Genomic DNA, 55211 nt, shown 5'->3' with positions numbered 1-55211 from the left:
TAGACGCGGACGTCCGCGTTGGCCGGCGCAACGCCGCTGATCGTTCCCCAGAAGATGGGGGCGACGAAGCCGTCCTTGGTGGAGCGGACCGTGTTGCCCTCGCGGAGATAGCGGCTGCCACCAACGGTGTTGCCACTCCCGCCGCGCCACCACCACTCGAGGTGACGGTTGCTGCTGTCGTCGACTGCCCGCAGCTTCATCTTGTAGGACGGGCCGGGCGTGTTGTTGGTGCCGAGCTTGGAGCTGAAGTACGAGGAGGTGCTGCCCGTGATCGCGCGGCTCGCGACGAGCGTCGTGTTGCCGCCTCGCAGCACTCGGTGCAGCTCGATCCGCATGTCGGAGAGGCCCGCGGCGTTGCCGTTGATGTTGTAGTAGATGCGGCCAGCGGATCGGGTCTCGGTCTGGACCTTGTAGCTGACGGTGACATTGCGCGGCGAGTCCTCGTTGACGAACAGGCGAACGCCGGCGACCGCCTTGTACTGGCCGTCGACGCCCTTCGGATCGCCGTGGGCGAACGGGTCGGCCGCGCTGCCCTTGTTCATCGTGACCGACATCGTCGCCCTGCTGTTGCCCTTGAGGCTGTAGGACCGCTTGCGGTTCTCGCTGCCCTCGAAGAAGAGGGTTCCCTTGCACCGCTTCGAGCCGCGGCACGAGACGCTGACCTTGCCACCGAGACCCGTCGAGGAGATCGAGCTCATCGTCACGTAATCGGTGCTGACGTACGTGTTGTGGGTGACGGCCTCAGCCGGGGAGAACACCAGCAGCCCGGCGACGAGCGCCGGGAGTGCGACGAGCATGGCAATGAAGCGCGATTTCATGGATTCCCCGGGGCGTCGACGAAAGGAGAGAGACTGCGACAGGCTATCAAACCTCGGCCGTTGTAGCGGCATTCGCGGCTTTGTCGAGGCGGCGCAACGCTGCCAGGGCAACATCTCGGTCCGTCGTACGCCACATGTCGGGCAGCGATGCGGCGAGGAACGATCCGTAGCGAGCCGTCACGATGCGAGGGTCGAGGATCGCCACGACTCCCTTGTCAGTCGCCCGGCGGATCAGGCGACCCGTGCCCTGCGCGAGCAGCAGGGCCGCGTGGCTCGCAGCGACGCTCATGAAGCCGTTGCCGCCGCGCTTCTCGACAAGTCGTTGACGTGCGCTCATCAGCGGGTCGTCCGGCCGCGGGAACGGCACCCGGTCGATGATGACCAGCTGGCAGGTGTCCCCCGGCAGATCGACCCCCTGCCAGAGGCTGAGGGTGCCGAACAGGCAGGTGCTCGACGTCTCGGCGAAGCGGCGGGCCAGCTCAGGCAGCTGCGCGTCGCCCTGGCACCAGATGTCGATGTCGGGCAACCTCGTGCGTACCTCTTCGGCGGCCTTCTCGGCGGCGCGACGCGACGAGAACAGCCCGAGCGTACGTCCGCCGGCGGCCTCGACGAGTGAGGTGATCTCGGCGAGCTGCGCCTCTTCGAGGCCGTCGCGGCCCGGCAGCGGCAGGTCACGGGCGACGTAGAGCATGCCCTGCTTGCGGTAGTCGAACGGCGAGCCGACGTCGAGCGAGCTCCACGAGTCATCACCGGGCTCCAGCCCCAGCGAGCGCGCGACGGGGTCGAAGCCGCCGCCGAGCTTGAGCGTCGCACTGGTGAGCACCACGGTCTTGTCGCCGAAGAGCTTGTCCCGCAGGCTCGCCGACACGTCGATCGGCGCGATGTGGAGCTGCTTGTTGCCGCGGTTGTCGCTCATCCAGAGCACCTCGGTCTCGCCCTTGGCGGCCATGCGCTCGGCGATCTTGCGGATGTCGTCGACCATGCCGCGGGACTGTTGCCGCGCGGCGTCGGGCTCGCCCTTGTCCTTGTCCTTGGGAAATGCCGAGAGGCAGGCACGAGCCGCATCGCGTACGAATGCCAGCACCTCGCGGAGCGGCTGCGGCGGGTCGTCGATGCGACCCTCGTCGGTGCGGGCCAGTACGTCGGCGAGTGCGTCGGAGGCGTCTGTGAGGTCGTCCGCCTCCTTGCCCTCGACCTGCACGCGGGCACGGCGGGCAGCGCGCTCGACGACGACGGGGTCGAGCTCGTCCGTCGAGGCCTGCGTGACCCGTGCGGCGAGCTCGTGCGCCTCGTCGACGATCACCGCGTCGTACTCGGGGAGCATCGGCACGCCGTCGATCGCGTCGATCGCCAGCAGCGCGTGGTTGGTGACCACGACCTGGGCCGTGTGGGCGTCCTCGCGCGCTCGCTCGGCGAAGCACTCGAGCGCGTGGGCGCAACGTGAGGCACCGAGGCATTCGCGGTGGTTGACGCTGACCTGCCGCCAGGCGCGCTCGGTGTGTGCGGGCGCGGAGTCACGGTCGGCCATGTGCCCGCCCTCGGCCTGCTCCTCGGCCCACTCGCGAAGCTCGAGCACCTCGGCGCCGAGCGAGCCCTCGGGTACGTCCACGAGCGTGCCCTGGTCGTCGGGGGCGCCTTCGCGGATGCGGTGCAGGCACGCGTAGTTGCCGCGGCCCTTGACGACGGCGTGGTGCGGGACGACGTCGAGGGTCGCCCGGGCAGCATCCTTGAGCGCCGGGATGTCGCGCTCGACGAGCTGGTGCTGCAGGTTGAGCGTGGCGGTCGCGACGACGACGCGCTTGCCGTGCAGGAGGCTCGGCACGAGATAGCCCAGCGACTTGCCGGTGCCGGTGCCCGCCTGGACCAGCAGGTGCTCCCCGCTCTCGAGCGCGTGCTGCACCGCCTCGGCCATCTCGATCTGGCCCGGCCGGTCCTCGCCTCCGACAGCCTCGACGGCGGCATGGAGGACCGCGCGTACATCAGGCGTGGAGGGCATGAGCGCAAGGCTAGTCGGCACAGCGCCTTGCATCGTGGCCGCGTCCACAGGGGCGGCCCCGGTCCTTGAGCTTGTCGAAAGGACGTACCGATTCCCGGCAGGTTCTTTCGACAGGCTCAAGGAGCGAGAGTCGCGGTAGCGTCCTGGTCATGCCTGAGATCACGCTGCGCGCTGCGAACGACGCCGACATCGAGGCAGTCGCCGGCGTGTGGCATCGCGGTTGGGCCGACGGCCACGCCGGGCACGTGCCGGCCGGACTGCACGCACACCGCACGCTCGAGCACTTCCTCGGCCTCGTGCCCTCACGCATACCCATCACGACCGTCGCAGTGGCGAACGGTCGCGTCGTTGGATTCGTCACGATGCACGACGACGAGGTCGAGCAGGTCTACGTCGACGCATCGGCCCGCGGCTCCGGCACCGCCGCCATCCTGCTGGACCGCGGCGAGGAGATCGTGGCCGCCACGTACGACCGGGCGTGGCTCGCGGTCGTGGCTGGCAACGTACGAGCCCGCCGGTTCTACGAGCGCCGCGGCTGGGTGGACGCGGGACCGTTCGACTACTCCGCCGAGACCGACGCAGGCACGTTCACCGTGCCGGCGTTGCGTTACGAGAAGGACCTGCGGACTCAGACCGTGTAGGGCTCGAGCTCGCTGGCCAGCTGGCCGTGGACCCGTGCGACCACGTGGGTGCCGTCGGACTCGTGGTCGAGCGACTCGATCTCGCCCTGCGTGTGGATCTGGTTGAGCAGGTCACCGCGGGCGTACGGCAGCAGGACGTCGACGTGGGTCGCCGGCTGCGGCAGGTCGGCCTCGATCGCGCTGAGCAGCTCGTCGATCCCTTCGCCGGTGCGGGCGCTCACCACGACGGCGTGCGGCTCGCGCGCGAGCAGGTTCTTGATGACGAGCGGATCGGCGGCGTCAGCCTTGTTGATCACGATGATCTCGGGGACGTCGAGCGCGTCGACGTCGGCGAGCACGCTGCGCACGGCCGCGATCTGGCCGCCGGGATCGGGGTGCGAGCCGTCGACGACGTGCAGGATCAGGTCGGACTCGGCGATCTCCTCCAGCGTCGAGCGGAACGCCTCGACGAGCTGGTGCGGCAGGTTGCGCACGAAGCCGACCGTGTCGGACATCGTGTAGACACGCCCGTCGGAGGTCTGCGTACGTCGTGTGGTCGGATCCAGCGTCGCGAACAGCGCGTCCTCGACCAGCACACCGGCGTCGGTCAGCCGGTTGAGCAGGCTCGACTTGCCGGCGTTGGTGTAACCGGCGATCGACACTGACGGGATCTCGTGACGCTTGCGGTTGGCCTTCTTGGTCTCGCGGGCCTTGCCCAGCTCCTTGAGCTCTCGACGCAGCTTCGTCATCTTCATCTGGATGCGTCGCCGGTCGGTCTCGAGCTTGGTCTCACCGGGGCCACGGCCACCGATGCCCTCGCCGCCGGCGGCCTGTCCACCGGCCTGGCGGGAGAGGTTGCCGCCCCAGCCGCGGAGGCGCTGGGTCTGGTACTGCAGCTGGGCGAGCTCGACCTGCGCCTTGCCCTCCTTGGACTTGGCGTGCTGGGCGAAGATGTCGAGGATCAGCGCGGTGCGGTCGACGACCTTGACCTTGCAGCGGTCCTCGAGGTTGCGCAGCTGGCTGGGTGCGAGGGCGCCGTCGCAGATGATGGTGTCGGCGCCGGTCGCGACGACTGCGGCGCGGAGGTCCTCGACCTTGCCGCTGCCGATGTAGGTCGCGGGGTCGGGCTTCTGGCGTCGCTGGATCAGCGCGTCGAGCACCTCGGAGCCGGCCGTCTCCGCGAGCAGCTTGAGCTCGGCGAGCGAGTTGTCGGCGTCCTCAGCGGTGCCCTCGGTCCATACGCCGACGAGGACGACGCGCTCGAGTCGGAGCTGGCGGTACTCGACCTCGGTGATGTCCTCGAGCTCGGTGCGCAGGTTGGCGACGCGCCGCAACGAGTTGCGCTCCTCGAGCTCCAGGCCCTCGGTGCTGCCTGTCGAAATGTCGGTCATGCAATCCAATCCATGGTGCCCTGCGCGACGATCTCGGCAGGGCCGGTGAGAACGATGTGGTTGTCGGCGTTCCAGCTGACGTGCAGCGTGCCACCGGGTACGTCGACCCGGTATGTCGCGGGTCGATCGGCCCCGTCGGCCACCGCAGTCGCCACGGCCACGGCGCAGGCGCCGGTGCCACAGGAACGCGTCTCCCCCGAACCTCGCTCGTGCACACGCATCGCGACGTGGTGCTCGCCCTCGCGGACGACGAACTCGATGTTGACGCCTTCGGGATAGACCGACTCGTCGTAGTCGGGCTGCGTCAGCAGGCTGCCGACGTCACCCAGATGGTCGACGAAGGCGACAGCGTGGGGGTTGCCTGTTCTAACATCCTGCGCCTCCCAGGTGTTCCCGGCGGCGCCGACCTTGGAGACGCCCAGCACCTCGGGCGTGCCCATGTCGACGCTGAACGCCATGGTCCCTGAGCTTGTCGAAGGGTCGATGGTGATCGTCTTGTCGCCGCCGCGGGTGCCGATGACGATCGGCTCGGCAGGATCGACGAGCGCCTGCTGCACGAGGTGCAGGGCGAAGACCCGGATGCCGTTGCCGCACATCTCACTGACCGAGCCGTCGGCGTTGCGGTAGTCCATGAACCACGTGCCGGCCGAGGTCTCGCCGAGCGCCCCGGTGCGGATGACACGCATGACGCCGTCGGCGCCGATGCCACGCCGACGGTCGCAGAGGGCGGCCACGAAGGCACCCTCCAGCTCACCGTGGATCGTGCCGTCATGGTCCGGGAGCAGCACGAAGTCGTTCTCCGTGCCGTGCCCCTTGAGCCATGGAAAAGTCATACATCCCAGTCTAGTGGGCCGTGGTGGTTTCGAGACGCCCTCGTTCCTCGGGCTCCTCAACCACCGGTGGTTGAGGAGCGAAGGCCGCCCGCGGCCGTAGCCTCGAAACCACCTCAACCACCGATGAGGGTGAGTGCTTGGTCGACGAGGTCTTCTGCGTCGTACGGGAGCCAGTGGATCCGCGGGTCCTTGCGGAACAGTCGGTCCTGCCGCCGGGCGAACTTCCGCGTGCCGGTGACGGTGGCCTCGCGCGCCTCGTCCTCGGTCGTCTCGCCGCGCAGGAATGCCAGGATCTGCTGATAGCCCAGCGCACGACTGGCCGTCAGGCCGTCCTCCAGCCCGACCTCACGCAGCTCGCGGACCTCGTCGACGAATCCTGCTGCCCACATCTGGTCGACCCGTGCGGCCAGGCGTACGTCGAGGACATCGCGCGGCACATCGAGGCCGAACATCGTCAGGCCCTCGAACACAGACTCGTACGCCGGCATCGTCGCGGCGAACGGCTCCCCCGTCATCTCGATGACCTCGAGCGCCCGCACGACGCGGCGGTCGTTGGTCGGCAGGATCTGCGCCGCCGCAGCAGGATCGCGGCGGGCGAGCTCGGCGTGCAGCGCATCGGGGCCGCGGGCGGCGAGCTCGTCCTTCCACCGATCGCGTACGGCCGGGTCCGTGCCGGGGAAGTCGAGCCGGTCGAGCACCGCGCGGACATACAGCGCCGATCCCCCGACGAGGATCGGCGTGACGCCGCGCGCATGACAGTCCGCGATCGCGGCCCGGGCCATGGTCTGGAACTCCGCGACCGTGGCCGTCTCCTCGACGCCCAGCACGTCGAACAGGTGGTGCGGTACGCCGTCACGCTCCTCGACCGAGGGCTTCGCGGTGCCGATGTCCATGGCGCGATAGAGCTGCATCGAGTCGGCGTTGACGATCTCGGCCCGGCCCAGCCGATGAGCCAGTTCAACTGCCAAGGATGTCTTGCCGGACGCGGTCGGACCGACGATTGTCACGACTCGGACGGACACAGACATGCTGCCAGTCTCGCAGTAGTGTGTGGACCCATACGGGGGCGGTTGGCCCCACTTCTCATGAATCAAGGAGGGAAGCCATGGGTTTCCTCGACAAGTTCAAGAAGCAGGCACCTGAGCTCAAGAAGAAGGCCGCGGACCTCGCCGCGAGCCAGAACGACAAGATCGACGCCGGCATCGACAAGGCTGCCGACGCGGTCAACAAGGCGACCAAGGGCAAGTACGAGGACAAGATCGACGGCGCCGCCGACAAGGCTCAAGAAAGCGTCGACAAGCTCGCCGAAGACGGCAACAAGTAGCTAGCCGAGCACCCAGTCGGCCACCCAGTAGCCGACACCGAAGGGCGCCACATCGACGCGAAGACTCGCGGTGATGTCGGCGTCCTTCGTCATGTGCCCGAGGGTGCGCAGCGGCGGCGCGCCGGCGGCCCACAGCTCGACGCCCAGATCGAGGTCGAGAGACGCCAGGGCTACCGAGTCACCGTCGCGCAACGCCGTCGCGATCGACGCGTCGTACGCCTCCGCCCGGTCGTCGAAGAACCCCGGCGCCGAGGTCGACCGCTTGGCGCTGCCGTCGGCCATGACCAGCAGGGCCACTCGCCCGCCGACGTCAGGCACACCCGTCGAGTACGTCCGGGGGCCGGCCCAGCCGGCGCGGTCCAGCAGCCACGCGCCGACGGTGAGACTCAGCGGGAGGCCGGTGCCAGGGCCACCGGCGTGCAGCTCCAGCCCGTACGGCGCGAACGTCCCGCCGGCCGACTCGTCACGATCCTCGCCGGGCTCGCCCGCGCCGAGCACCACGACGCGCTCCGGATCCGTCGCCAGGATCGTCGAAACCGCCGCGTCGCAGGCAGAACGCAGCGTCGTCAGATCGTCGACCGCCCCTGACGCGATGTCGGGGATGATCATCGGCGGATGAGGGCACACGGCCACTGCGCGGATCACGGGTCAGAGGCTACCCGGCCGTGACACGATGGAGCCGTGTTCGACTCCCGGGGGCTGCCCAGCTATCCACCAGCGCAGAACGCCTGGCAGTTCCCCCCGCCGCCGGTGTCGCCGCGATGGAGGTGGGTCGCGATCGCGGCCATGGTCTTCAGCCTGATCGCCGGGGCAACGATGCTGACGATCGCCATCGCCGCCGGATCCGCCAGCGCGCCGGGCCTGATCGACGACAGCGAGCTGATCTCCGTCATCGAGAGTGAGTGCGACCAGATGACGACGACGGTCGAGTCGCTGCCGATTCACGGCAGCGCTTCACGTCAGGCGCAGTCGATCCTCGAGCAGAACGCTGCGGTGATCGACATGGTGCGCGACATCCGCGAAGAGGCCCGCAACCTGCTGACGAGCGACCCGCCCAGCAACGAGTGGCTGACGGACTGGGATCGGCTCGTCGAGGCGCGCAAGGCGTACGCGCAGGAGATCCTGCTCGGCGGGACGGCGGCGAGCTTCGACATCCCGACCGACGAGCACGGCAACGAGATCGACCTGCGCATGAACGACGCCTTCCTCGGCGCGCCGGCGTGCGAGGTGCCGTCGGTGCTGCTCGAGCCGTACTCGGATGGTGGATCCGACGCCTGAGCCGGCTCAGGCCCGGGCTGCGGCCTTCTTCTCCTGCTTGAACGCGCGCACCTTGGCCAACGAGTCCGGATCGACGACGTCAGCGACCGAGCGGTAGCCCTTCTTGCCGTAGTCACCCACGACCGTGGTCCACCCGGCAGGCTTGACGCCGAGCTGCTTGGCCACCAGCGCCGTGAAGATCTTGGCCTTCTGCTCTCCGAACCCGGGCAGCGCCCGCAGGCGCTTCATCAACGCCTCGCCCGTGCGGGCCTCGGTCCAGATGCGTGACGCGTCGCCGTCGTACTCCTCGGCGACGACCTTGGCCAGCGCCTGCAGGCGTCCGGCCATCGAACGGCCGTAGCGATGGATCGCCGGCGGGGTCGCGCACAGGTCGGCGAACGCCTCAGGCTCAGCCGCGGCGATGGCCGACGGATCGAGCGTGCCGAACCGGTCGAGCACCTTCGCCGGCCCTGCGAAGGCGCGCTCCATCGGGAACTGCTGGTCGAGCAGCATCCCGGCGAGCAGTGCGAACGAGTCGTTGGTCAGGACCTCGTCGGCGTGCGGGTCCTGGGCGATGCGGATGGCCATGCCCTCATCCTGCCACCGCGTGCAGCCCGCTCGCCAAGGTCTGGGGTCAACTACTTCTCCTCAAATATTCGCCGAGCGGACTTGGAGGGTCCGGAGTGAACCGCACAGGACGCTGCTTCTCGGGACGCCTCCGCGCCCGTGCCAACGGCCGGAGTGAACCTTCGAAGTAGGCGACCGCCGCAAGTGCGGCCACGTGCCGATGCGTGATCCGTTGGCCTTCTACAGGGAGCGGGTAGTTCCGATCCTCGTAGACAGCCTGGATGCGTTGGATCGCCGCGTGATCGTCTGCACTCATCGCGAGGGCCCGCTCGGCCAGCTCGTCCTCGCCGCAGTCCCACAGACACGCCGCGATCATCGTGACCGACGTGTGCACGGCGAAGTTCGCGCGGCCCTTCATGGCGTCGCGCACATCGCGGTCGCGGCGTACGCGCGGCAGCCTCCACACCATGGTCAGGACCGGAAACTGTCAGCCGCGGCCTGGATGCGATCCAGGTACGTCGACCAGTCGGTGTTGCTGGTCGCGGTGTCTGACCCCGTGCTCCCGTCGATCAGCTCGCGGCAGATATCAGCGTGGCCTGCGTGGTGCGCCGTGTCTTCGAGCACCCACACCAGCAGGTAGCCCAGCGTCGTGTCGGGCGAGGGCCAGTGCGGCACCCGGCCCGGGGTGTCGAGGTCGAGCGCGTCGATCGTTGCGTCGCTGTGCGAGCACGCCCGCGCGTACAGGTCAAGGATGTAGTCACTCGACTCGTCGGCCGTGGCCCACATGTCGGCACCCTCCCAGACCGAGCCGTCCTCGTTCCACGGGAGGGTGTCGGGCGGGGGCCGGTCGAACGAGTCGCCGAAGTAGACCTGCTCGACACCGACCAGGTGCTTGATCATCCCGAGCAGGTTGGTGCCGGTCGGCGTCATCGGGCGCCGCATGTCGTACTCGCTGAGGCCTTCGACCCTCGCCAGCATCACGGCTCGGCTCGCCTTGAGCTTGGCGTGCAGGTCGTCCTTGATCGTCATGGTGTCCATCCTCACGTCGTCCGGAGACACAATCAGCCTGTCACCACTCCCCCGTCGCTGATAGTTTCCACGTCGTGGGGAACACACTCGTTCAGAACATCGCCGTCGGCGTGACGATCCTGTCGATCGGCGCCATCATGAATACTCCGGAGAGCCATCCACGTCATCCGCGCCTCTGGCTGGCCGGCCGGGCGGTCGTCGTGGTGGTCGCGTTGGGGTCGTTGTTCGTCGCCGCCCAGAAGTTCGGTCCGGACGGCTCGATACGGGCTCTGCTGATCGCCTACGCGACGCTGTGGCTCCCCTTGAACCTGCTCGGAGTCCTGACGACGCCGCGGTGGCTGTCGCGCGCAGACTCCTGAGCGCGACAACAACGCCGAATGGGCCGCCCCGAGTGATCGGGGCGGCCCATCGTCGTACGGCTAGCGGACCAGCGATTCCTTCTGCAGGTCCAACCGGGTGATGCCGGCCGGGGCGGCGGACCGCTCCTGCGCCTGCATCTTCGCTGCGGCCTCGGGCTCGGGCTGCGGGAGCGCCGCGCAGTTGAGATCCGGGCGGTTGCCGGACTTGCGGGCCGGCTTGGCACCGGTCAGCAGGTAGTCGGCGATCGCGTCGTCGACGCAGGCGTTGCCGTTGAGCGAGTTGGAGTGCGTCGTGCCACCGGGCACGGCGATCAGGCTCGCGGCCGGGAAGCGCTTGCGGACCTCGAGGCTGCCCGGGAACGGGGTCGCCGCGTCCAGGGTCTCGTTGATCATCAGCAGGCTCTTGACGTGCTTGCCGGTGACCTTGACGGGGGTGTGCGACTTGGCCGGCCAGTGGCGGCACGGCTCGTTGTACCAGGCGTTCGACCAGGTCTCGAACGGTGCGATCGCGTGGATGGCCCAGTTGTCGCGCGCCCACGTGCGCCAGCTCTGCGGCCAGGACACGTCAGTGCACTGCACGCCGAGATAGACGGCATATCCGTTGTCGTCGCCGTAGCCGCTCGCATCGAGGTAGGACGCCTCAAGAGCATCGACGTCGTTGTCGTTGATGAACTTCGAGAAGGTGTCAGCGAGGTCCAGCCACGTCGACTGGTAGTAGCCGGCGTAGAGGAACGCGTCGGTCCACTCGCTGCCACCGAGCTTGCCGCCCGAGGCCTGGACCGGGTTGGCGTAGAGCTTCTTCTGCGTCGCGTAGAACAGCTTGCTGACCTTGGCCTTGGTGGCGCCGAGGTGATAGGTGCTGTCGTGCTTGGCCAGCCACCCGAACCAGATGTTGATGTTGCGGTCGAACGCGACATCCTGGTCGAGGTTGGCCTTGTACCAGACTCCGCGGGGGTCGACCGTGCCGTCGAACACGACCCGGCGCAGCTTGTCGGGGTAGAGCGTCGCGAAGACCTGACCGAGGTAGGTGCCGTAGGAGAACCCGTAGTAGTTGATCTTGGAGGCGCCGAGGGCCTTGCGGATCGAGTTCATGTCCTTGGCGGACTCGATCGTCGTCAGGTGGTCGAGGATCTTGCCGTTCTTGGCGTCGCAGGCCTTCGTGTACGCGTTGGTCTTCTTGAACCAGGCGCGCTCGATGCTGCGAGTCGTCGGGACGTACGGCGGGCGGTTGTAGCCCGCGTAGTTAGGGTCGCAGGAGACGGCCGGCTCGCTCGAGCCCACGCCGCGCGGGTCGAAGCCGATCCAGTCGTATGCCTTGCCGGCGTCCTTGGGGACGTACTCCCCCAGCACCGACAACGTCAGTCCCGAGCCACCGGGGCCGCCGGGGTTGACGAGCATGACGCCTTGGTACTGGCTGTCAGGCACCGTGTGCTTGATCCGGGAGATCGCGATCTTGATCTTCGTGCCGTTCGGCTTCTTGTAGTCGAGTGGCACCGGGATCTTGGCGCACTGGGCGCCACGGGCCTGGAGCCCGGCGCTGGCGCACGTCCCCCAGTCGATCGTGGTGCCGGCGGCCGGCGAGGCGGTCTTCGCCTGCGCCACCGATGGCACCGAGAGCACCAATGCGGTCAGCGAGATCGTCGCTGCCGCAGAGAGCAAGGTCTTGCGCATGTGTCCCCCCAAATAGAGTTACTGCTCGGTCGAGCAGAAGGCTCCTCATCCTGCGCCCAGATCGTTGACATGCGCAACGGTCTGCAGGTGACGATTTGATCGCGGGCACATTTCAGCGGGTTACCGCAGCGTTTCGCCGCGTACGTCCTCGACAGCCAGCACGGGCACGTGCGTCGGCTCGGAGCCTGGATCGGGGAAGTCGAACACGGCGATCATCATCTGCATCGGATAGCTGGGTGACTGCGACGACCGGCGCACCACCCGCCCATCGAGCAGGAAGTCGATGCCGTCTGGACGCCACTCGACGGCGTACGAGTGCGACGCGCGCATGTCGATGTCCTGCGGCTCGGCGGAGAACTCCTCGACGAGCGACGGATCCCGGAACGGGTGCACGCCGGTGCCGACGTCAGCACGTGCGCCGTCCGCGGCGATCGTGTTGCCGAACACCTCGAACAGGCAGATCTCCCCGCACCGTTCCGGGCTGTCCTCGAGCCCGATCATCCACACCGACGCCATCGAGGTCTCGGACAGCTCCATCCGGGCTCGCACCTCGATGCGGCCGTGCTCGGGAGTCCAGCCCCACCACGCGGGCTGCTCCTCGCGTACGACCTGGTCGTCGGCGAACGGCTGCTGGCCGACGGTGCTGCCGACCGGTCCCGAAAAGGCACCCGACTGGACTCCAGAGACCCGCAACGGCTTGGCGTGGGTGTCTGCGCACCAGAGCCCTTGATCGTGCGGGATGCTCAACCGCAGCTCGGAGTCCAGCACCTCGTACGTCGCCGCGGACTCAGCACAAGAGCTCCAGTGCGGCAGGTAGTGCGGCAACCAGCGGCCCCGGTCGAGGGGCCCATCGTCGAACGAGTCGTGAAATGGCTCGTCCACCGGCTGCCCCTTCGCCTCAGATCGCGCATGCCTCGGCGGGCGGCAGGGGCGCCGGGACGCCCAGTGTCGGCATGCCGAGTCCGACCGATCGCACCTCGGTCCTGCCCTGGCGCGACTCCCAGGCGTCGCCGGCGGGCGTACGCCGGAAGGAGATCGGCTCGTCGTCGCTCACGAGGTGGTGCGGAGCCGCGTACGTGATGCGCACCTCGACCATGTCCCCCGGGCGTACGGCGTGGTCGCCGGGCACGAAGTGCACCAGCCGGTTGTCGCGGGCGCGCCCCGTGAGGCGGTGGGTGGCGCCGTCCTTCTTGCCCTCGTGGTCGGCGACGAGCAGCTCGACGACCTGACCCTCCTGCTTGCGCGCCTCGTCCCACGCGACCTCGTTGACGACCTCGATGAGCCGGTCGTAGCGCTCCTGCACGACTGCCTTGGGCAGCTGATCGGGCAGGTCCGCGGCGGGCGTGCCGGGCCGCTGGGAGTACTGGAACGTGAACGCGCTGGTGAACCGCGCCTTGCGCACGACCTCCATCGTCTCGACGAAGTCCTCCTCGGTCTCGCCTGGGAAGCCCACGATGATGTCGGTCGTGATCGCGGCTTCCGGCATCGCGGCACGTACGCGGTCGATGATGCCGAGAAACTTCTCCTGCCGGTATGACCGGCGCATCGCCTTGAGCACGCGATCGGAGCCTGACTGCAGCGGCATGTGCAGCTGGGGCATGACGTTGGGCGTCTCGGCCATCGCGGCGATGACGTCGTCGGTGAAGTCCTTGGGGTGCGGGCTGGTGAAACGTACGCGCTCGAGTCCCTCGATGTCGCCGCACGCCCGCAGCAGCTTGCCGAACGCCTGACGATCGCCGAACTCCACGCCGTACGAGTTGACGTTCTGGCCCAGCAGGGTGACCTCGACGACGCCGTCGGCGACGAGCGCCTCGATCTCGGCGAGGATCTCGCCCGGACGGCGGTCCTTCTCCTTGCCGCGCAGGCTCGGGACGATGCAGAACGTGCAGGTGTTGTTGCAGCCGACGCTGATCGACACCCACGCGGCGAACACCGAGTCGCGCTTGGTCGGCAGCGTCGACGGGAAGACCTCGAGCGACTCGAGGATCTCGACCTGCGACTCCTCGGCGATGCGGGCGCGCTCCAGCAGGACCGGCAGCGAGCCGATGTTGTGCGTGCCGAAGACGACGTCGACATAAGGCGCGCGCTTCGTGATCGTGTCGCGATCCTTCTGCGCGAGGCAGCCGCCGACGGCGATCTGCATGCCGGGGTTCTGCTCCTTGACCGACGCGATGTGGCCCAGGTTGCCGTAGAGCTTGTTGTCGGCGTTCTCGCGCACGGCGCAGGTGTTGAACACGACCAAGTCTGGCGTGCCCTCTTCAGCCTTCGCGTAGCCGGCGGTCTCCAGCAGGCCCGACAGCCGCTCGCTGTCGTGCACGTTCATCTGGCAGCCGTACGTGCGCACTTCATAGGTCTTCGTCATGACTGGTCAATCGTACGTGGAGGTTGTCGGCATCGTTTCGCGCAGCACGACTCGGGTACACCTCCTGACGGCTCGCCGAGTCCCGGCGCGGCTCCGTTTGAAAGAGGTGCACGATGTCCGCCAACGAACCGCTCGAACCACAACGCCGCCGCGATGACGACGGCGACACCCGCGACCTCGGAGACCTCCGCGTCTCGACCGGCTCACAGTCGGCGTACCTCACGATCGAGATGATCCTGTACGTCCTGGCAGTGCTCGGCGTGTTCATCACGTCGGCGATCATCGACGAGGACGGGCCCGGGCCGGGGTTCAGCGCCGCGCAGGCCTGGTTCTACGTCACCTTGCTGACGGTCGGCTTTCTCGTCAGTCGCGGGCTGGCGAAGATCAACTGGCGTGGAGCCGGCAACCGTACGTTCTGACGCGGCCGGTCAGACCTTGAAGGGGTTGCAGCCCTTCTTCTCGCACATCGCCACGCCCATCTGGATGTTCGTCGTGCGCGCGTGCCCGTCCGCGACGTAGTGCACCGTGAAGTCGCTCGCCCAGGCATCCCGCCGGCCCGGCTTGTAGAACTCGAGCGCGATCTCCTCGAGCGGCCCTTTCTTGCACACGCTGCCGACGGTAGGGCCACCGAAGTAGTCGGGCATGTCGCCCAGCCGATCACCCGGTTCGTCACCAACCGCGTGATCTGCCGGACGCTGGAAGACCGAGAATGCTGACACCTCGAGCCCGCCGTGGGCATCACGCGGCTCGATCGAGGTGATGGTCGCGACGCTGGTGTGCTCGATGCAGAGGCTTCCGGCGTACGCGACGTGGAAGCGATCACGGCCAGGCAGATGAGGACCCTCTGTGCTGGAGGGCCTATCGGATCCCTCGGTGTCGGTGACCAGGCGCCCGTGATCTGCAGTGACGACCCGCAGCAGCAGGACCGCCGCGACCGCCAGGACGAGTGCACCGACCCCCAGCACGATCAATCGGCGGCGAGGGGCGGCGGCAGAGGCGACAGGTTGTGACACGCGCCCGAACCTATCGCCGAGGAGCGGGTTGCGTAGACCTTTCGCCCAACCCGTCCGGCGACCTCGGTCACGCCGGTTCGGACAGCGCTTCGGGCTGCATCACGTCGCTCGGGTCCTGCGCCGGCAGCGCGCGCGTCTCGACGAGCTGGTGACACAACGCCTTGAGCTTGATGTTGTGGTGCTGCGAGTAGCGCCGAAGGGTCGAGAACGCACGGTCGGCGTCGATCCCGAACCGCTCCATGAGCAGTCCCTGAGCCTGGCCGATGACCGTACGTGTCTCGAGAGCCTCACGCAGGCCCTCCTCGGTGCGGGCGTAGCCCAGCGCGAGCGCGCCCTGGCGTGCGAACAGCGCCGCCAAGGCGATGTCCTCAGGAGTGAACGTGGCCTCCGAGGCGCCGTAGAGGTTCAGGGCGCCAATGCGCCGGCCGCGGGCGTGGAGCTCAGCGGAGATGACGCTGTTGAAGCCGAGACCACTGGCCTTCGGTCCCCACTGCGGCCACCGCTCGTCGGTGGCGATGTAGGACGACACGACGATCTTGGACTCCGCGGCAGCGTCGACGCACGGGCCCTCGCCGAGCTCGTACTGGATGTGGTCAGCCTCCGCGACCGAACCATGGGTGGCGCCGACGGTAGTGAACCGGCCACCGGGCTCGATGAGCGTAATGCCGCCGTACGCCGTGTCGATCGCCTCGACGGCGTACGCGACGATTTGCTCGATCGTCTCCGGCACGCCGTCCGCCTCGGCCAAGGACTCGGCGAGGCTCGCGAAGACCTCAGGATCGTCGATCGGCATGCTCCCACCTCCATCGCCGTGCGCTGCGGCACGCAGTCGCAGCATACGGCGATGAAGGTCCACCGGGTCGGGACCGACTGTCTCGTTTGAACTAGCCCACGATGCGCTGGACGAGGCCCTTGTGGACCTCCGACGCGCGCTCCTGCTCGCCCGCGAACGCGCTGATGACGACCAGCGCGCCCGTGACAGCCGGGACCGCCCATTGCAGCAGGCGCAGCTGCTTCTGCGCTGCGGCAACCTCAGGCGGCGTCGCCGGCGCAGGCTCGGTGCCGGACTCGGCCGGTACGCGGGTCTGTTCGGAGACCCTGCGGCCGAGCACGCGGCTGTACGCCGTGACGCCCAGGGCGGCGGCGGTCAGTCCGGTCTTGAGCAACGCCATCGACGCGACACCCTTCTGCGCGTGGATGCGTCCCTTGTTGCCCTGGATCTGGCCGAGGCTGCCGGCGATGTGGGCGCCGATGGCGGCGGCGTTGACCGGCGTCCAGCGATCCCAGCCGACGTTCACGACGGCACCCGTGTCGGTGGCGCCCTGCGCAGCACCGGCGGCCGGGTTCAACGAGACGGCGTTGGCCAGAGTTCCTCCGAACCAGGCGGCCAGCCCAAGATCGTGCAGCGAGCGGGAAACGGTGTCACGGGTCATCGATACTCCTCGAGGTCGGGAGCCGTTGACATACCCGGGGTACGTCCGTGCCAAACCCTATGGGCAGAGCAGCTGTGTCACCGATCGGTCAAGCGGGTGGACGAGCTTGCCTCCGACGGCCCCGTGCAGTGGCGCGACAGGGCTGTGACGCCCTCGATGCCGTCGCGCCTGGACGTCACGACCGGGAAGACGTAACAGGTCCCGAGCTGCTGACGCGAGAGCTTTGAGGTCTCGAAGCCACCGACTTCGGCCTCGAGCTTGTCGAAGATCGCGACGAACCGGGCGTTGCCCGGACCGGCCAGACGCTTGACGGTCGCGACCGTGGTCTCGTCGCTGCTGTCGTCGAACGACTCGGTGATCACGCCATACGGCTCGCCGGCCCGGTCGGCGTCGTGGGCGGCGGCCAGCACGTCGTCGCGGTAGTCGTACGAGCCGATGGGGTGCAACCGCGCCAACGGAAGCGACCCGAGCGCCACCAGGATGATCGCCAGCGGCAGCGCGGTGAACCAGCTCAGCTCACGCTGACCTGAACCGCGTGACGCCGCGCTGCCAAGCACCCGGAATGCGCAGACAAGGAAGGCGAGCCAGAGGATCCAGAAACCCCATTGGACCGTCGCCCCGTCCTTGGGGGCGATCCTCGCGGTTCCCACAAGGACTCCGGGCAGCGCAACGGCGGCCAGCTTCCACGGCAGCGACCAACGGGAGGATCGGAGCACCAGATAGATGCCGATGCACGCGCCGAGCTGGGCCAGGAACAACCCGAACGTCAACCACATAACCGCGCTGCCCTCGTGGTCGGTGTCATCGACACGCTGAGGCGCGGTCTCGGTGAGGCTCACAGGGATCAGTGTGGCGGCATCGCCAGGGCCGCGCTACGCCGGCCACATCCGGAGAATTGGATTCGTGTCGCAACTAGTTCTGCTGAACTAGTTCTTTCGCCGTCCCGATCCTGCGGGGAGCCGCGATCGGCTACGTCACGCTGTTCCGCAACACTCCACTGCTGATCCTGATCATCCTCACGTACTACGGCTTGCCCCAGCTGGGCATCGACTTCGGGTTCATGTGGAACGTGTCGCTGGCCATGGGCGTCTACACCGCCTCATTCGTCACCGAGGCCATCCGCTCCGGCGTCAATGCCATCCCCCTTGGTCAGGCCGAGGCAGCGCGTTCGATCGGCATGCCCTTCGGGATGACCATGACGCAGGTCCTGCTCCCCCAGGCATTCCGCTACGTCGTGCCACCACTGGCAAGTGTCCTGATCGCCCTCACCAAGAACACCTCATTGGCCGCAGGATTCGGCGTCGCTGAGGCGACGTTCCGCATGCGTGGCCTGCTCAACGATCACGCGACCGAACGAGTCGCCATCTTCATCGGGTTCGCCGTCGGCTACATCGTCATCGTCGAGCTGATCTCCTTCGGGGCCTATCTGTTCGAGCGCAAGTGGGCGGTGACCCGATGAGCAACGTCCTGTTCGATCTCCCTGGTCCCAAGGCGGCCCGTCGCCATCGCATCATCGGCGCACTGACGGTCATCGGCTTGATGGCCATCGCAGCCGTCGTGGTCTGGAAGCTGCAGAGCGAAGGCGAGCTCGAATACGCCAAGTGGGAGCCGTTCTTCACCCCTGCGTACATCAACGTTCTGCTCGAAGGGCTGTGGAAGACGCTCCTGGCGGGCCTCATCGCCATCGTGGGCGCACTCATCATCGGTGCGGTCTTCGGTGTCGGGAAGCTCTCGCAGCACCGCTGGTTGCGGTGGCCGTCGTGGTTGTTCGTCGAGTTCTTTCGCGCCGTGCCGCTGCTGATGTTGATCATCTTCATCTGGTCGGTGCAGGGATTCCCGCTCGACACGATCGTCCCCCTCGTGCTGGGGCTGATGCTCTACAACGGAGCCGTCCTCGCCGAGGTGTTCCGCGCCGGCGTCAATGCCGTTCCGCCGGGTCAGGCAGAGGCTGCGTATGCGGTCGGCATGCGCAAGAACCAGGTCATGCGCATCATCCAGATGCCGCAGGCCATCAAGATCATGCTGCCGTCGATCATCAGCCAGTGCATCGTCGCACTCAAGGACACCAGCCTCGGCTACTACATCCTTGCTCCGGGTCTGACGTTCGCCGGGCGAGGCGTCTGGCGGGAGTTCAGGAACTATCTCCAGACCGGCATCGTCCTGGCCATCATCTACATCGTCCTCAACCTGCTGCTGTACGCGTTGGGAGTGTGGCTGCAGCGACGTTTCGGTGGCGAGTCGAAGATCGACCTGGTCGGCGGCATCGTGCAGAGCCAGCCCGGAGGCGGCGCCGCAATGCCAGGCGGCGGCTTCTAGCGCTTTGGCGTGACCCAGAGGTGGATCGTGCCCTCGACGGTCACGGTGCCATCGGTGGTGACGGCCTTGACCTTGATCGGCACGTCGGGGCCCGCAGTCCAGTCGGCTGCGGTGCTCTCGGCCGTGCAGGTCAGCGCTGTCGTCGACTTGGCGAGATAGCTGACCTCCATGCCCTTGGGCAGCCAACGCATGTCGGACGGGCAGGTCGCCTCGGCCAGCAGGCCCATCGCAGCCTCGAGCCCATTGCACGCCGCGATCGCGTGGATCGTGCCGATGTGGTTCTTGACCGAGCGGCGCTTGGGGATCCTGACCTGACCGAAGTGCGGTTTCATCTCCTGCACCTCGAGGTGGATCGAGGAGAAGTACGGCGCCTTCTGGCCGAACGCGATCGAGAACAGTCGCTTGCCCTGGGGCAGCGCGGTCAGCTTGTTGTAGAGCTCGAGAGTCGAAGGCATGCCTTGAGGTTACCAGCGAGTAATGTCCTTTCGACAGGCTCAAGGAACGTGGGTGACGACACAAGGGACGTGGGTGACGACACGAGGGACGTGGGTGACGACCCGCCTCAGATCACGGCGGCGCGTACGCACAGCACGTCGGGCAGGTTGTTGCGGATCTCGGCCCACGTACCACCTTCGTCGTTGCTGGCCCAGATCGCCCCGTGCCGCGTGCCGAGGTAGAGGCCGAGCGGATCTGCCTGGTCCGACACGAACGCATCGCGCAGCACGGCGGTGTGCGCCTCAGCGGGAAGGCCGGGACCGGTCTCCTGCCACGTCTCGCCGGCGTCATCAGAGCGCCACACGGCCGGCTTGCCGGACGGCGGGAACCGTTCGATGTCCGCGACGAGCGGGAACACGAACACCGTGCCGGGACGATGCGGATGGGCGACGATCGGGAAGCCGAAGTCAGCCGGCAGACCGTCCGCGATCGACTGCCAGGAGCGGCCGGCGTCGTCCGAGCGGAAGACGCCGCCGTGGTTCTGGGCATACATCCGGTCGGGGTCACCGGCGTCGATCGCGACCTTGTGGACGCACTGCCCGTACTCGGGCGTCTCGCCGGGGATGAACTCGGCGCCGATGCCCCGGTTGTAGGGAGTCCACGACTCCCCCGCGTCCTCGGTGCGATAGACACCTCCGGTCGACATCGCGATCGTGACGATGTCGGGATCGGTCGGGTGCGGCAGCACCGTGTGAATAGCCTGGCCGCCGCCACCGGGCTGCCAGTTGGGCCGGTGGGGGTGGTCCCACAGGCTGCGGACGATCTCGAACGTCTCGCCACGATCGGTCGACCTGAACAGCGCCGACGGCTCCGTCCCGGCGTAGACGATGTCGTCCTGACCGTCCGGTGCGGGGCGCAGCTGCCACACGCGTTCGAGCGCGGCGCCGGTGCCCTCCGGGAACCTGACGGCTCCACCCTTGGTCTCGTCCCACGTGCGACCGAGGTCGTCGGAACGGAACACCTGCGGACCCCAGTGCGGGCTCGTGGCCCCCGCCAAGAGGCGCGGGGCCGACCCGCGGGTGTCGATCGCGGCGGAGTAGACCTCCTCCATGGGGAACAAGGGCTTGTCCCACGTCCACGATGACCGGTCGGCATCAGCGCGACCGATGAAGAGTCCCTTGCGAGTTCCAGCCAACAGGACCGTGTCGGACATCTCGCTCCGCCTCCAGACGTGTTCCTAATTGGAACAGTACGCTAGATCCGTGACCGCAAGCCTGTCAACGACGTCGTACGCCCTGCTGGGTCTCCTGGTGTTCGACAGCGAGACCTCGGAGCACGGTCTCACGGGCTATGAGCTGAAGCAGCGCGCGGATCGCACGCTCCGCTTCTACTGGGTCTCCCCCGCGATGAGCCAGATCTACACCGAGCTGGACCGGCTCAGTGGCACCGGCTACGTCCAGGGCGCCGACGACACGTCCGGCAAACGGACCACTCGGCGGTTTCGGATCACGCCGGCAGGACGGGAGTCGCTCGAGACCTGGCTGCACACGTCCGAGCACGAGTTCCCCATGCTCAAGCACCCCATCGCCCTGCGCCTCATGCTCGGCAGCCTGATGGGACCTGGCGAGGTCGAGGCGATGCTCGACGGCTACGTCTCCGCCGTCGCGGACCGGCGCAAGGAGCTCGAGGCCGTACGCGAGATGCTCGGCGACAACGAGGCGGTCGCCTATCCCGCCCGGGTCGCCGACTGGGGCCTGGCCTACTACGACGCCGAGGTCGAGATCGTCGAGAAGCTTCGCCGTACGCTCTGAGCATGGGATTCTCCAGGACCGTCCCGGCGCTGCCCGTTCGCGACATGCCTGCTGCCATCGCGTTCTACGAGACCCGCTTCGGGTTCGACGTGATTCACTCCGACGGGGACTTCGCCCGGCTCAACCGGGACGACGCGCAGGTCCACCTGTGGCTCGCGGACGACACCGGATGGCGCAGCCGGCCGGACTTCGCCGATGCACCCGTCCGCAGCGGCGCGGAGGACTTCATCGCGGGGACGGCGAGCTGCCGCATCGACGTGGACTCCGCCGACGAGGTGTTCACCGAGATGCAGGCAGCCGGTGTCCTGCACTACACGCACGATGACGCGCCGAAGGACACCACGTGGGGCACGCGCGAGGTCGACACGCTCGACCTCGACGGCAATCTGCTGACGTTCGTGGAACGGCTCTCGTAGACCTCACTCGAACTGGGTGCGCGGGGCCGTGCAGACGATCTCCGGGTACTTCACCGACTCGGGCTGGATCCACAGGCCGGGGGTGAAGCCGCACTTCTCGAGCACGCGGATCGAACGCTTGTTGCGCACGTCAGGGCTCGCGACGAACCGTGGCGCGTCCGGGTAGTCCCGGCACAGCACGTCGCGGCAGTAGGCCGCGATCATGCGGGTGCCGATGCCGCGGTCGACCAGGTCAGGCTCCCCGATCAGGTAGTCGAACGCGATCGCTTCGAGGTCCTGCACCCTGACGGCGTAGTCGTCATACGCCTTGACCGGATAGTCCTGCACGTAGCCGATCGGCCGACCGTCGAGCAGGACGAGCCACATGCGAGTGGCACTCGTGCCGGCGAGCTCCTTGGCGTAGATCGTGCGCGCACCCTCGACGGACCGTGGTTCGTCCCAGAACCAGGGTTGCGCGTGGTCTGCAGCCATCCAGCGCACCAGGTCGTCGAGGTCGGCGTCGACCAGTCGGCGGAACTCGAACTCCGGCATGGGTCAGAAGCGTAGGAACTCCGTCACATGCTGTCGAGGGCCTGCGCCTCGGCGCCGAGCTCTTGACGGACCACGTCGAACGCGAGCTGGGGCGAGTAGCCCTTGCGGGCCAGCATGCCCGTGAGGCGCCGAATCTTGGTGGTGTCGTCGAAGCGCGACATCGATCGGAGCTTGGTCTGCACCAGCCGGTGGGCCGCCTGCACCTCGGCGTCGGGATCGATCTCGGACAGCACTTCCTTGGAGATCTCGTCATCAACGCCCTTGCGACGCAGCTCCATCGCGAGGGCCCGCGACGACAGTCCCTTGCCGCGTTGGCGGGCCTGCACCCAGGAGCGCGCGAACTCCTCGTCGTCGATCAGTCCCGCGGCCTCGAACTTGGCGAGGGTCGCCTCGACGACCCCCTCAGGCACCTGCTTCTTGGCAAGTGCCTGAGCGAGGTCGCTTCGGCTGTGTGCTCGTTCGCTGAGCTTGCGCACCACGATCTCCTTGGCGAAGCTCGTGAGCTCCTCCGGAGTCATCTCCTCGACCGGCGTGCGCGGCATGTCAGAACTCGATGTCGGTCGGGGGCTCCTCGACAACCTCGAGCGCCGGCTTGTCGGCCTGTGCGCCGATGCCGTGGTGCTCCATGATTCGCTTCTCGAGCTCCTCGGCGAGGTCGGGGTTGTCGCGCAGGAACTGGCGAGCCTTCTCCTTGCCCTGACCGAGCTGGTCACCTTCGTAGGTGAACCAGGCGCCGGCCTTGCGGACGAAGCCGGCCTCGACGCCGACATCGATCAGGCTGCCCTCTCGGCTGATGCCCTGGCCGTACATGATGTCGAACTCGGCCTGCTTGAACGGCGGGGCCAGCTTGTTCTTGACGACCTTGATGCGGGTGCGGTTGCCGACCATGTCGGTGCCGTCCTTGAGCGTCTCGATGCGCCGGACATCCATGCGGACCGAGGCGTAGAACTTGAGCGCCTTGCCGCCCGTGGTCGTCTCGGGCGAGCCGAACATGACGCCGATCTTCTCGCGCAGCTGGTTGATGAAGATCGCGGTCGTGCCCGAGCCGTTGATGGCACCGGTCATCTTGCGAAGCGCCTGGCTCATGAGCCGCGCCTGCAGGCCCACGTGGCTGTCGCCCATCTCGCCGTCGATCTCGGCACGGGGCACGAGCGCGGCCACCGAGTCGATCACGATGATGTCGAGCGCGCCGGAGCGGATCAGCATGTCGGCGATCTCGAGCGCCTGCTCACCGCTGTCGGGCTGCGAGATCAGGAGTGCGTCGGTGTCGACGCCGAGCCGCTTGGCGTACTCCGGGTCGAGCGCGTGCTCGGCATCGATGAAGGCAGCGACCCCGCCGGCCTTCTGGGCGTTGGCCACCGCGTGGAGGGCGACCGTCGTCTTGCCCGAGGACTCCGGGCCGTAGATCTCGACGACACGTCCACGGGGCAGACCGCCGATGCCGAGGGCGATGTCGAGCGTGGTCGCACCGGTGGGGATGACCTCGATCGGGGCGCGGGCCTGGTCACCCAGCCGCATGACGGCGCCCTTGCCGTGGGCACGGTCGATCTGGGCCATTGCGTTCTCGAGGGACTTGTCCCTGTCCTTGGCGGTGGCGAGGGAACTGTTGGGCTGTGCCATGGTGGCTTCCGTTTCTGCTCGTGGGCGGCGGGTCATCGACGACGTTAGAAGGACCCTCAGACATATGTGGGCCTCGTCGACCCGTCTGTGGATGTCGTCCTTCGAACGTCCAACCTGTGCACGAGATTACCCGAACGTCTGTTCGATGCGCTCGACGACACGCCGTCCTTCGCTCGCTCGTTCCGCCCCCTACTCGCTGCGCTCGTGGGGGGACCCCCAGCTCGCTCCCGGTCGGCCGCGGGCGGCCTCCCTAGGAACCGGGGAGCCACCAGTCTGCGAGGCGTGGTGAGGTGACTCCCAACGTATGGAGAGGACCTCACGTCCCTTCGCTCGCAGAGCTCGCTCCCAGTCGGCCGCGGGCGGCCTCCTTAGGGAACGGTGGGGCGAACTCGCAGAGCTCGCCTGCTACTCGACCGGCGAGGTGGGAACGGGAACCGTGCTCTCGCGGACGATCAGGTCGATCGGCAGGATCTCGGTCTCCACCTTCTGATCGGCCGCCTCGATGTGCCGCACCAGCATCTGCGCCATCCCCCGGCCCAGCTCGACCAGCGGCTGGCGCACCGTCGACAACGGCGGCTCCGTCGTCTCGGAGGCCTTCGTGCCGTCGAAGCCGATGACCCCCACGTCCTCGGGCACCCGACGATCGTGGGCGCGCAGGGCACGCATCGCGCCCATCGCCATCAGGTCGCTGGCCGCGAACACGCCGTCGATGTCGGGGCGCCGCGCGAGCAGCTCCTCCATACCCGTGCGCCCGGACTGCTCGCTGAAGCTGCCCTCCACGACCAGCTCGTCGTCGTACTCGATGCCGGCGTCGCCGAGCGCGGCGACATAGCCGTCGAGGCGGTCGCGACCGGAGGCCATGGCGCGGGGGCCGGAGATCGTGGCGATCGTACGGCGGCCGGTCGCGATCAGGTGCGCCACCGCCTGACGCGCTCCGTCGACATTGTCCACGTCGACGAACGAGCCAGCCCAGTGCGCCGACCTGCCGCCCAGGACGACCGGCAGCCGCCGTGCGTCGAGGTCGACCGGGAAGGCCTCGTCGTCGTGCAGCGACAGCAGCAGGACGCCGTCGACGTGCTGCCGGGTGAGGTAGCTGCCGAGACGCTGCGCCTGGTCGTTGGTGTGCACGAGCGACAGCACGAGCTGGCGTGACGCCTCGTTGAGCGCCGCGGAGATCCCCCGGACGACCCCGGCGAAGAACGGTTCACCGAAGATGCGCTCCTCGGACTCGGCGATGACCAGCGCGACGGTGCCGGTGCGCCGGGTGACGAGCGTGCGGGCCGCCTGGTTGGGGACGTAGCCGAGCTCCTCGACGGCCTTCATGACCATCTCGCGGGTGCGGGCGCTGACCTGCGGAGACCCGTTGATCACGCGCGACGCAGTGCCGCGACCCACCCCCGCCCGGGCCGCGACCTGCTCGAGGGTTGGCTGCCCCCCGTCGCTGTCGAGGCTCATGGGTTCAGTATCGCGGCTCGGTGGCGCTTGATGAGGTCGGCGTACCAGTGCGCACTGTCCTTGGGCGTACGCTTCTGCGTCTCGTAGTCGACGTGCACGATGCCGAACCGCTTGGCGTAGCCCTCGGACCACTCGTAGTTGTCGAGCAGGGACCACGCGAAGTAGCCACGGATGTCCATCCCCTTGGCCCGCATCGTGGCGAGTGACGCCAGGTGCGACTCGAGGAACTCGATCCGGTTGGCGTCGTGCACGACCCCGTCGACCGCGACGTCGTCGAATGCCGCGCCGTTCTCGGTCAGGTAGACCGGCAGCGCCGGGTAGTCGCGCTGCACCCGGCTCAGGATGTCGACCAGGCCCTGCGGGTCGATGTCCCACCCGGTGTCGGTCGTCTCCAGGCCGTTGTTGAGGTGGAACCGCACCTCGGAGCTGCCCGGCCACAGGCCCGCACCGACGACGTGCCGCGTGTAGTAGTTGACGCCGAGGAAGTCGAGCGGCTGCGCGATGACCTCGTTGTCGCCGTCGAGGATGAACGCGGCATCGGTGACGGCCGACATGTCGTGCAGCACGTCCTTGGGGTAGCTGCCCTTGAGCAGCGAGTCCAGGAACCAGCGATTCATCAGGCCGTCGATGCGGCGTACGGCGTCGTCGTGACGGCCCGAGTCGTCGAGCGGGGTGACCGGGTAGAGGTTGACCGTGCAGCCGACCTCCGCGTCCGGCACGATCTCGCGCAGCCGTTGCACCGCGAGCCCGTGCCCGAGCATCAGGTGGTGCGATGCCGCGACCGCATCGGCCTGGTCCGTACGCCCCGGGGCGTGGATGCCGCTCGCGTAGCCGAGGAAGGCCGCGCACCACGGCTCGTTGAGCGTGATCCAGTGCTTGACCCGGTCGCCGAGCGCCTCGGCGATGATCGCGGTGTAGTCGGCGAACCGCTCCGCCGTCTCGCGCACGGGCCAGCCACCGGCCTGCTCCAGCGCTTCGGGCAGGTCCCAGTGATAGAGCGTCGTCCAAGGGGTGATGCCCTTGGCGAGCAGTCCGTCGACGAGGCGGTCGTAGAACGCGATGCCGGGCGCGTTGCCAGTGCCGATCCCGTCGGGCTGTACCCGCGGCCACGCCACCGAGAACCGGTATGCGTTGAGGCCGAGGTCCGACATCAGGTCGACGTCCTCTGACCAGCGGTGATAGTGGTCGACCGCGACTGCGCCGGTGTCGCCCTTGTCGACGCGGCCGGGGGTCGCTGCGAAGGTGTCCCAGATGGACGGCGTACGCCCGTCCTCGTCGACCGCTCCCTCGATCTGGTACGACGAGGTCGCCGCGCCCCAGAGGAAGTCGGCGGGGAATGCCGAGATGTCGAGAGTCATGCCTTGAGTCCACCTTCCATGATGCCGCCGATGATCTGGCGACCGAACACGATGAAGACCACGACCAGCGGCAACGTGCCGACGAGGGTGCCGGCCATGATGAGCGATTGATCGGAGTAGTAGCCGCTCGACAGGCGCGAGAGCGCCACCTGCACCGTGGGGTGCTCGGCGTCGAGCGTGAGGAATGGCCAGAGGAAGTCGTTCCAGCGCTCCATGAACGTGAGGAGACCCAGAACGGCAGCCGCAGGCCTGAGGGCCGGGAAGACGATGCTGAAGAAGATGCGGAACGTCGAGGCGCCGTCGACCCGCGCGGCCTCGATCATCTCGTCGGGAATCGCCTGCTCGGCGAACTGCCGCATCATGAAGACGCCGAACCCGGCGACGATGAACGGCAGAGTGACCGACTCGAGACCACCGCTCAGGCCCAGCTTCGTCATCAGCATGTAGAGCGGGATGAGGCCCAGCTGCACCGGGACCATCATCGTGCCGATGACGAACAGGAGCATCGCGTTGCGGCCGCGGAACTTGAGCTTGGCGAACGCGAAGCCGGCCAGTGACGAGGTGAGGACGACGCACACCGTGGCGACCAGGGCCACGATCAGGCTGTTGAGGAGCGCGTCGCGGAACAACACGTCGGGGTTGTCGAAGACCCGGTTGACGTTGGACGACAGCTTGCCGCCGACCCAGAACGGCGGCGGCAGCGAGACGATCTCGTTGTTGGTCCGCGAAGCCATCACGAGCATGAAGTAGATCGGGCCGGCCGAGAAGATCAGCGTCGCGATCAGGCCGACGTAGAGCAGGGGGTTCTTGGTCTTCATCTCACTCCACCGACTTGATGCGGCGCAGCAGCGCCACGTTGATCACCGCGAAGACCGCGATGATGAGGAACAGGACCCACGCGACGGTGGAGGCGTACCCGAAGCGCTGACCCGTGAAGGCTTGCTGCACGAGATACATCGCCACGGTCTGGTACTGACCGCTGTTGCCGCCCGAGATCGCGTTGACGCCCGAGCCGAACAACAGTGGCTCGGTGAACAGCTGGATGCCGCCGATCGTGGCGACGATCGAGACGAAGATGATGGTCGGCCGGAGCATCGGCACGGTGATCGACCAGAACTGCCGCCAGGCGGAGGCGCCGTCGATGCGGGCCGCTTCGTAGAGCTCCTTGGGCACCGACTGCAGAGAGGCCAGGAGGATCAGGGCGTTGTAGCCGGTCCACCGCCAGTCGACCATGACCGAGATGGCAAACCAGGACGACCAACGGTGCCCCTGCCAGTCGATCGGGTTGACTCCCAGGTGACCCAGCCCCCAGTTCACGACGCCGTAGTCGCGGGAGAAGATCAGGCCGAAGATGATGCCGACGGCCGCCACCGAGGTCACGTTGGGCAGCAGCACACCCATGCGCCAGAACGTCCGGGCCCGCAGCCTGGCGTTCAGCACCTGCGCCAGCACCGTCGCCAGGATCAGCTGGGGAATCGTCGCCAGCAGGAAGATCCCGACGGTGTTGGTCAACGCCCGCCAGAAGTCCGAGTCGTGGAAGAGCTCGCGGTAGTTGGCGAATCCGACGTATCCCTGGTCACCGGCCAGCAGGCTCCAGTCGTGCAGGGAGACCCAGGCGGTGTAGATCAGCGGGAAGAGCCCGAAGATCGCGAAGACGATGAAGAAGGGGGAAATGAAGGCGTACGGGGCGACGCGGGCCTCGGTCTTGGCGAACCGATCGCGAATCCTCAAGTGAGCTCTCCTGGTGGGTCCGGTGCCTGCGCCCGCTGGAGGACAGGCGCAGGCACCGGAGACGTGGGTCGTACGAGTTGGTCGTGCTCAGCCGGCGCCTCACCTGGGTGAGGCGCCGGCCGGAGCCTACTTGGCGGCCTTCTCGGCAGCCTTCACAGCAGCTGGCCAACCCTTCGACTCGGAGCGATCGCCGCTCTCCACACTGCGGAGGACGTTCTCGAACGCATCGCGCACCGGGACGTTCTTGGCGCCGAGATAGACCGGCTTCAGGTTCTTCGCACCGGCCACGAACAGCTGGCCGATCGGAGCATCGTTGAAGTACGGGTTCTTGGCGTCCTTGAGCTCCGGCGTGTCATAGAGGGCAGGCAGGGACGGCAGTCGACCCTCGCTCTTGAAGGCACCCATCTGCCCCTTGTCACTCGCCAGGAACTTGATCAGGTCGATCGCTTCCTTCTGGTGCTTGCTGGACTTGGGCACCGCGAGCCACGATCCGCCCCAGTTGCCGCCGCCGCCGGGCACCGTGGCGATGTCCCACTTGCCGGTGAAGGCGTCGCCCGCCTGGCCCTTGATGTAGCCGGTCATCCAGGCCGGGCACGCGATGGTCGCGAACGAGCCGTTCTTGAAGCCGGCGTTCCACTCCTTGGTGAAGGCCTGGACCTTGGCGGTCAGCTTCGCGTCGATCATCTTGTTGGCCAGGTCCCACGCGTTCTTGACCGCGGGGTTCGAGTCGACGACCAGCTTGTTGTCCCGGTCGAAGTACGTCTCGTCGCCACCCTGCATCAGGATCGAGTTGTAGACGTTGGTGGCCGCGTCGATGAAGTGGATCTTGTCGTCCTTGATGCCGGTGGTGAACTTCTCGCCCGTGGCGATGAAGTCGTCCCACGTCGGCCAGAGCTTGGCGACCTCTTCGCGGTCCGTCGGCAGCCCTGCCTTCTCGAACAAGTCACGGCGGTAGCACATCGCCAGTCCGCCGACGTCCGTGCCGAGCCCGATCGTGGTCTTGCCGTCGGCACTCGTCGTCGCGTTGGCGACGTACGGGAGGTAGGCGTCCTTCAGCTCGTTGTAGCCGTGGTCCTGGAGGTTGACGAACTTGTCGGAGGCCTGGAGGAAGTTGACCGTCTGGCCCTCCTCGATGGCGACGACGTCACCGGCGGCCGCGTTGGCCGCGATCTGCTGGCTGAGCTTGGTGTTGTACTTGCCGAGGTCACCTTCGGCCGTCTCCACGATCTTGACGCCCGGGTGGTCCTTCTCGTACTGCTTGTAGAGGTCCTTGTAGCCGAACTGGCCGAACAGGTTGACCCGCAGGGTCACGTTCCCGCCCGAGCCTTCGCTGTCGGATCCAGATCCTCCGCAGCCGGCGGCGAGCACGCCCACCACGAGGGCTGAGGCCGCGGCGGCGGCGATGCGCTGTGTGCGATTCACGTCGTACCTTCCTCCGGCTCCCTCGGTGGGAGCGCTTCCATGGGAGTATGAGGTAGGTCACAGGCGGAAGTCAATGGATTTTTGGGAGCGTTCCCAAATTTGTTGTCCGAAATGACAATTTCATGCTGGCACTCGCCGGAGAGGTGCCCCGTCAGCGTTCGGAGGCGGGCAGCTGCAGGTTGGCGTGGACGGCTCGCCAGACGGTCTTGGGGCTCTCCCCCGCGTCCAGGGCCTCGCTGGCCGTGCGCCCGCCGAGCTCGCTCATGACGTGACCGTCGGCCCACACCCGGGCGTAGCCGCGACCGAACTGCTGCTCCATGCGGAGCCAGAACTCGCTGTGCTTCAAGGTCAGGCGGCCGAGGCCGACACGTCACCGGGAGTGATCGACGAGATGCTCGCGATCTGCGCCTCGGCGGCTTCCTCGACCTCGAGGAGTGAGCTGACGTCGAGCAGCACTTTGGAGAGCGGGACCTCGAGGGCCGCAGCAAGGGCGGCGAGCAGCTCGGAGCTGGCTTCCTTCTGGCCGCGCTCGACCTCGGAGATGTAGCCGAGGCTGACCCGGGCCTTGCCCGAGACGTCACGCAACGTGAGTCCCTGGGACATCCGCCGGGCGCGGAGCACCTCGCCGACGAGCTGACGCATCGCGGTCATCGGGTCCCTCCGTCCTGGCGTGCCATGTGTGGTTCAACCCCGATCGGATCGAGATTCTTCCCCCAGCCTAGCGACCAGCCATGACAACAGCGCATCGACGGTCTGACTTCGAATCGTGTCGCGGTCGCCGGTGAGGCCGAGCTGCGTCGTCCAGACGTCCGCGGGACCCGCCACCGCGACGTGCACGGTGCCGGCCGGCTTGCCTTCGGACGGCCCGGGGCCGGCGACACCGGTGGTGGACAGCCCGTACGTCGCACCGAGACGATCACGGACTCCGCGTGCCATCGCGAGCGCCACGTCGGAGGTGACCGTGCCCTCACGGGCAAGCAGGTCCGCATCGACGCCGAGCAGCTCGGTCTTGAGTCCCGGTGCGTACGCCACGACGCCGCCGCGGACGACGTCAGAGGCGCCGCTGACGCTGACGAGCGTCGCGCAGAGCAGGCCGCCGGTCAGCGACTCGGCCGTGGCGACCGTCGCCCCCGCCGACCTGAGCGCGTCGACGACGTCGGCCGCCAGGGTCACTGTCCCGCCGCGGCCTTGGACTCGCGGCGCAGCGTCTGCGCGTCGCGGACGTACTGGACGGCCGTGCTCAGCGTGATCGCCAGCGCTGCTGCCATCACGACGTTGGTCACCCAGATCATGACGTCGCTCGGGGTGTCCTTCCAGTCGCTCGGCGCGTTGTTCCACAGGTCGAACGGCAGGAGGTATCCGCCGATCGCGACCGCCTGGAGCGTCGTCTTGATCTTGCCGCCCTGGCCGGCCGGCATGACGCCGTGCTTCTTGACCACGAACCGCATCAGCGTGATGCCCCACTCGCGGATCAGGATGATGATCGCGACGGGCCAGAAGATCGGGTGGATGATCGCGATGCCGACGAACGCCATGCCGGTCAGCGCCTTGTCTGCGATCGGATCGGCCAGCTTGCCGAAGTTGGTGACCAGGTTGTGCTTGCGGGCCAGGTCGCCGTCGATCTTGTCGGTGATCATCAGCAGACCGAAGGTCACCCATGCCGCGATGCGGTAGTCGACCGACTCCCCGCCGTCCTTCAACAGGAGCCAGCCGAAGACCGGGACACCGAGGATGCGCAGCACCGTCAGCGCGTTCGCGATGTTCAGGTTGCTCGGCTCTTGTGCCGCTGCCATGAGTCCCTCTCCGTGGCTTGAACCAACGCCTCAGTATGCGGCAGCCGAGCGGCGACGCGCCAACTGGACCTCGGCCTCACCCGGTGAGACATTCGTCGCAAGACCGAGCGGCGCGGTGTAGAACCTCGTGCCGTCGCGGCTGACGACCTTGACGCGTGGGTCGAAGCGCAGACCGATCCGCGGCTCGACCTTGATCTCGCCCATCTCGCTCCACAGCAGCCCGACCCAGCCTTCGCGGGCCATCATGCGTACGCCGTGGTCGTCGGCGACGAACAGCGGCGTGCGCGCGTCGCGGAGTCCCCGGAGGTGGAGGAGGCCCAGCAGCGCGAACACCGCCGTGAGTACCCACAGGAGAGGCTTCTCGCGGTCGTACGCCAGCCAGCCGTAGCCTGCGGCCACCACGAAGCACGCGACCGCCAACAGCGCGTAGAGGCTGGTACGCCTGCGGATCTCGAACGGCTCGGGCATCGACCTAGCCGCTCTGGATGCTGGCGAGGACCTGTTCGAGGTCGTCGGCCTTGACCAGGACGTCGCGCGCCTTGGAGCCCTCGCTGGGCCCGACGATGCCGCGACTCTCGAGGATGTCCATGAGGCGGCCGGCCTTGGCGAAGCCGACGCGCAGCTTGCGCTGCAGCATCGACGTCGAGCCGAACTGGGTCGTGACGCACAGCTCGATCGCCTGCAGCACGAGGTCCATGTCGTCGCCGATGTCGTCGTCGATCTCGCGCTTCGCCGCTGCCGGCGCGGTGACGTCCTCGCGGTAGATCGGCTGCAGCTGCGTCTTGCAGTGCTCGACGATCGTGTGGATCTCGGCCTCGGTGATCCACGCGCCTTGCATGCGCATCGACTTGTTGGCGCCCATCGGCAGGAACAGGCCATCGCCCTGGCCCACGAGCTTCTCGGCGCCGGGCTGGTCCAGGATGACGCGGCTGTCGGTGACCGACGATGTGGCGAACGCCAGACGGCTCGGCACGTTGGCCTTGATCAGGCCGGTGACGACGTCGACGGAAGGTCGCTGCGTCGCGAGCACCAGGTGGATGCCGGCGGCGCGCGCGAGCTGCGTGATGCGGACGATCGAGTCCTCGACATCTCTGGGAGCAACCATCATGAGGTCGGCGAGCTCGTCGACCACGACCAGCAGGTAGGGGTAGGGAGCCAGCACGCGCTCGCTGCCCGCGGGGAGGCGGATCTTGCCGGCCCGGACGGCCTTGTTGAAGTCGTCGATGTGCCGGTAGCCGAAGTTGGCCAGGTCGTCGTAGCGCATGTCCATCTCGCGCACGACCCACTGCAGTGCCTCGGCAGCCTTCTTGGGGCTCGTGATGATGGGCGTGATGAGGTGCGGGACGCCCTCGTACGCCGTCAGCTCGACCCGCTTGGGGTCGACCATGATCATCCGCACCTCTTCGGGCGTCGAACGCATGAGGATCGAGGCGATCATGGAGTTGACGAACGACGACTTGCCCGAGCCGGTGGCACCGGCGACCAGCAGGTGCGGCATCTTGGCGAGGTTGGCCACGACGTAGCCACCCTCGACGTCCTTGCCGAGGCCGATGACCATCGGGTGGTGATCGCTGCGCGCCTTGGCCGACCGGAGGACGTCGCCGAGCGACACCATCTCCTTGTCGACGTTGGGGATCTCGACACCGATCGCGGACTTGCCCGGGATCGGCGACAGGATGCGGACCTCGTTGGACGCCACGGCGTACGAGATGTTCTTGGACAGCGCAGTGACCTTCTCGACCTTGACCGCAGGGCCGAGCTCGACCTCGTAGCGGGTCACGGTCGGGCCGCGGGTGTAGCCCGTGACCGTCGCGTCGATCTGGAACTGCTCGAGGACCTCGGTCAGCCGCTCGACGACCTCGTCGGAGGCCTTGGAGCGCGCTTTGTGCGGCGATCCCTCGCGCAGCATCGTGCTGTCGGGCAGCGAGTAGACGACGTCGCCGGACAGGGCGAGCTGCTCGGCACGTGCCGGGATGGGCTCCATCGGCGGCCGCTCGACCGGAACTGCGTCGTCGACCTCGTCGTCGGCGTCGAACACGCGCGCGGGAACCTGGCGGTCCTCGTCGGGTCCGTCGACCAACGGGTTCTCGAAGGGCTCCTCGTCGGTGACGACCGCGGTGCGGGGATGCTTGCGCTTCTTGGGCTCGGGCTCCGGGGCCTCGTCCTTGTTGCGTCCGAGCGCCTTGTCGCGGACCTCGCGAAGGCGTGCGGGGACGGCGTAGACAGGCGTGTTGGTCACGACCAGCAGGCCGAAGACGACGACGAGCACCAGGATCGGCGACACGACGAAGGCGCTCTTGAGCAGGTCCATCGGGATCGCGGAGAACAGGAAGCCGATCGCTCCTCCGGCCTCTCGCATGGCGTCGGGATCGGGGTCACCGGGGCGCGGCACGTCGTGGGCGATGTGCACGAGACCGAGGATGCCGCCGCTGATCGCGGCCCAGCCGATGACCTGGCGGCCGGCGGGTCCGTTGCGGTCGGGATGACGGAGCGTACGCCAGGCGACCACGACGAGCAGGATCGGGACGGCCCACGCCAGGACGCCGACCGCACCTGCGGTGGCATCGCGCACGACGTTGCCGATCGCACCCGGCATGTCGGACCACACGGCGCCGGCGACGACGACCGCGAGACCGAGGATGCCGAAGCCGACACCGTCCCGGCGTTGCTCAGGGTCGAGGTCCTTCGCACTGTGACCGATGCTGCGGGCGATAGCGCCCACCAGCCCGGCGATGCCGAGCCACATGGCCGTCGACGCACGCAGGAGAGCGTTGAAGACAGCAGCAATCGGACCAGGTCCCGTGCGTCGCGCCGCGGGTCGGCGGGCTGCAGGCTTGCGGGTCTGCGGCTTGCGCTTCTGTGCGGGCTTCTTGCGGGCCTGGCTGCCGGACGGCCGCTTGCGCGGCGGGGAAGACGTTCGGGTCGCCATGGACAAAGGTTAAAGCACAGGTCGAAGGTTTCACTGCAGGCTCGCGTGAAATCTGTGTGACGCCTGGGGCTACTGGTGCGCGAGGCGTGGGCCCGGATCGCTCCCGACAGGCGACCAGGCTCCCCTCGACCTGGCCCTGGCCAGCACGAGACCCACGATGCGGGCGTCCGGCGGGCCACCATCGAGCAGCGGCTCGGTGACGACGTCGGCGCCGGCTGCGGCGATGTCGTCGTACACGTGGCCCGGGGTCAGCAGGTACGTCGACACGACGACCCGCTGCCCGTACGCCCGGGCGACGTCGACCGCGTCGGCAAGGGGCGTGTCGGGGCCCCCGAGCGTCCCGACATGCACCCGCCCACCCCAGACCGCGCTGAGCAGGCGCGCCGCCTTGCCGATGTCGCCGACGGCGCGGCTGTCGGTCGCGGTGTCGGCCGCCAGCACGATCGTGTCGTGCGACCGGGCGCCGGCCTCGACGAGACGCTGGACGCCGATCTCCGCGAGCACCCAGTCGGGTCCCAGCGGCGGGGTGACCGTGACGGCCGGATCGAGATGTGACGCCTGAACGATGTCGACGCTGACCGGCTTGTCGTACGCGAGCATGAGCGGCACGATCGCCCGTGGCCCCGAGGTCTCCCCCACGACTTCTGCGACGGTGGGCTCCTGGACGTCGACGAAGGCGTCGACGACGTCGAGGTCCTGCGCCTCGCGCCGGACAGCGTTGACCAGGCCGGCCAGCGCGCCACGGCCACGCGCGCTCTCGGCCCCGTGAGCGCACAGGATCAGCGTGCGGTTCACCAGGACCCCTGAGCCCTGCCGACCGGGGAACCCGAGATGTCCGCGGTTGGGAGCCAGGTGAGTCGGTGCGCCTCCGCCGTTGCGTGAACGGCGGAGGCTCCCGAATCTGCGGCCTGGGGACTTCCTCCGGACCACCTCGAGGTGTCAGCGCGTCTCATGCCTCACCTCTCGATCGTCGACGAGGGTTTCCCCACCAGCACCTCCACTCTCCGGCGTGCCTGTTTCGCAGCGGTTAACTGAGTGGCGAGGTTTGGTTACATCTGTTCTCTGACGCGGTGTGACGTCGAGGCGGCCGCCCAGTCGAGCACTCCTGCCGCGTCGGCGAACCGGTCGAGGACGAGCGAGACCATCTCGGGAGCGACGTCGAGGCCGTCGAGCACCGGCCGCGTCACGGCGTCGGCCCCGCACTCGCGAAGTCGGTCATGGAAGAACCCGGGGGCCATGAGATAGCTCGCCACCACGACGCGGCGGCCCGAGCGGGCCACGTCTCGCACGATCTCGTCGATCGGCGTTCCGGTGCCGCCGACGTAGCCGACCGGCACCGGCGATCCCCAGGCGGCGCCCAGCTGTCGCGCCGCGGCGTCGACGCTCTGGCGCGCACGTATGTCGGTCGAGCCGGCGGCCCCCAGCACGATCACGTCGTCCTTCGTTGCTCCTGCGTCGGCGAGACGGCCGCGCAACACGTCGGTCAGTCGTGGGTCGGGACCCAGCGTCCCGGACGCGACGACTCCCGGCCGGTCGGCCGCCTGACGGATGTCGACGTGCACGTGGAAGCCGGGGGCGAGCAACAGCGGGACGACGACGGCGAGCCCGTCGATGTCGTCGACGACGTCGGCCACCGATGGCGTCTGGACGTCGACGAACGCCTCGCGTACGTCCAGGTGTGGCGACGCCTCGCGGACGGCCTCGACCAGTGCCGTGATCGACGCCTGCGCGGCCGGCACGGCCGTGCCGTGGCTGGTCGCGACCAGTGAGATCGTCATGCGGTGTCCGCGACGGCGAGCCGGTAGCCGCGCTTGACGACGGTCTGCACGATGGGCTGGCCGACGGCCTCACGCAGCCGGGCCACGGCGACCTCCGCCGAGTGCGGGTCGCCGGACTCCCCAGGCAGGACCGCGAGCAGCTCCTCGCGGGAGCGCACGGAGCCGGGCTCGCTGGCCAGGGCGCGCAGGATCGCGAGGCCGCTCGGCGACACGGGCAGGACCTCGTGGTTCAGCGTCGCCGCCGTCGCGCGTACGCGGAGCTGTCCGGCGGGTGTCGACACGCTCTCCGACGCATCGCCGAGATACATGACGAGCGCGCGGACGAGCGCACCCAGCCTCGCCCGGTCGGGCAGCAGCGGGTCGAAGCCGGCCGCGCGCAACGGATCGGCGGTAACGGGGCCGACGGCGGAGAGGACCAGGCGCCGATCCTTCTCGAGCCGGCGCAGGTCGTCCTCCACCCCGGCCTCGTTGACCGCTGCCAGCCAAGCGGCTGCGCCCGGTGCCGAGGTGAAGACCACGGCGTCGTACGAGCCGGCGGCGGCATCGCGCACCGAGCGTTCGACAGCAGACGGGTCCGGGGGTGCGCCCCAGCGATAGACGACGAGACCGAACGGCCTGCCGCCGGCTGCGCGGAGCCGCTTCTCCAGGCCGTCGTCGCCCGCACCGTGGTGCTGCACGGCGATCGACATGCCCTTGACGCCTTCGGTGGCCAGGAAGTCGGCGATCTCCGCGGAGGTCTCGGACTCGGCGACCCAGTCCGGCACGAGCCCGGCCGCCTGGAGCGCGCCGCGCGCCTTGGGCCCGCGGGCGATCAGGCGTACGGACTGGAGCGCCTCGACGAGCTCATGGCCCATGCCGGCGGCCTCTGCCGTGTCGAGCCACCCGCGGAAGCCGATGCCGGTGGTCACGACGACGATGTCCGTGCCGGTGGCGATCATCTGCCGGGTCTGCGCCAGCAGAGTGTCCTCGTCGATGTGGGACTCGACGCCCAGCGACGCCGCGATCGTCACGTCGGCGCCCCGACGGCCGAGGGCGAGCGAGAGGTCAGCGGCCCGGCGCTGCGCGGTCACCAGGATCTGGGTGCCGGCCAACACCGGCCCGAGTGCGGTCACGCTGCGCCGCTCCTGGCCTCTACCTGGACCTCGACCCAGCCGTCGGAGACCCGCGTGGGCCAGACCTGGAGCGAGACCTCGGGGTCGTCGAGGCACTGGCCGGTCAACAGGTCGAACGACTGCTTGTGCATCGGCGAGGCGACCGTCGGCGTTCCCTTGCGGCTGCCGACCAGCCCGCGAGCCATCACGTTGGCGTGGCTGAACGGGTCGAGGTGGTCGACCGCGTGGACCTCACCGGAGTCGCTCAGCCGGAACAGTGCCACCTGGTGTCCACCGATCAGCGCTGCGGCACCACGGTCAGGCACGAGCGCATCGAGCTCGCACACGCGCTGCCACTCAGTCATACGGTCACCTCCGCGTCACGTACTGGAATCGTTGCACCGGCGATCAGGACGGCGCGCTCCTCGTCGTCGGCGGGCCGGCGCTGACCGCGTTCCTCGACATATACAAGATCCGGGTCGGGTGTTTCAGGCGCGTTAACGAATGATGCGAACCGAAGAAGTTTCTTCTCGTCGGCAAGAGTCGCCGCCCATTCGTCCTCGTACGTGTTGACGTGCGCGGCCATCGCGGCGTCGAGATCGGCGGCGATGCCGAGGCTGTCGTCGAACACGACAGCGCGTACGGCGTCGATGCCACCCTCGATCGACTCGAGCCACGGCGCCGTGCGCTGCAGCCGATCGGCGGTGCGGACGTAGTACATCAGGAACCGGTCGATCGCCTGCACGAGCTCCTCGGTGCTGAGGTCCTCCGCGAACAGCTGCGCGTGGCGGGGCGTGAACCCGCCGTTGCCACCGACATACAGGTTCCAGCCCTTGTCGGTCGCGATGATGCCGACGTCCTTGCCGCGGGCCTCGGCGCACTCCCGCGCGCATCCGGACACCGCGAGCTTGAGCTTGTGCGGAGACCGCAGGCCGCGGTAGCGCAGCTCGAGGTCGATCGCCAGCGTCGTCGAGTCCTGCACGCCGTAGCGGCACCAGGACTGGCCGACACACGACTTCACGGTCCGCAGCGACTTGCCGTACGCATGCCCGGACTCGAAGCCGGCGTCGACGAGCCGCTTCCAGATCTCGGGGAGCTGCTCGATGCGGGCACCGAACAGGTCGATGCGCTGGCCGCCGGTGATCTTGGTGTAGAGCCCGAAGTCGGCCGCGACCTGGCCGATCACGATGAGGCCGGCCGGGGTCACCTCTCCACCGGGGATGCGCGGCACGACCGAGTAGGTGCCGTCCTTCTGCAGGTTGGCCATGACGTGGTCGTTGGTGTCCTGCAGGGTCGCGTTCTCGCCCTCGAGCACGTGCCCCTTGCCGAGCGAGCCGAGGATCGACGCGACGACCGGGCGGCAGATGTCGCAGCCGCGGCCGGTGCCGTGCTTGTCGATGAGCTCGCTGAACGTCGAGATCTCGCTGACCCACACGATGTCGAACAGCTGCGCGCGGGTCACCGAGAAGTGCTCGCACAGGGCCGTGCTGACCTCGAGGCCCTCCTCGGCCATCTGGGTCTCCATGAGCTTCTTGACCAACGAGACGCACGAGCCGCAGCTCGTGCCCGCCTTGGTGCACTGCTTCACGGCCGCTATGTCGGTGCACTGGTGGTCCGTCACGGCGCCACGGATCGTGCCTGCGGTGACGTTGTTGCACGAGCACACGTTGGCGTCGTCGGGCAGCGAGCTGCCGCTCGGCGGCTCCATGCCCTCCGGCAGCAGCCATGCGGTCGGATCGCTGCCCAGGGCGCGGCCGACCATGGGCCGCAGGTTCGTGTACGCGCTGGCGTCACCGACGAGCATGCCGCCCAGCAACGTCTGCGCGTCGTCGCTCATGACGAGCTTCTTGTAGACGCCGGCAGTCGGGTCGGCGTAGACGACCTCGAGCGACCCGTTGGTCGCGGCGAACGCGTCGCCGAAGCTCGCGACGTCGACGCCCAGCAGCTTGAGCTTGGTCGACAGGTCGGCGCCCTCGAACGTCGCGTCGCCGCCCAACAACCGGTCGGCGACGACCTCGGCCATCGAGTAGCCGGGGCCGACGAGACCCCACACGCGACCGGCGATGTGCGCGACCTCGCCGATCGCGAAGATCGAGTCGTCGCTGGTCGTGCACGCCTCGTCGGCGATGACTCCGCCGCGTTCGCCGAGCTCGAGCCCAGCCTCCCGCGCGAGCTCGTCCCTCGGGCGTACGCCGGTCGCGAAGACCACGACGTCGGCCGGGATCTTGTCGCCGTCGGCGAACTGCATGCGGGTGACCTTGCCGTCGCGGCCGGCGCGCAGCTTGGACGTCGCGGTGGACGTACGGACGGTGACGCCGAGCTGCTCGATGATCCGGCGCAAGGCACCACCACCGGCCTGGTCGACCTGCAGCGGCATGAGCCAGTCGGCGAACTCGATCACGGTCGTGTCGGCGCCGAGGGCGGTGAGCGCGCCGGCGGCCTCGAGGCCGAGCAGGCCACCGCCGACGACCGCGCCCTTGACCTTGCGACCGAGCACGGCCTCGCGGTCCAGGACCCAGGCGCGGAGCTCGGCGACATCGTCGACCGTGCGGTAGACGAAGCAGCCGGGCAGGTCCGATCCCTCGACCGGCGGCACCGTCGCGTACGAGCCGGTGGCCAGCACGAGCCGGTCGTAGTCGAACGTCGTGTTGCGGGCGCGGATCTGCTTGGCCTCGCGGTCGATCGAGCTGACGATCGAGCCGCGATAGAGACGTACGCCGGGACGCTTCCAGAGCTCGCCGTCGCCGAGGAGCAGGTCCTCGGGGTCGCGGTCGGAGAAGAACGACGTGAGGGCCACCCGGTCGTACGGAGGCCGGGTCTCGTCGCCGAAGACCTCGATGTCCCAAGCCTCGTCGGCACCCCGTTCGACCATCGCCTCGACGAGGCGGTGGGCGACCATTCCGGCGCCGACGACGGCAAGCTTCTTCTTCTGGGTCATCATGCCTTCCACGCTAGGAATTCCAGATTTCACAACAGGGGTCTCCGTGTTACCTCGACGGAACGGTTGTCTCACGCGTCGCGTCGGCGGGCTGTGAGATCTCCGGCGGATCGGTCTCCTGCAGCCAGTCGACGATGCCGCAGACGAGCTTCTTGCAGCCTCCACAGCCGGTCGTCGCGAGCGTCGCGCCGGCGAGCGCCTCCACCGTCGTGGCGCCGCCGTCCCACGCGTGCACCAGGTCGCCCTTGGTCACGCCGTTGCAGCGGCACACCGTGGTCGCCGCGGGCATCGTGGTCGGCGACGCGCTCTCGACGACGCCCATCGAGCCGGTGCCCATCAGCAGGTGCATGGGGTCGACCGGCAGCATGCCCGGCCGGTCGAACTGCGTCGACAGATGAGCCGCCAGGTCGGGCGCGCCGACGCACGTCACCCCGACGAGGGTGTCGCCACGCGCCACCAGCTCGACGTATCGGCGTTCGCGCGGGTCCGACAGGGTCACGACGCGGTCCCGCTCGACCGCGGTCGACGCCCGTACGCCCATCGTCACGACGCTCATGCCGACTGCCTTCAGTCGCATCGCCGAGCCCGAGATCGGCGGCAGCTCGAGCTCGGTGTCCTGCGCGATGCTGCGGGCCAGCGCCCGCGCCTGCGCCCAGCCGGGAGCGACCAGGCCGCTGACGCCGCTGGGGGTCTCGGCGCAGTCGCCGATCGCGGAGATGCGCGGGTCCTGGGTCGTACGGAGGTCGTCGCCGACGACGATGCCGATGTTGGTCTCCAGGCCGGCGGCACCGGCGAGGCTGGTCTCGGGCGCGGTGCCGGCGGCGAGGACGACCAGCCCGGCGGGGTACGACGTGCCGTCCGCAAGGCGCACCGCGGTGACCCGCCCGTCCGTGACGCCGACCGACGCGATCTGGGCGTTGCCGACGAAGTCGATGCCAAGATCCTTGGCGGCATCCTCGGCGACCTGGGCGACCGACGCGTCGAGGTCGCGATCGAGCATCGTCGGCATGATCGACATGACCGTGACGTCGACACCGCGGTGCTGCAGACCGCAGGCTAGCTCGATGCCGAGCGGTCCGCCGCCGATCACGACGGCCGTGTCGACGTTGAGCGCTGCCGCGGAGATGTCCCGCGCGTCGTCGAGGCTGCGCAGCACGTGGGCACCGCGCGGCAGGCCGTCGCGGAGTCCGGGGATCGGGATGACCCGGCCCCTGGCGCCGGTGGCGAGCACGAGGTGGTCGTAGTCGAAGTCACCCTGTGCCGTCACAACGCACTGGCGCTCGCGGTCGATCTCGAGCGCCGCGACTCCCGGACGTACGCGGACCCTGCCCTCGTCGGGTGTCGGCAGCGACAGGCCGGCGAGGTCGACGCGGCCGGCGACGAGCTCGGTCAGCAGCACGCGGTTGTAGGGCTCGTAGGACTCTTCGCCGAGCAGGTCCACGTCGACATCGGGGGCGATGCGCCCCAGCTCGTCGACGAAGCGGTTGCCCACCATCCCAGCACCGATCACCACAACCTTCATTCCGCGACCTTTCTGATCTGGACTGCGCACACCTTGAACTCCGGCATGCCCGACACCGGATCCGTCGCGGAGTTGGTGACGGCGTTGACCATGCCCTCGTCCGCGAAGTGGAACGGCACGAACACCGTGTCCGGCCGGATGTCGGGGCTGATGCGTGCCTGGGCGACCATCGACCCCCGCTTGGACGTGATCCGGATGTCGTCGATGCCCTCGATGCCGATGCGTTCGGCGAGCATCGGGTGGATCTCGATGTACGCCCGAGACATCGAGTCGTTGAGCTTCGACACCCGCCGGGTCTGCGCGCCGGACTGGTAGTGCTGCAGCACCCGTCCCGTGACGAGCCAGACCGGGGCCTCGGCCCGCAAGGCGTCGGCTGGACCGACCGGGCGTACGGCGATCATCGTGGCGCGACCGCTCGGCGTCGGGAACGAGTCGGCGAACAGGCGGGGCGTGCCGGGGTGGTCCTCGGACAGGCACGGCCAGTAGAGCGCCTCTCCGGCGTCGAGCCGGTCGTACGAGATGCCGGCGTAGTCGGCGCGGCCACCGGCACTCGCGCGCCGGAGCTCGTCGTAGACCTCACGCGGCTCGGTCGCCCACGTGCTGGGCGCGTCGAGCCGGTCGGCGAGCGCCGAGAAGATCTCGAGCTCAGAACGTACGCCTTCGGGGGCTTCCACGGCCTTGCGGCGGCGCAGGACGCGGCCCTCGAGGCCCGTCATGGTGCCCTCCTCCTCGGCCCACTGCGTGACCGGGAGGATGTAGTCGGCGAGCATTGCGGTCTCGGACGGGATGAAGTCGCACACCACGACCAGGTCGAGCGACTCGATGCGGCGGCGTACGGCATCGGCGTCCGGCGCGCTGACCAGGACGTTGCTGCCGTGCACGAACAGGGCGCGAGGACCGTCGGGCATACCGAGGCTCATGAGCAGCTCGACTGCCGGGACGCCGGGCCCGGGGAGGATCTCGGGATCGACACCCCACACGCCGGCCACGTGCTCGCGGGCAGCGGGATCGGCGATCATCCGGTAGCCGGGCAGCTGGTCGGACTTCTGACCGTGCTCGCGGCCGCCCTGGCCGTTGCCCTGACCCGTGATCGCGCCGTAGCCGCCACGCTCGGCACCCACGAGACCCAGCGCCAGGGCCAGGTTGATGACTGCAGTGACGGTGTCGGCGCCGTCGACGTGCTGCTCCGAGCCACGACCTGTGAGCAGGAACGCTCCCTGGCCACCGCGATGCGGGCTGGCGTCGGCCAGCGTGCGGGCGATGCGGCGCAGCTGGGTCTCGGCAACGCCAGTCGTCGCGGCGACCCGCTCGGGCCACCACTCGGCAACGCTGCGGCGTACGGCATCGACACCGTCGACGCGCGCGGCGAGGTAGTCGTCGTCCGTGAGCGACTCGGCGAACACGATGTGCAGCAGCCCGAGGATGAACACCAGGTCGGTGCCGGGGACCAGCTGCACGTGCTCGCCGGCGCCGTCCTCGGTGAGCTTGGCGGTGGCGCTGAGCCGCGGGTCGACGACGATCAGCCCGCCGCGGTCGCGCACGCCGCCGAGGTGCTGGACGGCCGGTGGCATCGTGTCGGCGAGGTTGCTGCCGAACAGCATGATGACCTGCGCGTCGTTGAGGTCGGTCAGCGGGAACGGCAGACCACGGTCGATCCCGAGCGTACGGTTGGCGGCCGCAGCGGCCGAGGACATGCAGAACCGGCCGTTGTAGTCGATCATCCGCGTACGCAGGGCGAGCCGGGCGAACTTGCCGAGCTGGTAGGCCTTCTCGTTGCTCAGGCCGCCACCACCGAACACCGCGATGCCGTCGGGGCCGTCAGCTGCCTGGATGGCCTGGACGCGGGCGGCGATGTCGTCGAGTGCCTCGTCCCAGCCGACCGGTTCGAACCGATCCTCGCCCCTTGAGCCTGTCGAAAGGACTCGGCGAAGAGGTGACGTGACGCGGTCCTGTGCCCTCAGGAGCTCGGCGCTGGTCCAGCCCTTCTGGCACATGCCGCCGACGTTGGTGGGGAACGCCCGCGGCTCGGCGGCGATGGGATCGCCGCCGAGCTTCTGGGCGCACTGCAGGGCGCAGTACGGGCAGTGGGTGTCCGTCACGCGGGGTCCCCGGCGAAACGTGTCCCTCGGGACCACTCTCGCGACTGCTCGACGCGGGGGGCGCGTTTCGCTGGGGTGCTCATACGCCGACTTTCGTCATGAGCGACTTCGGGCGGAGGTAGAAGACCCACGTCACGGCGAGGCAGATCACGTAGAACACCGCGAAAACGATGAACGCGTTCTTGACCGCTGCGACCGGGTCGTCGACCCACGGGGAGCTGAACGTGATCGGGATCAGGAACCCGCCGAGAGCACCGACCGCTCCGGCGATGCCGATGACGGCCGAGGCCTCCTTGGTGGACTTCTTCTCGGCGGCGGCCCGCTCAGGCGTGCCGTCGGCGCCGGTCTGGAGTGCATAGCTCTTCCAGATCAACGGGATCATCCGGTACGTCGAGCCGTTGCCGATGCCGGTCGCCGCGAACACGAACAGGAACGCGATCAGGAAGAACGGGAAGATGTCGGAGTTGTGGTTGACCGCCGAGACGACCTCGGGGGTGAAGCCGGGGAACGTCGACGGGTCCTTGGCCCAGGCGGCGAGCTTCTCCGGCGGCGCCGTCGGGACCGTCTTGAGCTGCGTCAGCGTGTAGAAGACCGTCAGCGTGCCGATGATCATGACGATGAACGTCACGAACGTGACCTTCGCGCCGCCGTACTTGTCGGCCAGCCAGCCGCCGACGGGACGCGTGAGCGAACCCACGAGAGCGCCGAGGAAGGCGTAGTAGGCGAAGTTGATGCCGATCGACGCGGTCGGGACCGGCGAGCGGAAGAAGTTGATCTTGATCAGCAGCGGCATCGCAGCGGAGTAGCCGATGAACGAGCCGAACGTGCCGATGTAGAGGAACGACATGATCCACGTGTGCTTGTACTTCACGACGGCGAGCTGCTCGCGGGGCTTGGAGTAGGCGGCGCTGAGGTTGTTCATGAAGGAGTACGCCGTGATGGCCGCGACGACGGCGAGAGCCGCGTACAGGTAACCCGCACGCTGGAGCACGATTCCGCTCTGGCTGGCCTTGACCAGGCCGAACGCGCCGGCGCCACCGACGATGATCGGCAGGAAGAACTGGATGACCGAGACGCCGAAGTTGCCGCCCGCGGCGTTGAGGCCGAGCGCCGTGCCCTTGAGCCGGGTCGGGTAGAAGAAGTTGATGTTGGCCATCGAGGAGGCGAAGTTGCCGCCACCCACGCCGGCCGTCGCGGCGATCACGATGAACACCCAGAACGGTGTGTCGGGTCGCTGCACGAAGAACGCGAACAGCAGCGTCGGGATCACCAGCATCAGGGCGCTGAACACCGCGAAGTTGCGGCCGCCGAACTTCGGCACCGCGAACGTGTAGGGCAGGCGGAGCAGCGAGCCCACGAGGTTCGGGACCGCGACGAGCCAGAAGAGCTGCTGGGGGGTGAAGGCGAAGCCGGCCTTGGTCAGGAGGGCCGCGCTGACGCTCCACAGGAGCCACACCGAGAAGCCGAGGTGCTCACCGAAGATCGACCAGATCAGGTTGCGCTTGGCGACCGCACGACCGGTGGACTCCCAGAACGCGGGGTTCTCGGGCTCCCACTCGTCGATCCACTTGCCGGTGCGGCGCGCAGCGGCCGGTGGGGTCGGCTGTTGTTCTGGAGGACTGCTGACGACACTGGTCATGGAACGCTCCGTGGTCATGGACCCGGCACTGCGCCGGATCTGTAACCCTGAAACTAGGCAGCGCGTGTTTCAGACCAGCAGACCTCGCGATGAGAACGACGTAACACTGTCCGCACAGTCATGTGGGGCCTGGTGTGAGAACTCGCGAGCACCCGGCCCGGCCCCTAGGCCGAGGAACGAGGCCGGGAGGGAGCTGGGGGTACCCCCGCGAGGTCTGCGAGCAGGGGGCGGAACGAGCGACCGAAGGGTCGTGAGGTCCAGGCTCGCTCAAGCTCAGCGTCCCACGACGCTTCGCTCGCAGAGCTCGCTCCCGTTCGGCCGCGGGCGGCCTCACTAGCGAACGGGATCGTACTCAGGCCTCGATGACGACCGGGAGGATCATGGGGCGGCGGCGGAGCTTGCGACCGACGTACGAGCCCAGGACCCGGCGGACGACCTGCTGCAGCTGACGCGAGTCGTGGTTGCCCTCGGCCATCGACTCCTCGAGCGCCGAGACGATCTTGGGCAGGATCTCGTCGAACGCCGAGTCGTCCTCAGCGATGCCGCGGGCGTGGATCTCGGGGCCGGACACGATCTTGCCGTTGGTCGAGTCGACGACCACGACGACGGAGATGAAACCCTCCTCGCCGAGGACCCGACGGTCCTTGAGCTCGGAGTCCGTCAGGTCGCCGACCGACGAGCCGTCGACGTACACGTAGCCACACTGCACGGCGCCCGTGATCGAGGCGTGACCGTCGACCAGGTCGATGACGAATCCGTCCTCGGCCAGCAGGACGTTGGGCACGCCGGTCGCGGTCGCGAGCTTGGCGTTGGCGTGCAGGTGACGGATCTCGCCGTGCACCGGCAGCACGTTGGTGGGCTTGACGATGTTGTAGCAGTAGAGCAGCTCGCCCGCGGATGCGTGGCCCGAGACGTGGACCAGGGCGTTGCCCTTGTGGACGACGTTGGCGCCGAGCTTGGTGAGCCCGTCGATGACGCGGTAGATCGCGTTCTCGTTGCCGGGGATCAGCGAGGAGGCGAGCAGGACAGTGTCGCCGGGCTCGAGGCTGACCTGCTGGTGGCTGTTGTTGGCCATGCGCGACAACGCGGCCATCGGCTCACCCTGCGAACCGGTCGACATCAACACCATCTGGTGCGGCGGAGCGGCATCGATCTTGTCGACCACGACGCCGTCGGGCACGTGCAGGTAGCCCAGCTCGCGCGCGATCTGCATGTTGCGCACCATCGACCGTCCGACGTACGCGACCTTGCGGTTGTGCTTGGCGGCGGCATCGATGACCTGCTGGACGCGGTGGATGTGCGACGCGAACGACGCGACGATGATGCGCCGGGTGCTGCTCGCGAACACTGCGTCGATGGCCGGCGTGATGTTGCGCTCGGACGTCGTGAAGCCCGGCACCTCGGCGTTGGTCGAGTCGGTGAGGAACAGGTCGACGCCCTGCTCGCCCAGACGCGCGAACGCCCGCAGGTCCGTGATGCGGCCGTCGAGCGGCAGCTGGTCCATCTTGAAGTCGCCGGTGTGCAGCGCGACGCCGGCCGGCGTCTTGATCGCGACGGCGAGGGCATCCGGGATGGAGTGGTTGACCGCGACGAACTCGAGCTCGAACGGCCCGAACGACTGGACGTCACCCTCGGTGACGACGTACTTGGGCGCCTCCTTGAGGCGGTGCTCCTTGAGCTTGGGCTCGAGGAACGCCAGCGTCAGCTGCGAGCCGATGACCGGGATGTTGTTGCGCTCGCGCAGCAGGTAGGGCACACCGCCGATGTGGTCCTCGTGGCCATGGGTCAGCACGATGCCGACGATGTCCTGGAGGCGGTCACGGATCGGGCCGAAGTCGGGCAGGATCAGGTCGACGCCGGGCTGGTGCTCCTCGGGGAACAGGACGCCGCAGTCGACGACCAGCAGCTTGCCGCCGTACTCGAACACCGTCATGTTGCGGCCGATCTCGCCGAGCCCGCCGAGCGGGATGACGCGCAGGGCGCCTTCGGGGAGTGCGGGAGGCGGATCGAGCTCGAGGTGCATGTGGCTCATTCAGAAGCTTTCAGAGAAGGCCCGAAGCAACCAGGCCGTCGCGAACGATCGCGACTTCCTCGTCGGTGGCTTCGGGGAGTGGTGAACGCATCGTGCGGTGGTCGACCACTCCGAGAAGCTGCAAGGCAGCCTTCGACGTGATCGCACCCTGCGTGTGGGTCATCATCGCCTTGACGGCGGGAAGCAGTCGGTCGTTGATCGTGCGTGCGGTGGCGAGGTCGCCGGCATCGACCGCCGCGACCATCTGGGCGTACGCGGCGGCGGCGGCGTGCGAGACGACGCTCACGATGCCGCTGGCGCCCATGGCGAGCCACGGCAGGTTGACCGGGTCGTCGCCGGAGTAGATCTTGATGCCGGTCTCGTGCATGAGCCAGGCGCCCCGGTTGAGGTCGCCGAGCGCATCTTTCATGGCGATCACGAGCGGGTGGTCGGCCAGCTTGGCGTAGGTCTCGTTGGCGATCGTGACGCCGGTGCGGCCGGGGATGTCATAGAGCATGACGGGCGTGTCGTCGCCTGCCCGTGCGACTTCCTCGATGTGCGAGAGGATGCCCGACTGCGGGGGCTTGCTGTAGTACGGCGTCACCAGCAAAAGGCCGTGCGCACCGGTCTTCTTGGCCTGCTCGGCCAGCTCGACCGAGTGCCGGGTGTCGTTGGTGCCGACGCCGGCCACGACGGTGGCGCGGTCTCCCACGGCCTCGAGCACGGCTGCCAGCAGGCGTCCGTCCTCGGCGACCGTCGTCGTCGGCGACTCGCCGGTCGTCCCGCTGACGACGAGTCCGTCGCTGCCCTGGTCGACCAGGTAGGTCGCCACCTTCTGCGCGTCGGCAAGGTCGAGCTCACCCTCGCGGGTGAACGGCGTGACCATGGCGGTCAGCACGCGCCCGAAGGGCGCAGCCTCGGTGGCGAGCGGCGACGTCATACCCACGAGGCTACCGCTTGAGCCGGTGTCGGCGGCGACCGGCAGGATGAGCACGTGGACGAAGACATCTACGACCTCGACACCGCATCCGTGCCCCGGGGCGACGGCGTTCGCGACCTGACGTTGACGGACCGGTGGAACACGCCGCTCGGCAAGCCCAACGGCGGCTACATCCTCGCGGCGATGCTGCGTGGCCTCGGCGAGGAGATGGGTGCCGACGACCCGATGGTGGGCGCGATCACCTACCTCGCCTCCCCCGAGACGGGGGCGGCCGAGCTGCGCACGAGCTCCCTGCGACATGGTCGCCGTGTCCAGACCGGCGAGGCGGCGCTCTGGGAGGGCGACCGGCACATCGCGCAGCTCCTGGCGAGCTTCGGCTCCCGCACGGGTGGGCGGTCGATCGAGCTGGGCGCTCCCCCGGCGCTGCCGGCCCCCGACGACTGTCTCGATCCCAAGGACTTCCCCGACGCGATGCCGGCCTCGACCATCTTCGACCGGGTCGACTACCGGCTGGGCTCGGCACCGGGCTGGGCGCTGGGCCAGCCCAGCGGTGACCCCACGGCGGAGATCTGGCAACGCCTCACCGGTGGCCGCGAGATCGACCTGCCGGCCCTCGCGTTCCTCTGCGATTCGTACGCCCCGCCCGTGCTCGAGATCGGCGAGGCGCAGTCGATGTCCGTGCAGCTCACGGTCCACCTGCACCGCCGCCCGGTGCCAGGTTGGATCGCGACTCGCCTGACGACCCGCCACGTCATCAACGGCTTCCACGAGGAGGACTGCGAGCTGTGGGACGAGGCCGGCAACCTCGTGGCCCAGAGCCGCCAGCTCGCGATCCTCCTGTAGCCCCAAGAGGGGCGCGCCCCAAGATTTGGCGGGAGAGCAACCGTTTCGGCGCCGCACGCGGACTCAGACGGTTGATCTGCCGCCACATCACGGCCGGCGCCCGGTCGGTCAGGTGCGGTCGTAGGTCGCGATGTCGTACGTGTCGTAGGTGTCGCGGCTGGTCTCGGTCCAGGCCGACCAGTCGAGGTCGGGGAACCAGGCGTCGCCATCGGGCGCCAGCCGTACGTGCGTGACGACCATGCGGTCGACGAGACCCTCGGCCAGCGCCTCGGCGTAGACCTGGGCGCCGCCGATCAGGAACACCTCGTCGTCGCGGCCCAGCGCCAGCGCCAGTGCGTCGGTCAGCGTGTGCGCGACCTCGACCCCCGGAGCATGCCAGTCGGGGCTGCGGGTCAGCACGATCGACGTACGACCCGGCAGCGGGCGACCGATCGACTCGTACGTCGTGCGGCCCATGACGATCGGGTGACCCATCGTCAGCGTCTTGAACTGTTGCTGGTCACCGGTGCGCGGCCAGGGCATCTCACCGTTGTTGCCGATGACTCCGTTGGACCCGATCGCCACGACGATCGTGACCGTCATACGGCGATCGGGGCCTTGATCGCGGGATGCGGGTCGTAGCCGGTCACCTTGATCGAGTCGAGGGTGAACCCGTCGATCGACGTGACGGACGGGTCGAGCCACAGCTCGGGCAGGTCGCGGGGCTCACGGGTGAGCTGCTCGCGCGCCTGGTCGAGGTGGTTGACGTATAGGTGCGCGTCGCCGAGCGTGTGCACGAAGTCGCCGACCTCGAGACCCGTCACCTGCGCGACCATGTGGGTCAGCAGCGCGTAGGAGGCGATGTTGAACGGCACGCCGAGGAACACGTCGGCCGATCGTTGGTACATCTGGCAGGACAGCTTGCCGTCGGCGACATAGAACTGGAAGAACGCGTGGCAGGGCATCAGGGCCATGGCGTCGAGCTCGGCGACGTTCCACGCGCTGACGACGTGGCGGCGGGAGTCGGGGTTGGCCTTGATCTGCTCGATCACGGCGGCGAGCTGGTCGATGTGCTGACCGTTGGGGGCAGGCCACGAGCGCCACTGGTAGCCGTAGACCGGTCCGAGGTCGCCGTTGTCGTCGGCCCACTCGTCCCAGATCGTCACCCCGTTGTCGCGCAGGTAGCCGGTGTTGGTGTCGCCCGCGATGAACCACAGGAGCTCGGCCACGACCGACTTGAGGTGCACCTTCTTGGTCGTCACCAGCGGGAAGCCCTCGCTCAGATCGAACCGCATCTGGTGCCCGAAGACGCTGCGCGTGCCGGTGCCCGTGCGGTCGCCCTTGGCGACCCCTTCGTCGAGGATCCGCTGGACGAGATCGAGGTAGGCCCGCATGTCCGCAGACTATCAATCCCAGCCGACAGATCGTGTGCGAAACTCTCACCATGCCGAGCGCTGAATACGACGCAACTCCCAAAGAGGTCCGCAACTTCGCCCTCCTGCAGATCGGGCTGGTCGGCGGCTTCCTGGTGCTGCTGTTCTTCATGTTCGGTGGGTCCGACGCCGACTACCCGCCGGCGTGGCTTGCCGTCGCCCTGGTCGTCCCGATCGCCATCGGCGCGTTCTTCGCCGAGCGGGTGTGGCTCACTGCCTCACCTCTGCCGGTCGACGCGCCGCCGCACGACCTGCGCAACGAGGCGGTCGGCGTGTTCGCGGCCCAGACGGTCCGCAAGTTCTTCTACTGCTTCGCCACCCTCCTGCCTGCCGGAGTCGTGACGTTCGTCGGCGACTACGGCGGATGGCCCTTGGTCATCGCCGGGTTCCCCGGACTCGCGGTCATCGGCTGGGAGACCTGGCCGAGCCTGCGCAACATCTCGATGACCGCGGCGATGCTCGACTCGCAAGGTGCCGAGTCGCACCTCGTCGAGAGCTTCCTCGAGGCATGACGGGGCCCACCGCCGACGTCAGCGCACGTCTGGCCTGGCCGGACGACGCGACTTCGATCGTCCGCGTCCAGCTGGCCAGCTGGCGTGAGAGCTACGCCGACCTGATCCCGGCCGAGGTGCTCGAGTCTGTCGACCAGAACGAGCTCGCCGAGCGCTGGACCACCACGCTCAGCTCGCCCAAGGACGCGCGCATGCGGGTGCTCGTGGCGCTGGAGCGGGCCGCCGTACGCGGATTCGCCCTCGTGCACCCGTGCTACGACCCCGACGCCGACCAGGTCGCCGACGGCGAGATCGGCGAGTTCGTCATCGACCCCGAGCACCAGCGTGCCGGGCACGGATCGCGCCTTCTGCAGGCCGCGATCGACACCCTCGCCGCCGACAAGTTCACGCGTGCCGTCTGGTGGGTCGGCTCGACGGACGACGCGCTGCGGACGTTCGTCACGGAGTCCGGCTGGGAGCCCGACGGCGCCCACCGCGAGCTCGCCACCGAGACCGGGGAGACCCTCAAGCAGATCCGGCTGCACACCGCCATCGGATGACCACGGACCGCTCCGTCATCGTCGACTCCCTGGGAGTTGGCCTGGCCACGGGCGCGTACGGCGTCTCGTTCGGCGCGATCTCGACGACCTCCGGGCTCGACGTCCTGCAGACCTGCGTGCTGTCGCTGCTGGTGTTCACCGGCGCCTCGCAGTTCGCGTTCATCGGCATCATCGCGTCCGGCGGCAACCCGGTGACCGGCGCGCTCACCGCGGTGCTGCTCGGCAGCCGCAACCTGTTCTACGGCCTGAGCCTCGCGCAGAGGCTCAACCTCAAGGGGGCTCAACGTCTCGCGTCGGCGCACTTCGTGATCGACGAGTCGACGGCCATGGCGGTCACGCGGGAGAACACCCGGCAGAGCCGGCTGGGCTTTTACTGGACCGGTATCTCGATCTTCATCCTCTGGAACCTCATGACGTTCGTCGGCGCACTGGCCGGCGAGAAGATCGGCGATCCCCAGACGTACGGACTCGATGCGGCGGTCGGCGCGGCCTTCCTCGGGCTCCTGTGGCCCCGGCTCACGTCGTGGCACGCCCGCCTGGTCGCGCTGTTCGGGGCGGCCGTCGCCCTCGGCCTCGTGCCGCTCACCGCCGCCGGCCTGCCGATCATCCTCGGCGGGGGTGCCGCCGTCGTGCTCGGCATGCTGTGGCGCCCGAAGGCGGCAGCATGACGTCGTTGTGGGTCGGCATCGTGATCATGATCGTGGGCTGCTTCGCCCTCAAGTACGCCGGCCTGTCCGTGCCTGAGCGAGTGCTCGACCACCCGACGACCAAGCGCGCCGCCGACCTGATCCCCGTGGCGCTGCTGGGCGCCTTGATCGCGGTGCAGGTGTTCGCCGACGACGGATCGCTCCGCATCGACGCGCGCCTGCTCGGGCTGGTCGTCGCGGGTGTGCTGCTGTCGCTGCGCGTGCCGTTCCTGCCGGTCGTGTTCGCTGCGGCGTTGGTCGCCGCCCTGGTACGCCTGCTCTGACGGTCTAGAGGCCGAGGACGGCGTCGAGGCCCACGGTGACGCCCGGGCGGTCCGACACGGCGCGTACGGCGGCGACGACGCCCGGCATGAACGAGGCCCGGTCGATCGAGTCGTGGCGGATCGAGAACGTCTCCCCCGCGCCACCGAACAGCACCTCCTGCGACGCCGTGAACCCGCGGGCACGGACCGCGTGCACCGGGATGCCGGCGACGAGCGCCCCGCGAGCACCATCGGGATCGGTCGTCGTGGCGTCGGGCAGCGGAGGCGACCCGGCCTCGGCGCGTGCGGCAGCGATCATCTCGGCGGTACGTGTCGCCGTTCCCGACGGAGCGTCGACCTTGTTGGGATGGTGCAGCTCGATGACCTCGATCGACTCGAAGAACGGCGCGGCGGTGGCGGCGAAGCGCATCATCAGCACGGCGCCGATCGAGAAGTTGGGCACGATCAGCACGCCGGTCGAGGGCGCGTCACCCAGCAGCGTACGTACGCGGTCGATCCTGGCGTCGTCGAAGCCGGACGTGCCGACCACGACGTTGACGCCGTGCTCGATGCACCACGTCACGTTGTCGAGGGCCACCGCCGGCTGCGTGAAGTCGAGCGCGACCTCGGCGCCGGACTCGGCGACGAGGTCGAGCGAGTCGTCGACGTCGATCTCGGCCACGACCTCGATGCCCTCAGCATCCCCCAGCGCCCGGACCGACTCCGAACCCATGCGCCCCTTGGCGCCCAGCACCGCGACCCGTGTCATGGCCCTCATCGTACGAGGCCAATCCGGGTACGCGGCACCGGGCGGCGACCTATCCTGATGGCCTTCGACGACGGGAAGTGCGGCGATGGGTGACACATCGACCGAGTACGGCTGCAACACCGACGACATGCGGATGATCCACGGCGTGTTCCGCCGAGAGTTCCGCCTCGCCCCACCCATGGTGCGAGCAGTCGACCCCGGCGACACCGCCAAGGCCGGTCGGGTCAGGGATCACGTCGTCGAGATCTCCGAGATGCTGCATCACCACCACACCGGCGAGGAGTCCCTGGTCTTCGACAAGCTCGAGACGCGCGCCCCGGCCTGCGCGATCCACGTCGGCATCATGCGCCAGCAGCACGAACAGGTGCAGGCCCTCCTCGACCAGGTCGAAGGACGTGCCTCGACGTGGGCGGCGGACGGGTCAGCTGAGCACCGTGAGAGCCTCGCAACCCTCATGGACGAGATCAGCAGCACGTTGGACGCCCACCTCGGCCAGGAGGAGGACGACATCCTCCCGGTCGCTGAGACGTCGATGACCCAGCAGGAGTGGAGTGCCGTCGGTGAGGCCGGCATGGCGTCACTGCCGAAGAACCGGTTGCTCGTCCAGCTGGGCTACATCCTCGAGGACCAGACACCGGAGGAACGCGCCCAGTTCATGACCCGAGTGCCGCCGCCAGCGCGGCTGCTCTACAAGCTGGTGGGTCGCAAGAAGTACGAGAAGGAGATCGCCGACCTGCGGGGCTGACCTTCAGGCGTTGCGGATGCAGTCACGAAGGATCCGCACTCCGGCCTCGACCTCGGCGAACGACGTCGTGAGCGGCGAGAGGCCGAGCCGGATGAGGTCCGGCTCGCGGAAGTCCGGCACCACACCGCGGGCGATCATTTGATCGGTGATGCGCCGTGCGTCCGGGTGCCGCACCGTGACGTGACTGCCGCGCAGCGCGGCCTCGCGGGGAGTCACGACCTCGAGACCCGCCTCGTCGAGCAGCTCGATCGTGTAGGCCGTCAGCGCCTCTGACTTCGCGCGGATCGCGTCGGTGCCGGCCTCGGCGATCAGGCGTACGCCCTCCTGCACCGCGATGATGCCGGACACAGACGGCGTGCCGCTCAGCATGCGCCGGATCGTCGGGGCCACCTCGTACGTCTCGGACATCGCGAACAGGTCGGCGGCGCTCCACCACCCGGCGATCGGCTGGGTCACCGCGCCGACATGGCGCTCGGCGACATACATGAACGCGGGCGCGCCGGGGCCGCTGTTGAGGTACTTGTAGGTGCAGCCCACCGCGAAGTCGACCTGCGCGGCGTCGAGGTCGATCGGCACGATCCCGGCCGAGTGGCAGAGGTCCCAGATCACCACCGCGCCGGCGCCGTGCACGAGTTGCGTGATGGCGGGCAGGTCGACGAGCGTCCCGGAGCGGTAGTCGACCTGGCTGAGCACGACGACTGCCGTACGCTCCCCCAGCGCCTCGGCGAGCACGTCGACCGTGACGTTGTCGACGAGGTCGGGCTGCAGCCAGCGCACCGTCATGCCGCGCGAGGCAGCCACGGACTCGACGAGGTAGCGGTCGGTCGGGAAGTTCGTCGCGTCGATCACGATCTCGTCGCGATCGGCGCGTATGCCGGCTGCGGCGTGCAGCAGCTTGTAGATGTTGACAGAGGTCGAGTCGGCGATGACGGTC

Annotated in this window: 61 protein-coding genes (2 of these 61 cut by a window edge); 15 read left to right on the top strand and 46 right to left on the bottom strand. The window is 68.4% G+C overall.

Features of this window, described 5'->3' with window-relative positions:
• Together BOSE46_RS04785 and BOSE46_RS04780 are read right to left on the bottom strand one after the other, a co-directional pair.
• On the bottom strand, positions 1-818 hold the 5' portion of the coding sequence (locus BOSE46_RS04785) for a hypothetical protein (RefSeq protein ID WP_159538755.1). The gene continues 1102 nt to the left of window position 1, outside the view; 818 of the gene's 1920 nt are visible here — the first part of the coding sequence; it begins with the start codon at positions 816-818; its stop codon lies off the left edge, out of view.
• A gap of 46 nt (positions 819-864) precedes the next feature.
• Positions 865-2814, bottom strand: coding sequence for an ATP-dependent DNA helicase (locus BOSE46_RS04780; RefSeq protein ID WP_159538753.1), 1950 nt, complete (start codon positions 2812-2814; stop codon positions 865-867).
• A 149-nt stretch (positions 2815-2963) separates the two neighbouring features.
• On the opposite strand from BOSE46_RS04780, the gene BOSE46_RS04775 reads away from it, so the two are divergent.
• Positions 2964-3455: a GNAT family N-acetyltransferase gene (locus tag BOSE46_RS04775; protein ID WP_159538751.1), complete on the top strand. Its 492-nt coding sequence runs from the start codon at positions 2964-2966 to the stop codon at positions 3453-3455.
• Here BOSE46_RS04775 and hflX read toward each other — a convergent pair.
• The 3 genes from hflX to miaA form a co-directional block, all read right to left on the bottom strand.
• Positions 3443-4825, bottom strand: a complete 1383-nt coding sequence (hflX, locus tag BOSE46_RS04770) for a GTPase HflX (RefSeq protein ID WP_159538749.1) — start codon at positions 4823-4825, stop codon at positions 3443-3445. The two genes, BOSE46_RS04775 and hflX, sit on opposite strands and share 13 nt — an antisense overlap.
• Positions 4822-5658, bottom strand: a complete 837-nt coding sequence (gene dapF, locus BOSE46_RS04765; RefSeq protein ID WP_159538747.1) for a diaminopimelate epimerase — start codon at positions 5656-5658, stop codon at positions 4822-4824. Before dapF ends, hflX begins: the two co-directional genes overlap by 4 nt.
• Before the next feature lie 113 nt (positions 5659-5771).
• Entirely contained in the window at positions 5772-6686 is a 915-nt protein-coding gene (gene miaA / locus BOSE46_RS04760; protein WP_159538745.1) for a tRNA (adenosine(37)-N6)-dimethylallyltransferase MiaA, read from the bottom strand.
• 77 nt (positions 6687-6763) lie between these two features.
• Here miaA and BOSE46_RS04755 point away from each other — a divergent pair, with 77 nt between their 5' ends.
• Positions 6764-6982, top strand: coding sequence for an antitoxin (locus tag BOSE46_RS04755; protein ID WP_159538743.1), 219 nt, complete (start codon positions 6764-6766; stop codon positions 6980-6982).
• On the opposite strand, the gene BOSE46_RS04750 is transcribed toward BOSE46_RS04755, so the two are convergent.
• A complete protein-coding gene (locus tag BOSE46_RS04750; protein ID WP_159538741.1) occupies positions 6983-7627 on the bottom strand; it encodes a hypothetical protein in 645 nt (214 codons plus the stop codon).
• Positions 7628-7663: 36 nt separating this feature from the next.
• Here BOSE46_RS04750 and BOSE46_RS04745 point away from each other — a divergent pair, with 36 nt between their 5' ends.
• Positions 7664-8260, top strand: coding sequence for a hypothetical protein (locus BOSE46_RS04745; protein ID WP_159538739.1), 597 nt, complete (start codon positions 7664-7666; stop codon positions 8258-8260).
• Positions 8261-8266: 6 nt separating this feature from the next.
• Here BOSE46_RS04745 and BOSE46_RS04740 read toward each other — a convergent pair whose 3' ends face one another.
• From BOSE46_RS04740 to BOSE46_RS04730, 3 genes are read right to left on the bottom strand one after another with little or no spacing between them, the layout of a single operon-like run.
• Positions 8267-8827, bottom strand: a complete 561-nt coding sequence (locus tag BOSE46_RS04740; protein ID WP_159538737.1) for an HhH-GPD-type base excision DNA repair protein — start codon at positions 8825-8827, stop codon at positions 8267-8269.
• 46 nt (positions 8828-8873) lie between these two features.
• The gene (locus tag BOSE46_RS04735; RefSeq protein WP_159538734.1) at positions 8874-9275 is read right to left on the bottom strand and encodes a hypothetical protein; all 402 of its coding nucleotides are present in this window, start codon (positions 9273-9275) and stop codon (positions 8874-8876) included.
• A 2-nt stretch (positions 9276-9277) separates the two neighbouring features.
• The gene (locus tag BOSE46_RS04730) at positions 9278-9835 is read right to left on the bottom strand and encodes a DinB family protein (RefSeq protein WP_159538732.1); all 558 of its coding nucleotides are present in this window, start codon (positions 9833-9835) and stop codon (positions 9278-9280) included.
• Positions 9836-9909: 74 nt separating this feature from the next.
• Between BOSE46_RS04730 and BOSE46_RS04725 the strand changes: the two genes are divergently transcribed.
• Positions 9910-10194, top strand: coding sequence for a hypothetical protein (locus BOSE46_RS04725; RefSeq protein ID WP_159538730.1), 285 nt, complete (start codon positions 9910-9912; stop codon positions 10192-10194).
• A gap of 60 nt (positions 10195-10254) precedes the next feature.
• On the opposite strand, the gene BOSE46_RS04720 is transcribed toward BOSE46_RS04725, so the two are convergent.
• From BOSE46_RS04720 to miaB, 3 genes are all read right to left on the bottom strand, one after another.
• Positions 10255-11865: an alpha/beta hydrolase gene (locus tag BOSE46_RS04720; protein ID WP_159538728.1), complete on the bottom strand. Its 1611-nt coding sequence runs from the start codon at positions 11863-11865 to the stop codon at positions 10255-10257.
• 120 nt (positions 11866-11985) lie between these two features.
• Positions 11986-12747 carry a glycoside hydrolase family 16 protein gene (locus BOSE46_RS04715; RefSeq protein WP_159538726.1) on the bottom strand — a complete coding sequence of 254 codons (762 nt, stop codon included), beginning with the start codon at positions 12745-12747 and terminating at the stop codon, positions 11986-11988.
• A 16-nt stretch (positions 12748-12763) separates the two neighbouring features.
• Positions 12764-14227: a tRNA (N6-isopentenyl adenosine(37)-C2)-methylthiotransferase MiaB gene (gene miaB / locus BOSE46_RS04710; RefSeq protein ID WP_159538724.1), complete on the bottom strand. Its 1464-nt coding sequence runs from the start codon at positions 14225-14227 to the stop codon at positions 12764-12766.
• Between the two features lie 113 nt (positions 14228-14340).
• On the opposite strand from miaB, the gene BOSE46_RS04705 reads away from it, so the two are divergent.
• Positions 14341-14646: a hypothetical protein gene (locus BOSE46_RS04705; protein WP_159538722.1), complete on the top strand. Its 306-nt coding sequence runs from the start codon at positions 14341-14343 to the stop codon at positions 14644-14646.
• A gap of 9 nt (positions 14647-14655) precedes the next feature.
• Here BOSE46_RS04705 and BOSE46_RS04700 read toward each other — a convergent pair whose 3' ends face one another.
• The 4 genes from BOSE46_RS04700 to BOSE46_RS04685 form a co-directional block, all read right to left on the bottom strand.
• Complete coding sequence (locus BOSE46_RS04700; protein WP_159538720.1) at positions 14656-15240, bottom strand: hypothetical protein; 585 nt, start codon at positions 15238-15240, stop codon at positions 14656-14658.
• Between the two features lie 67 nt (positions 15241-15307).
• On the bottom strand, positions 15308-16033 hold the full coding sequence (locus BOSE46_RS04695) for a GAF and ANTAR domain-containing protein (protein ID WP_159538718.1): 726 nt from the start codon (positions 16031-16033) through the stop codon (positions 15308-15310).
• Positions 16034-16124: 91 nt separating this feature from the next.
• Positions 16125-16673: a hypothetical protein gene (locus BOSE46_RS04690; RefSeq protein WP_159538716.1), complete on the bottom strand. Its 549-nt coding sequence runs from the start codon at positions 16671-16673 to the stop codon at positions 16125-16127.
• A 77-nt stretch (positions 16674-16750) separates the two neighbouring features.
• Positions 16751-17512, bottom strand: a complete 762-nt coding sequence (locus BOSE46_RS04685) for a hypothetical protein (protein WP_159538714.1) — start codon at positions 17510-17512, stop codon at positions 16751-16753.
• Positions 17513-17619: 107 nt separating this feature from the next.
• Here BOSE46_RS04685 and BOSE46_RS04680 point away from each other — a divergent pair, with 107 nt between their 5' ends.
• Together BOSE46_RS04680 and BOSE46_RS04675 are read left to right on the top strand one after the other, a co-directional pair.
• Entirely contained in the window at positions 17620-18132 is a 513-nt protein-coding gene (locus tag BOSE46_RS04680) for an amino acid ABC transporter permease (protein WP_159539375.1), read from the top strand.
• Positions 18129-18989 carry an amino acid ABC transporter permease gene (locus BOSE46_RS04675; RefSeq protein WP_159538712.1) on the top strand — a complete coding sequence of 287 codons (861 nt, stop codon included), beginning with the start codon at positions 18129-18131 and terminating at the stop codon, positions 18987-18989. The genes BOSE46_RS04680 and BOSE46_RS04675 overlap by 4 nt, the downstream gene beginning before the upstream one ends.
• Here the strand turns inward: BOSE46_RS04675 and BOSE46_RS04670 are convergent.
• Both BOSE46_RS04670 and BOSE46_RS04665 read right to left on the bottom strand, forming a co-directional pair.
• Positions 18986-19444: a hotdog fold domain-containing protein gene (locus BOSE46_RS04670; protein WP_159538710.1), complete on the bottom strand. Its 459-nt coding sequence runs from the start codon at positions 19442-19444 to the stop codon at positions 18986-18988. The two genes, BOSE46_RS04675 and BOSE46_RS04670, sit on opposite strands and share 4 nt — an antisense overlap.
• 107 nt (positions 19445-19551) lie before the next feature.
• Complete coding sequence (locus BOSE46_RS04665; protein ID WP_159538708.1) at positions 19552-20637, bottom strand: exo-alpha-sialidase; 1086 nt, start codon at positions 20635-20637, stop codon at positions 19552-19554.
• Positions 20638-20686: 49 nt separating this feature from the next.
• Between BOSE46_RS04665 and BOSE46_RS04660 the strand changes: the two genes are divergently transcribed.
• Positions 20687-21235, top strand: a complete 549-nt coding sequence (locus tag BOSE46_RS04660) for a PadR family transcriptional regulator (protein WP_159538706.1) — start codon at positions 20687-20689, stop codon at positions 21233-21235.
• Between the two features lie 2 nt (positions 21236-21237).
• Positions 21238-21651, top strand: a complete 414-nt coding sequence (locus BOSE46_RS04655) for a VOC family protein (protein ID WP_159538704.1) — start codon at positions 21238-21240, stop codon at positions 21649-21651.
• Positions 21652-21654: 3 nt separating this feature from the next.
• Here the strand turns inward: BOSE46_RS04655 and BOSE46_RS04650 are convergent, their stop codons facing one another.
• The 24 genes from BOSE46_RS04650 to dapA form a co-directional block, all read right to left on the bottom strand.
• Positions 21655-22182: a GNAT family N-acetyltransferase gene (locus BOSE46_RS04650; RefSeq protein WP_159538702.1), complete on the bottom strand. Its 528-nt coding sequence runs from the start codon at positions 22180-22182 to the stop codon at positions 21655-21657.
• Between the two features lie 23 nt (positions 22183-22205).
• Complete coding sequence (locus tag BOSE46_RS04645; RefSeq protein WP_159538700.1) at positions 22206-22724, bottom strand: regulatory protein RecX; 519 nt, start codon at positions 22722-22724, stop codon at positions 22206-22208.
• 1 nt (position 22725) lies between these two features.
• On the bottom strand, positions 22726-23802 hold the full coding sequence (gene recA, locus BOSE46_RS04640) for a recombinase RecA (RefSeq protein ID WP_159538698.1): 1077 nt from the start codon (positions 23800-23802) through the stop codon (positions 22726-22728).
• Positions 23803-24207: 405 nt separating this feature from the next.
• Positions 24208-25257: a LacI family DNA-binding transcriptional regulator gene (locus BOSE46_RS04635; RefSeq protein WP_159538696.1), complete on the bottom strand. Its 1050-nt coding sequence runs from the start codon at positions 25255-25257 to the stop codon at positions 24208-24210.
• Positions 25254-26615, bottom strand: a complete 1362-nt coding sequence (locus BOSE46_RS04630) for a GH1 family beta-glucosidase (RefSeq protein ID WP_159538694.1) — start codon at positions 26613-26615, stop codon at positions 25254-25256. The genes BOSE46_RS04635 and BOSE46_RS04630 overlap by 4 nt, the downstream gene beginning before the upstream one ends.
• Complete coding sequence (locus BOSE46_RS04625) at positions 26612-27433, bottom strand: carbohydrate ABC transporter permease (protein WP_159538692.1); 822 nt, start codon at positions 27431-27433, stop codon at positions 26612-26614. Before BOSE46_RS04625 ends, BOSE46_RS04630 begins: the two co-directional genes overlap by 4 nt.
• Position 27434: 1 nt before the next feature.
• On the bottom strand, positions 27435-28346 hold the full coding sequence (locus BOSE46_RS04620; protein WP_159538690.1) for a carbohydrate ABC transporter permease: 912 nt from the start codon (positions 28344-28346) through the stop codon (positions 27435-27437).
• Positions 28347-28472: 126 nt separating this feature from the next.
• Positions 28473-29768: an extracellular solute-binding protein gene (locus tag BOSE46_RS04615; RefSeq protein ID WP_159538688.1), complete on the bottom strand. Its 1296-nt coding sequence runs from the start codon at positions 29766-29768 to the stop codon at positions 28473-28475.
• A gap of 151 nt (positions 29769-29919) precedes the next feature.
• Positions 29920-30114 (bottom strand): DUF3046 domain-containing protein, encoded by a 195-nt coding sequence (locus BOSE46_RS04610; protein ID WP_159538686.1) that lies wholly within the window; start codon positions 30112-30114, stop codon positions 29920-29922.
• Between the two features lie 2 nt (positions 30115-30116).
• Entirely contained in the window at positions 30117-30419 is a 303-nt protein-coding gene (locus BOSE46_RS04605; protein ID WP_056214796.1) for a helix-turn-helix domain-containing protein, read from the bottom strand.
• A 33-nt stretch (positions 30420-30452) separates the two neighbouring features.
• Positions 30453-30941 (bottom strand): CinA family protein, encoded by a 489-nt coding sequence (locus tag BOSE46_RS04600; RefSeq protein WP_159538684.1) that lies wholly within the window; start codon positions 30939-30941, stop codon positions 30453-30455.
• Entirely contained in the window at positions 30938-31561 is a 624-nt protein-coding gene (pgsA, locus tag BOSE46_RS04595) for a CDP-diacylglycerol--glycerol-3-phosphate 3-phosphatidyltransferase (RefSeq protein WP_159538672.1), read from the bottom strand. Before pgsA ends, BOSE46_RS04600 begins: the two co-directional genes overlap by 4 nt.
• Before the next feature lie 30 nt (positions 31562-31591).
• Complete coding sequence (locus BOSE46_RS04590; RefSeq protein WP_159538670.1) at positions 31592-32029, bottom strand: hypothetical protein; 438 nt, start codon at positions 32027-32029, stop codon at positions 31592-31594.
• Between the two features lie 4 nt (positions 32030-32033).
• Positions 32034-34490, bottom strand: coding sequence for a DNA translocase FtsK (locus BOSE46_RS04585; RefSeq protein WP_201299520.1), 2457 nt, complete (start codon positions 34488-34490; stop codon positions 32034-32036).
• 69 nt (positions 34491-34559) lie between these two features.
• A complete protein-coding gene (locus BOSE46_RS04580) occupies positions 34560-35285 on the bottom strand; it encodes a sirohydrochlorin chelatase (RefSeq protein ID WP_159538668.1) in 726 nt (241 codons plus the stop codon).
• Between the two features lie 254 nt (positions 35286-35539).
• Positions 35540-36268 (bottom strand): sirohydrochlorin chelatase, encoded by a 729-nt coding sequence (locus BOSE46_RS04575; protein WP_159538666.1) that lies wholly within the window; start codon positions 36266-36268, stop codon positions 35540-35542.
• A complete protein-coding gene (locus BOSE46_RS04570) occupies positions 36265-37380 on the bottom strand; it encodes a uroporphyrinogen-III synthase (RefSeq protein ID WP_236551614.1) in 1116 nt (371 codons plus the stop codon). The genes BOSE46_RS04575 and BOSE46_RS04570 overlap by 4 nt, the downstream gene beginning before the upstream one ends.
• Entirely contained in the window at positions 37377-37724 is a 348-nt protein-coding gene (gene nirD / locus BOSE46_RS04565; RefSeq protein ID WP_159538664.1) for a nitrite reductase small subunit NirD, read from the bottom strand. Before nirD ends, BOSE46_RS04570 begins: the two co-directional genes overlap by 4 nt.
• The gene (gene nirB, locus BOSE46_RS04560) at positions 37721-40300 is read right to left on the bottom strand and encodes a nitrite reductase large subunit NirB (protein ID WP_236551613.1); all 2580 of its coding nucleotides are present in this window, start codon (positions 40298-40300) and stop codon (positions 37721-37723) included. Before nirB ends, nirD begins: the two co-directional genes overlap by 4 nt.
• A gap of 46 nt (positions 40301-40346) precedes the next feature.
• Entirely contained in the window at positions 40347-41819 is a 1473-nt protein-coding gene (locus tag BOSE46_RS04555; protein WP_159538662.1) for an FAD-dependent oxidoreductase, read from the bottom strand.
• Entirely contained in the window at positions 41816-43918 is a 2103-nt protein-coding gene (locus tag BOSE46_RS04550) for a molybdopterin oxidoreductase family protein (protein ID WP_159538660.1), read from the bottom strand. Before BOSE46_RS04550 ends, BOSE46_RS04555 begins: the two co-directional genes overlap by 4 nt.
• A 79-nt stretch (positions 43919-43997) precedes the next feature.
• Positions 43998-45557 (bottom strand): MFS transporter, encoded by a 1560-nt coding sequence (locus BOSE46_RS04545; RefSeq protein WP_159538658.1) that lies wholly within the window; start codon positions 45555-45557, stop codon positions 43998-44000.
• A gap of 352 nt (positions 45558-45909) precedes the next feature.
• Positions 45910-47589 (bottom strand): ribonuclease J, encoded by a 1680-nt coding sequence (locus tag BOSE46_RS04540; protein WP_159538656.1) that lies wholly within the window; start codon positions 47587-47589, stop codon positions 45910-45912.
• 10 nt (positions 47590-47599) lie between these two features.
• A complete protein-coding gene (gene dapA, locus BOSE46_RS04535; RefSeq protein ID WP_159538654.1) occupies positions 47600-48508 on the bottom strand; it encodes a 4-hydroxy-tetrahydrodipicolinate synthase in 909 nt (302 codons plus the stop codon).
• A 54-nt stretch (positions 48509-48562) separates the two neighbouring features.
• On the opposite strand from dapA, the gene BOSE46_RS04530 reads away from it, so the two are divergent.
• Positions 48563-49351 (top strand): thioesterase family protein, encoded by a 789-nt coding sequence (locus BOSE46_RS04530; RefSeq protein ID WP_159538652.1) that lies wholly within the window; start codon positions 48563-48565, stop codon positions 49349-49351.
• Between the two features lie 108 nt (positions 49352-49459).
• On the opposite strand, the gene BOSE46_RS04525 is transcribed toward BOSE46_RS04530, so the two are convergent.
• Both BOSE46_RS04525 and BOSE46_RS04520 read right to left on the bottom strand, forming a co-directional pair.
• The gene (locus BOSE46_RS04525; protein WP_159538650.1) at positions 49460-49933 is read right to left on the bottom strand and encodes a dihydrofolate reductase; all 474 of its coding nucleotides are present in this window, start codon (positions 49931-49933) and stop codon (positions 49460-49462) included.
• The gene (locus tag BOSE46_RS04520) at positions 49930-50724 is read right to left on the bottom strand and encodes a thymidylate synthase (RefSeq protein WP_159538648.1); all 795 of its coding nucleotides are present in this window, start codon (positions 50722-50724) and stop codon (positions 49930-49932) included. Before BOSE46_RS04520 ends, BOSE46_RS04525 begins: the two co-directional genes overlap by 4 nt.
• 50 nt (positions 50725-50774) lie before the next feature.
• Between BOSE46_RS04520 and BOSE46_RS04515 the strand changes: the two genes are divergently transcribed.
• The 4 genes from BOSE46_RS04515 to BOSE46_RS04500 are packed head-to-tail and all read left to right on the top strand — an operon-like array spanning position 50775 to position 52784.
• Positions 50775-51275: a hypothetical protein gene (locus BOSE46_RS04515; protein ID WP_159538646.1), complete on the top strand. Its 501-nt coding sequence runs from the start codon at positions 50775-50777 to the stop codon at positions 51273-51275.
• On the top strand, positions 51272-51814 hold the full coding sequence (locus BOSE46_RS04510) for a GNAT family N-acetyltransferase (RefSeq protein WP_159538644.1): 543 nt from the start codon (positions 51272-51274) through the stop codon (positions 51812-51814). Before BOSE46_RS04515 ends, BOSE46_RS04510 begins: the two co-directional genes overlap by 4 nt.
• A complete protein-coding gene (locus BOSE46_RS04505; RefSeq protein WP_159538642.1) occupies positions 51811-52482 on the top strand; it encodes an AzlC family ABC transporter permease in 672 nt (223 codons plus the stop codon). The genes BOSE46_RS04510 and BOSE46_RS04505 overlap by 4 nt, the downstream gene beginning before the upstream one ends.
• Positions 52479-52784 carry an AzlD domain-containing protein gene (locus tag BOSE46_RS04500; protein WP_159538640.1) on the top strand — a complete coding sequence of 102 codons (306 nt, stop codon included), beginning with the start codon at positions 52479-52481 and terminating at the stop codon, positions 52782-52784. Before BOSE46_RS04505 ends, BOSE46_RS04500 begins: the two co-directional genes overlap by 4 nt.
• 4 nt (positions 52785-52788) lie before the next feature.
• Here the strand turns inward: BOSE46_RS04500 and dapB are convergent, their stop codons facing one another.
• Complete coding sequence (gene dapB / locus BOSE46_RS04495) at positions 52789-53532, bottom strand: 4-hydroxy-tetrahydrodipicolinate reductase (RefSeq protein WP_159538638.1); 744 nt, start codon at positions 53530-53532, stop codon at positions 52789-52791.
• Positions 53533-53617: 85 nt separating this feature from the next.
• Between dapB and BOSE46_RS04490 the strand changes: the two genes are divergently transcribed.
• Positions 53618-54277, top strand: coding sequence for a hemerythrin domain-containing protein (locus tag BOSE46_RS04490; RefSeq protein ID WP_159538636.1), 660 nt, complete (start codon positions 53618-53620; stop codon positions 54275-54277).
• 3 nt (positions 54278-54280) lie between these two features.
• On the opposite strand, the gene kynU is transcribed toward BOSE46_RS04490, so the two are convergent.
• Positions 54281-55211, bottom strand: partial view of a kynureninase gene (gene kynU, locus BOSE46_RS04485; protein WP_159538634.1) — the 3' portion only. Its footprint extends 266 nt past the window's final position; the window shows 931 of its 1197 coding nt (coding positions 267-1197); the start codon falls outside the window, past its right edge; its stop codon occupies positions 54281-54283.

It is taken from the genome of Aeromicrobium sp. 9AM (assembly GCF_902506105.1).
Classification (GTDB): domain Bacteria; phylum Actinomycetota; class Actinomycetes; order Propionibacteriales; family Nocardioidaceae; genus Aeromicrobium.
Note: the sequence above shows the minus strand (reverse complement) of the source record. Positions and strands in the feature narration are given on the sequence as shown.

Coding starts and splice junctions, on each gene's coding strand:
- BOSE46_RS04585 (WP_201299520.1), bottom strand. CDS start 34,490: ATGGCGACCCGAACGTCTTCCCCGCCGCGCAAGCGGCCGTCCGGCAGC.
- BOSE46_RS04540 (WP_159538656.1), bottom strand. CDS start 47,589: ATGAGCCACATGCACCTCGAGCTCGATCCGCCTCCCGCACTCCCCGAA.
- nirB (WP_236551613.1), bottom strand. CDS start 40,300: ATGATGACCCAGAAGAAGAAGCTTGCCGTCGTCGGCGCCGGAATGGTC.
- BOSE46_RS04500 (WP_159538640.1), top strand. CDS start 52,479: ATGACGTCGTTGTGGGTCGGCATCGTGATCATGATCGTGGGCTGCTTC.
- BOSE46_RS04590 (WP_159538670.1), bottom strand. CDS start 32,029: ATGCCCGAGCCGTTCGAGATCCGCAGGCGTACCAGCCTCTACGCGCTG.
- BOSE46_RS04720 (WP_159538728.1), bottom strand. CDS start 11,865: ATGCGCAAGACCTTGCTCTCTGCGGCAGCGACGATCTCGCTGACCGCA.
- BOSE46_RS04520 (WP_159538648.1), bottom strand. CDS start 50,724: ATGCGGGCCTACCTCGATCTCGTCCAGCGGATCCTCGACGAAGGGGTC.
- BOSE46_RS04505 (WP_159538642.1), top strand. CDS start 51,811: ATGACCACGGACCGCTCCGTCATCGTCGACTCCCTGGGAGTTGGCCTG.
- BOSE46_RS04735 (WP_159538734.1), bottom strand. CDS start 9,275: ATGGTGTGGAGGCTGCCGCGCGTACGCCGCGACCGCGATGTGCGCGAC.
- BOSE46_RS04635 (WP_159538696.1), bottom strand. CDS start 25,257: ATGAGCCTCGACAGCGACGGGGGGCAGCCAACCCTCGAGCAGGTCGCG.
- BOSE46_RS04490 (WP_159538636.1), top strand. CDS start 53,618: ATGGGTGACACATCGACCGAGTACGGCTGCAACACCGACGACATGCGG.
- BOSE46_RS04650 (WP_159538702.1), bottom strand. CDS start 22,182: ATGCCGGAGTTCGAGTTCCGCCGACTGGTCGACGCCGACCTCGACGAC.
- pgsA (WP_159538672.1), bottom strand. CDS start 31,561: ATGGCAGCGGCACAAGAGCCGAGCAACCTGAACATCGCGAACGCGCTG.
- dapA (WP_159538654.1), bottom strand. CDS start 48,508: ATGACGTCGCCGCTCGCCACCGAGGCTGCGCCCTTCGGGCGCGTGCTG.
- BOSE46_RS04730 (WP_159538732.1), bottom strand. CDS start 9,835: ATGACGATCAAGGACGACCTGCACGCCAAGCTCAAGGCGAGCCGAGCC.
- BOSE46_RS04705 (WP_159538722.1), top strand. CDS start 14,341: ATGTCCGCCAACGAACCGCTCGAACCACAACGCCGCCGCGATGACGAC.
- BOSE46_RS04555 (WP_159538662.1), bottom strand. CDS start 41,819: ATGAAGGTTGTGGTGATCGGTGCTGGGATGGTGGGCAACCGCTTCGTC.
- BOSE46_RS04675 (WP_159538712.1), top strand. CDS start 18,129: ATGAGCAACGTCCTGTTCGATCTCCCTGGTCCCAAGGCGGCCCGTCGC.
- miaB (WP_159538724.1), bottom strand. CDS start 14,227: ATGACGAAGACCTATGAAGTGCGCACGTACGGCTGCCAGATGAACGTG.
- BOSE46_RS04625 (WP_159538692.1), bottom strand. CDS start 27,433: ATGAAGACCAAGAACCCCCTGCTCTACGTCGGCCTGATCGCGACGCTG.
- BOSE46_RS04630 (WP_159538694.1), bottom strand. CDS start 26,615: ATGACTCTCGACATCTCGGCATTCCCCGCCGACTTCCTCTGGGGCGCG.
- hflX (WP_159538749.1), bottom strand. CDS start 4,825: ATGACCGACATTTCGACAGGCAGCACCGAGGGCCTGGAGCTCGAGGAG.
- recA (WP_159538698.1), bottom strand. CDS start 23,802: ATGGCACAGCCCAACAGTTCCCTCGCCACCGCCAAGGACAGGGACAAG.
- miaA (WP_159538745.1), bottom strand. CDS start 6,686: ATGTCTGTGTCCGTCCGAGTCGTGACAATCGTCGGTCCGACCGCGTCC.
- BOSE46_RS04515 (WP_159538646.1), top strand. CDS start 50,775: ATGCCGAGCGCTGAATACGACGCAACTCCCAAAGAGGTCCGCAACTTC.
- BOSE46_RS04525 (WP_159538650.1), bottom strand. CDS start 49,933: ATGACGGTCACGATCGTCGTGGCGATCGGGTCCAACGGAGTCATCGGC.
- dapB (WP_159538638.1), bottom strand. CDS start 53,532: ATGACACGGGTCGCGGTGCTGGGCGCCAAGGGGCGCATGGGTTCGGAG.
- BOSE46_RS04755 (WP_159538743.1), top strand. CDS start 6,764: ATGGGTTTCCTCGACAAGTTCAAGAAGCAGGCACCTGAGCTCAAGAAG.
- nirD (WP_159538664.1), bottom strand. CDS start 37,724: ATGACTGAGTGGCAGCGCGTGTGCGAGCTCGATGCGCTCGTGCCTGAC.
- BOSE46_RS04740 (WP_159538737.1), bottom strand. CDS start 8,827: ATGGCCATCCGCATCGCCCAGGACCCGCACGCCGACGAGGTCCTGACC.
- dapF (WP_159538747.1), bottom strand. CDS start 5,658: ATGACTTTTCCATGGCTCAAGGGGCACGGCACGGAGAACGACTTCGTG.
- BOSE46_RS04665 (WP_159538708.1), bottom strand. CDS start 20,637: ATGTCCGACACGGTCCTGTTGGCTGGAACTCGCAAGGGACTCTTCATC.
- BOSE46_RS04545 (WP_159538658.1), bottom strand. CDS start 45,557: ATGACCAGTGTCGTCAGCAGTCCTCCAGAACAACAGCCGACCCCACCG.
- BOSE46_RS04690 (WP_159538716.1), bottom strand. CDS start 16,673: ATGACCCGTGACACCGTTTCCCGCTCGCTGCACGATCTTGGGCTGGCC.
- BOSE46_RS04775 (WP_159538751.1), top strand. CDS start 2,964: ATGCCTGAGATCACGCTGCGCGCTGCGAACGACGCCGACATCGAGGCA.
- BOSE46_RS04645 (WP_159538700.1), bottom strand. CDS start 22,724: ATGCCGCGCACGCCGGTCGAGGAGATGACTCCGGAGGAGCTCACGAGC.
- BOSE46_RS04780 (WP_159538753.1), bottom strand. CDS start 2,814: ATGCCCTCCACGCCTGATGTACGCGCGGTCCTCCATGCCGCCGTCGAG.
- BOSE46_RS04655 (WP_159538704.1), top strand. CDS start 21,238: ATGGGATTCTCCAGGACCGTCCCGGCGCTGCCCGTTCGCGACATGCCT.
- BOSE46_RS04695 (WP_159538718.1), bottom strand. CDS start 16,033: ATGCCGATCGACGATCCTGAGGTCTTCGCGAGCCTCGCCGAGTCCTTG.
- BOSE46_RS04670 (WP_159538710.1), bottom strand. CDS start 19,444: ATGCCTTCGACTCTCGAGCTCTACAACAAGCTGACCGCGCTGCCCCAG.
- BOSE46_RS04605 (WP_056214796.1), bottom strand. CDS start 30,419: ATGACCGCGATGCGTCAGCTCGTCGGCGAGGTGCTCCGCGCCCGGCGG.
- BOSE46_RS04575 (WP_159538666.1), bottom strand. CDS start 36,268: ATGACGATCTCACTGGTCGCGACCAGCCACGGCACGGCCGTGCCGGCC.
- BOSE46_RS04510 (WP_159538644.1), top strand. CDS start 51,272: ATGACGGGGCCCACCGCCGACGTCAGCGCACGTCTGGCCTGGCCGGAC.